Below are 47852 nucleotides of genomic sequence, written 5' to 3' on the forward strand. Positions count from 1 at the left end.
AAAAGAATCGCGCCCGGCGGGACTGAGTGATCAGTCCGCCGGGCGCTTTGTGCCTTGTACGGGGTCAGTCCTTGATCTCGCAGATCGGGGCGCCGGACGTGAGGGAGGCACCCACCTCTGCCGCCAGGCCCTTGATGGTGCCTGCCTTGTGGGCGTTGAGGGGCTGTTCCATCTTCATGGCTTCGAGGACGACGATCAGGTCGCCTTCCTTGACTTCCTGGCCTTCCTCGACGGCCACCTTGACGATGGTGCCCTGCATCGGGGAGGCGAGGGTGTCGCCGGAGGCCGCCGGGCCCGACTTCTTCGCGGCGCGGCGCTTGGGCTTGGCGCCGGCGGCGAGGCCGGTGCGGGCCAGGGACATGCCCAGCGAGATGGGGAGGGAGACCTCCAGGCGCTTGCCGCCGACCTCGACGACCACGGTCTCGCGGCCCGCTTCCTCGTCCGCCTCGACATCGGCGGGCGCGGCGAAGGCCGGGATCTCGTTGACGAACTCGGTCTCGATCCACCGGGTGTGGACCGTGAACGGGTCGGTGGAGCCGGTGAGTTCGGGTGCGAAGGCCGGGTCGGTGACCACCGCGCGGTGGAAGGGGATGGCGGTGGCCATGCCCTCGACCTGGAACTCGGCCAGCGCGCGGGAGGCCCGCTGGAGGGCCTGCTCGCGGGTAGCGCCGGTGACGATCAGCTTGGCGAGGAGCGAGTCCCACGCCGGGCCGATGACGCTGCCGGACTCGACGCCCGCGTCGAGGCGGACTCCGGGGCCCGAGGGCGGGGCGAAGGTGGTGACGGTGCCGGGGGCGGGCAGGAAGCCTCGGCCGGGGTCCTCGCCGTTGATGCGGAACTCGAAGGAGTGGCCGCGCAGTTCGGGGTCGCCGTAGCCGAGTTCCTCGCCGTCGGCGATACGGAACATCTCGCGTACGAGGTCGATGCCGGCGACCTCCTCGGTGACCGGGTGCTCCACCTGGAGGCGGGTGTTGACCTCCAGGAAGGAGATCGTGCCGTCCGTGCCGACGAGGAACTCGACAGTCCCGGCGCCGACGTAGCCGGCCTCCTTGAGGATCGCCTTGGAGGACGCGTACAGCTCGGCGACCTGTGCCTCGGAGAGGAACGGCGCCGGGGCCTCCTCGACGAGTTTCTGGTGGCGGCGCTGCAGCGAGCAGTCACGGGTGGAGACGACGACCACGTTGCCGTGGGTGTCGGCCAGGCACTGGGTCTCGACGTGGCGGGGCTTGTCGAGGTAACGCTCGACGAAGCATTCGCCGCGCCCGAACGCGGCCACGGCCTCGCGGACCGCGGAGTCGTACAGCTCGGGCACCTCTTCGAGGGTGCGGGCGACCTTCAGACCACGTCCGCCGCCACCGAAGGCGGCCTTGATCGCGATGGGCAGGCCGTGCTCCCGGGCGAAGGCGACGACCTCGTCCGAGCCGGAGACGGGGTCCGGGGTGCCGGCGACCAGCGGGGCGCCGGCGCGTTGGGCGATGTGGCGGGCGGCGACCTTGTCGCCGAGGTCGCGGATGGCCTGCGGGGGCGGGCCGATCCAGGTCAGGTCCGCGTCGATGACGGCCTGGGCGAAGTCGGCGTTCTCGGAGAGGAAGCCGTATCCGGGGTGGATGGCGTCCGCTCCGGAGTCCTTGGCGGCCTGCAGCACCTTGGCGATGTCGAGATAGCTGGTCGCCGGGGTGTCACCGCCCAAAGCGAACGCCTCGTCGGCGGCACGCACATGAAGCGCGTCCCGGTCCGGGTCGGCGTACACGGCCACGCTCGCGATCCCGGCATCCTGGCAGGCCCGGGCAACGCGGACAGCGATTTCGCCACGGTTGGCGATGAGCACCTTGCGCACGATTGAGGCTCCCTCCTTGAAACAAGCTGAGTTTAGGGACTGCCGACACGGCGCATCGACCCGTCCCCACTGGTGAGCTTGCCCACACGGAGCGTGATGCGAGGCTCGCCCTACCCGTGAAATCCCTTGTCGCACCTATGTACGCGGGACTCCTTCCGGAAACCCTAGCCCCCTGATGTGGTCAAGGTCTCTGTGAGAGCGTGCTGCGGCCCACTCGGTTTCTTTGTGGAGTCCCTACGAACGGCCCAATGATTTTCTGCCCCCCGATGAACCTTCGCCGAACCCTTGTCCGGGCGTTTACCCGTTAGTAGCGTTCAGGATGTACCGAACGTACTAGTGGTGCAGTCGAAAGTGGGTGGGGGCCGGTGGTCCGCAGACCGGTGGCATGGATCGTCGCGATCATCCTCTTCGTGGAGGCGTTCGGCATAGCCGCGCTGAACTGGTTCATGGGGATCGTCGTCGACAACCAGAAGATGTCCCTCGCCGGCCTCGACCCGGACGTGATGTCCATGTCCTCGAAGATCGGCGGCCTGGTCTTCGGCGCCTACTTCGCGCTGTGCGGCGTGGTGGCCCTGCTCGTCGCCCTGCGCGACCGCTCCCCGGCCGGCCTCGGGCGTGTCCTGCTGATCAGCGTCGCCGTGGTGCACGCGCTGCTCGGGGCGTTCGCCTGGGGGCTGGTGGGCGTGCCGGCGTTCCTGACGATGGTCGTGGTGCTGGCGCTGGTGGTGCTCCTGCTGATGACCTACGACCGGCAGAACGGCGTCGCGACCATCACCCCCCAGGACAGCGCGGGCAGCGGGGACGGCACGGACGGCTCCGGTGGCGGCTCCCCGGCCGTGGGCGACGGCGGCTCCCCGCTGATGCCCCCGCCGACCCCCAGCACCCCCTGACGGCGACTGCCGCGCTTCTGGTCACCTCTCGCGGGGCGTCCACAACTCCGTGATGCCGACGCCCAGTTCGGCGAGGAGCTTGCGGAGCAGGGGCAGGCTGATACCGATGACGTTGCCGTGGCCGCCGTCGATGCCGTCGATGAACGGTGCCGAGCGGCCGTCGAGCGTGAACGCCCCGGCGACATGGAGGGGCTCGCCCGAGGCGACGTACGCGGCGATCTCCTCGTCCGTCGGCTCGCCGAAGCGGACCACGGTGGACGCGGTCGCCGACACCTGACGTCCCGTCGCCGTGTCGTGGACGCAGTGCCCTGTCTGGAGGGTGCCCTCCCGGCCGCGCATCGCCTTCCAGCGGGCGGTCGCCTCCTCGGCGTCGGCGGGCTTGCCGTACGCCTCGCCGTCCAGGTCCAGGACGGAGTCGCAGCCGATCACCAGGGCGCCCTGCACCTCGGGCCGCGCGGCCACCACGGCGGCCTTGGCCTCGGCGAGCGCGAGGGCCAGTTCGGCCGGGGACGGCGCGGTCACCGCGTCCTCGTCGAACCCGCTGACGATCACCTCGGGGTCGAGCCCGGCCTGCCGGAGCAGATTGAGCCGGGCGGGGGACTGAGAGGCGAGCACGAGACGGCGGCGCGACTGATCATCGGTCATACGGTCAGGGTATCGGCGGGCCGCGGGCCCCGGGACAGGTCCTACCGCACGTCCTACCGCACGCCGAGGACGATCATCGCGACCACCATGGCGAGCGCCAGGAGAAGGCTGAGCCGCCGAAGCATCCGCTGCGCGTCGCGCAGTTCCTTCGGCGGCTCGTTCTCAGGATCGGACCACAACATTCCACTAGCGTCCCGCCCGGCGGAGCGGGGCGCCTGAGTAGGCGTACTCAAATCGGGCCCATTGTTTCCTCCAAGGCCTACCCGGGCCAGAAGGTGCGGGTCCACGATGTCGGGCTCGGCTGCGGGAGCCGCTGGGACGCGATCCTCGCCGGGTCCGCCCACGCGTCCTGCGTGCCGGGTGCGCCGGGCGGAGTGGAGGACGCCGCCACGGCGCGGGCTCGGACCACCGCCAGGGCGGCGGCGAGCTCCTCGGGGGTCGGGTTGCCCCGTACGACCTTGATCGTCATGACGCCGGCTCCTTACAGCGGGATGTTGCCGTGCTTCTTCGGGGGCAGGGACTCGCGCTTCGTACGGAGCTGGCGCAGCCCCCGTACGACATGGCGGCGGGTGTCGGACGGCAGGATCACCGCGTCGACGTAGCCGCGCTCGGCCGCGATGTAGGGGTTGAGGAGGGTGTCCTCGTACTCCCGGATCAGCCGCGCGCGGACCACCTCGGGGTCCTCCCCGTTCGCCTCCGCCTCGGTGATCGTGCGGCGGTGCAGGATGTTGACCGCGCCCTGGGCGCCCATCACGGCGATCTGGGCGGTCGGCCAGGCGAGGTTGAGGTCGGCACCCAGGTGCTTGGAGCCCATGACGTCGTAGGCGCCGCCGAAGGCCTTGCGGGTGATGACCGTGATGAGCGGGACGGTCGCCTCCGCGTAGGCGTAGATCAGCTTGGCGCCCCGGCGGATGATGCCGTCGTGCTCCTGGTCGACACCGGGGAGGAAGCCGGGGACGTCCACGAAGGTGAGGACGGGCACGTTGAAGGCGTCGCAGGTACGGACGAAGCGCGCCGCCTTCTCCGACGCGGCGATGTCGAGACAGCCCGCGAACTGCATCGGCTGGTTGGCGACGATGCCGACCGGACGGCCCTCCACCCGGCCGAACCCGGTGAGGATGTTGGGCGCGAAGAGGGACTGCGTCTCGAAGAACTCGGCGTCGTCCAGGACGTGTTCGATCACCGTGTGCATGTCGTACGGCTGGTTCGCGCTGTCCGGGATCAGGACGTCCAGCTCGCGGTCCTCGTCCGTGACGGCGAGGTCCGCCTCCTCCGGGAACAGCGGGGGCTCACTGAGGTTGTTGGACGGCAGGTACGACAGCAGCTGCTTGACGTACTCGATGGCGTCCTTCTCGTCGCCGGCCATGTGATGGGCCACGCCGGAGGCGGAGTTGTGGGTCCTGGCGCCGCCCAGCTCCTCGAAGCCGACGTCCTCGCCGGTGACCGTCTTGATGACGTCCGGGCCGGTGATGAACATGTGCGAGGTCTGGTCGACCATGACCGTGAAGTCGGTGATGGCCGGCGAGTACACGGCACCGCCGGCGCACGGCCCCACGACGAGGCTGATCTGCGGGATGACCCCGGACGCGTGGGTGTTGCGGCGGAAGATCTCGCCGTACGCGCCCAGCGACGCCACACCCTCCTGGATACGGGCGCCGCCCGAGTCGTTGATGCCGATCACCGGGCAGCCGGTCTTCAGCGCGAAGTCCATGACCTTGACGATCTTCTGGCCGTACACCTCGCCCAGCGCGCCGCCGAACACGGTGAAGTCCTGGGAGAACACGGCGACCGGACGGCCGTCGACGGTGCCGTAACCGGTCACCACACCGTCTCCGTACGGGCGGTTGTGCTCCAGCCCGAAGTTGGTCGAACGATGCGTGGCGAACTCGTCCAGCTCGACGAACGAGTCCTCGTCCAGGAGCAGTTCGATCCGCTCACGGGCCGTCAACTTCCCCTTGGCGTGCTGCTTCTCGACAGCCCGTTCCGACCCGGCGTGCGTCGCCGCCTCGACGCGGCGCTGCAGGTCCGCGAGCTTGCCAGCGGTGGTGTGGATGTCGGTCTGCTGCGGCTGTACCGGCTCGGCCATCGGGATGCGGCTCCCTGCAAAGTGTGACGTGCTCAGAAGGGGGATTGGCTACTCATCCGTAGCGTAGTGGCGTGCCTACCCATCGGCAGTGCGGCGTTTACCACATCTAGTGTGGCTTGCATGACGCCGCGAGATGACGCAGAGAACACCGCAGGTGCAGACGGTTCGGAGGGCGCGGAGCGTGCGAAGGGTTCGACGGGGAGCGACGGGCGCTGGTCCGATCTCGACCGGCCGCCCCTGAACGCGGGCGCGCTGCGCCGGGCGCTGGTCCGGGAGGGCGGGCTCTGGTCGGGGGTGGAGGTCGTCCGCAGTACGGGATCCACGAACGCCGACCTCGCCGCCCTCGCGAACGCGGGCAAGGCGGAGGAGGGGCTGGTCCTGCTCGCCGAGGAGCAGACCGCCGGACGCGGCCGGCTGGACCGGCAGTGGACGGCGCCGGCCCGTTCCGGGCTGTTCTTCTCCGTGCTGCTGAAGCCGACGGAGGTGCCGGTGACCCGCTGGGGCTGGCTGCCGCTGCTCACCGGGGTCGCGGTGGCGACGGGCCTGTCACGGGCCGCGGGCGTCGATACGTCCCTCAAGTGGCCCAACGACCTGCTGGTGAATGTGGGGGGCGCGGAGCGCAAGGCGGGCGGGATCCTCGCGGAGCGGGCCGGTACGGACGCGGTGGTGATCGGCATCGGCATCAACGTCACCCTGCGCGAGGACGAACTCCCGGTGCCGACGGCGGGGTCGCTGGTGCTGGCGGGGGCCGTGGCGACGGACCGGGACCCGCTGCTGCGGGCGGTGCTGCGGTCGCTGGAGCGGTGGTACGTGCGGTGGCGGTCGGTGGAGGGGGACCCGGTGCTGTCCGGGCTGCAGGAGACGTACGCGGCGGGGTGCGCGACGTTGGGGCGGACGGTGCGGGCGGAGTTGCCGGGGGAGAGGTCTGTGGTGGGGGAGGCGGTTGCCGTGGACGGGGACGGGCGGCTTGTGCTTGCCACCCGGGACGGGGTGCAGGAGCCGGTGGGGGCGGGGGATGTCGTGCACCTGCGGCCCGCTTAGAAGGATTTCCCACCCGCCCACCCGTTTCCAGTCCGTATACCGGGCGGCATTTCCAGCCCGTCCGGCGTTTGAGGGCGAGGCCCGTTCAGGGCCGTAGGGGGGCCTGGGGGCGCAGCCCCGAGTGACGGTCACACCAATACCGGGTGCGTCGTCCCTGCTGAACCCGGCGGAGCGAGGCCGTATCGTTGAGGGCGGTCGATATCTGACCGTGACAGATCGGAAGGGCAGCAGGCGTGACCGTCGACGACACGGGCTCCGACGCGGCGGGCAGCCGGGTGGATGGGCATATCGCCGACCCCGGTGAGGACCCGCTCGCCCTGCGTCTCGAACAGCTCATCCTCGGTGCCGAGCGGCGCTACACCCCCTTTCAGGCCGCCCGCAGCGCCGGTGTCTCCATGGAACTCGCCTCCCGTTTCTGGCGGGCGATGGGCTTCGCCGACATCGGGCAGGCCAAGGCGCTGACGGAGGCGGACGTACTCGCGCTGCGCCGGCTCGCCGGTCTCGTCGAGGCGGGGCTGCTGAGCGAGGCGATGGCCGTGCAGGTGGCTCGCTCCACGGGGCAGACCACCGCCCGTCTGGCCGAGTGGCAGATCGACTCCTTCCTGGAGGGGCTGACCGAGCCGCCCGAGCCCGGAATGACGCGCACCGAGGTGACGTACCCGCTGATCGAGCTGCTCCTGCCCGAGCTGGAGGAGTTCATCGTGTACGTCTGGCGGCGCCAGCTCGCCGCCGCGACCGGGCGGGTCGTGCAGGCCGCCGACGACGAGGAGATGGTCGACCGGCGGCTCGCCGTCTGCTTCGCCGACCTGGTCGGGTTCACGCGGCTGACCCGGCGTATGGAGGAGGAGGAGCTCGGCGAACTCGTCGAGGCCTTCGAGACCACGGCCGCCGACCTGGTGGCGGCGAACGGTGGGCGGCTCGTCAAGACGCTCGGCGACGAGGTGCTGTACGCGGCGGACGAGCCGGGCGTGGCCGCCGAGATCGCGCTGCGGCTGATCGAGACGATGGCGCACGACGAGACGATGCCCGAGCTGCGGGTCGGGATGGCGTTCGGCACGGTGACCACCCGTATGGGTGATGTGTTCGGGTCGACGGTGAATCTGGCCTCGCGGTTGACGTCGATAGCGCCACGGGACGCGGTGCTCGTCGACGCGGCGTTCGCGGAGGAGCTGATCCGTACCGGGGACGCGCCCGCCTCCGAGGCGGAGGCGGCCGAGGCCGCCGCCACCGCGGAGAAGGAGGGTGAGGAACCGCCTGTTTACCGCTTCGCGCTCCAGCCCATGTGGCAGCGGCCGGTACGCGGCCTCGGCGTGGTCGAACCCTGGTTGCTGACCCGACGGTCGGGGCCGCTCACGTAGAACGGGCGGCTCGGCAGCCCGTTCGCTCAGCTCTGCCGCCCGACGTCCGCACGGGTCGGTGCTCAGTGGTGGTGGTTCAGTGCGTCCACGCACAGGCCGATGAGCGGTACGCACACTCCGCCGGGGGACGAGGGCTGTGGGGCCGGTGCGGGGGGCTCGGGGGCCGGTGCGGCGGCCGGCGGTGTCTGCTGCGGGGGCTGGGGCGCCGCCGGGGGCGGTGTCGAGGTTCCCGGCCGGAGAGCACCGGGGGTGGCGGTGGGCGTCGGTGTGCTGGGCTGTTGCGGGATCGTGGTGGCGTCGGCCGCGGGGGCGAGGGGCGTGGGGAGCGCGCCCAGAGGGAAGGGCCGCAGGGGGCCCGTGGTGCTCGGGAGGGCGGTCGGGAGCGCTGTCGGGGGTGTGGTCGGGACAGGGGTCGCGCCGCCCATGGGGGCGCTCGCCGACGGGTTCGGCGTGGGGACGCTGCCGACCGTGGCCGCCGTGTTGCCGGTGCGGTCGGCCGAGGTGTCCGTGTCCACGCTCGTGTGCGCGTTCGTGTCCGTGTCCAGGTCCGACTGGGCCTGTGCCCTGCCGACGCCGTCCACTCCGCCGTCGGGCGTCAGCCGTACGAGGCTCAGTACCCCGGCGGCCAGCGCGAAGCCGCCCGCCGCGAGCAGGACCTTGCGGGGGCGGGGCTTGCGGTGCCTGCCTCGCGGGCGGTTGACGAGGGGGGCGGGCGCGGCCTCGGGGGCCGGGGGCGCGGTGGGGGACGGGGGAGGGGTCCAGGCCCGGGGAGGGGTCGTGAACTGCGGTGGGGCCCACGGCTGGGCCTTGGGCGGCACCCGGCGAGGGGCCTGTGCGTGCCTTGGTGTGCCCGTGTCGACAGGCCTTGTCGTGGTGTCCGTCATCCCGATCCCTACCCGTTGCGTTCACGCCCCGGGTGCGCCGCGGCGGAGCGCACGTTATGCGCTGCCCGGCGGGAAATTTCGTGAGATCGGTGAGATGTCACCCGAACGAGGAGAGACGGCCTCCCATGCCCTCCTGCCCCTTCGCCGCATCTTCTCCGTTCGCGCTTCCCCTGGGTGCGGGCCGGCTGCGATGATCGGGGCGGCCGTAGTTAACCTGCGTTAACCAGGAGGGTGTCATGGGCGAGGAACGGTCCGAGGAGCGGTTCGGGGAGTTCGTCGTGGTCCGGCGGCACGATCACGTCGCCGAGCTGGTCCTCGATCGGCCGAAGGCCATGAACGCGGTCTCCTCCGCCATGGCCGGGTCCGTCGCCGGTGCGTGTGCCGCGCTGGCCGCCGACCGTGACGTACGCGCGGTGGTGCTGACCTCCACCCATGACCGGGCGTTCTGCGTCGGGGCCGACCTCAAGGAGCGGAACTCGATGTCCGACGCCGAACTGGTCCGGCAGCGGCCGGTGGCGCGGGGGGCGTACACGGGTGTGCTGGAGCTGCCGATGCCCACGATCGCCGCGGTGCACGGGTTCGCGCTGGGGGGCGGCTTCGAGCTGGCGCTGTCCTGCGATCTGATCGTCGCGGACGGTACGGCGGTGGTGGGGCTGCCGGAGGTGTCCGTGGGGGTGATCCCGGGGGGCGGCGGTACGCAGTTGCTGCCCAGGCGGGTGGGCGCGGCACGGGCCGCCGAGCTGATCTTCACCGCGCGGCGGGTGGAGGCGGACGAGGCGCGCGCCCTGGGGCTCGTGGACGTACTGGTCGAGACGGGGCGCGACCGGGAGGAGGCGCTGGCGCTGGCGTCCCGGATCGCGGCGAACTCCCCGGTGGGCGTACGGGCGGCCAAGCGGGCGTTGCGGGTGGGCTTCGGGCTGGACCTGAAGGCGGGGCTGGAGGTGGAGGACGCGGCGTGGCGGGCCGTGGCCTTCTCGGGCGACCGGGCGGAGGGGGTCGCGGCGTTCGCCGAGAAGCGGGTGCCGGTCTGGCCGGGGGAGTAGGTGGCCCGGTGTTCTCGGCCGTGCGAGGCCCAGCTCATGGCACCTCCCGTGACCTCTCCCGCAGGGGGCACCTCTTTCGCCCGCTCGATGTCTCAAATCATCCAAAACCTTCCTAACCTGGATCAATGGGTGAGGAAAGCCGGCTCCACGCCGTCGTGACGCTCGCGCAGGGCATGGCCGCCGCGCAGTGTCCCCGCGAGACCTGGCGTGCCGCCGCGCTCGGTGCCTGTCATGCCCTGACCGGTAACTTCGCCGCGCTGTCGGTGTGGGAGCGGGAGCTCGGGCGGCTGCGGGTCCTCGTGAACGTGGGGGAGCGGGCGCCCGACGAGGAGGAGTTCCCGGAGGGGGAGGCCTACCCCGTGCACCAGTTCCCGGAGATCGCCGAGTTCCTGCACGAGCGATGGGCGGGCGGTGGTGAACCCAACGCCTGGGTCGAGACCGCGGAGGGGCCCGCGTGCGGACCGGCGGAGGGGCGTGCCGGGTACTGCCAACAGCGCGTCGCCGCCCTACGGCGCCGGAAGCGCGGCTGCTGTGTCGTCGCCCCCGTGGTGCTGCACGGCCGGGCCTGGGGCGAGCTGTACGTCGCCCGGCCCGTCGGCGCCCCCGTCTTCGACCGTGCCGACGCCGACTTCGCGACCGTACTGGCGTCCGTCGTCGCCGCCGGGATCGCGCAGACCGAGCGGCTGGAGGAGGCCCGGCGGCTCGCCTTCACCGACGCGCTCACCGGGCTCGCCAACCGGCGTGCCGTGGACGCCCACCTCGACGAGGCGATCGAACGGCACCGGCGGGACGGTGCCGTGGTCAGCCTGGTCGTCTGCGACCTGAACGGCCTCAAGCGCGTCAACGACACCCTGGGACACGCGGTCGGCGACCGGCTCCTCGAACGGTTCGGGTCGGTGCTGTCGCTGTGCGGGGCGATGCTGCCCGGCGCCCTCGCCGCCCGTCTCGGCGGGGACGAGTTCTGTCTGCTGGTGGTCGGCGTGCCCGTCGACGAGGTGGTGCGGGCGGCGGGTGAACTGTGCCGTCGCGCCGGTGAGTTGGAGCTCGGGGAGGGGGTCGCCTGTGGGATCGCCTCGACCGCCGACGCGATCGGTCCGGTGCGGACGGCCCGCCGGTTGTTCCGGCTCGCAGACGCCGCGCAGTACCGGGCGAAGGCGGTTCACGCGGACCGGCCGGTGGTCGCCGGGCGCGAGGGCCCCGACGACCCGGTGGTGCAGCTCGCCGAGGAGCCCTCCGGGGAGGGGGTTGTCGAGCGGCGGCGGTTCCGTGGGCGCCGTTCGTGAGGCGAAGGCGCGTGAGTCGCTGGTGTGTAAGGGGTGTACCGGCCACCCGGTAGTGACATCCTGGAATTCACTGCGTACGCTCCTGAATATGGATATGCACACTGTGGTGGTGGGGACGTCCGGGACGACCGCGGCCGACGTGCTCGCCGTGGCGCGCGGCGGGGCCCGGATCGAGTTGTCCGGGGAGGCGGTCGCCGCCCTCTCGAAGGCCCGCGGGATCATCGAGGCGCTCGCCGCCAAGCCCGAGCCCGTGTACGGCGTGAGCACCGGGTTCGGTGCCCTGGCGACCCGGCACATCAGCCCCGAACTCCGCGCCCAGCTGCAGCGCAACATCGTCCGCTCGCACGCCGCCGGCATGGGACCGCGGGTCGAGCGCGAGGTCGTACGGGCGCTGGTGTTCCTGCGGCTCAAGACCGTCTGCTCGGGACACACGGGCGTGCGGCCCGAGGTCGCGCAGACCATGGCCGACCTGCTCAACGCCGGCATCACCCCCGTCGTGCACGAGTACGGGTCCCTCGGCTGCTCCGGTGACCTCGCCCCCCTCTCCCACTGCGCGCTCACGCTCATGGGCGAGGGTGACGCGGAAGGGCCCGACGGGGTCGTACGGCCGGCCGGTGAACTCCTCGCCGAGCACGGCATCGCGCCCGTCGAGCTGCGCGAGAAGGAGGGCCTCGCCCTTCTCAACGGCACCGACGGCATGCTCGGCATGCTGATCATGGCCCTCGCCGACCTCGACACCCTCTACAAGTCGGCCGACGTCACCGCCGCGCTCTCCCTGGAGGCGCTCCTCGGCACCGAGAAGGTGCTCGCGCCCGAGCTGCACGCCATCCGGCCGCATCCGGGGCAGGGGGCCAGCGCGGCCAACATGCTCGCCGTGCTGAAGGGCTCCGAGCTCACCGGGCACCACCAGGACGGCGCGCCCCGCGTCCAGGACGCCTACTCCGTGCGCTGCGCCCCGCAGGTCGCCGGCGCCGGCCGGGACACCATGGCGCACGCCCGGCTCGTCGCCGAGCGGGAGCTTGCCTCGTCCGTCGACAACCCCGTCGTCCTGCCCGACGGGAGGGTCGAGTCCAACGGGAACTTCCACGGCGCTCCGGTGGCGTACGTCCTCGACTTCCTCGCCATCGCCGCCGCCGACCTGGGGTCCATCGCCGAGCGGCGCACGGACCGCCTCCTCGACAAGAACCGCTCGCACGGGCTGCCGCCGTTCCTCGCGGACGACGCCGGTGTGGACAGCGGGCTGATGATCGCCCAGTACACGCAGGCCGCCCTGGTCAGCGAGTTGAAGCGGCTCGCCGTACCCGCGTCGGCCGACTCGATCCCGTCCTCCGCGATGCAGGAGGACCACGTCTCGATGGGCTGGTCGGCGGCGCGCAAGCTCCGTACGGCCGTCGACAACCTCGCCCGGATCATCGCGGTCGAGCTGTACGCGGCCACGCGCGCCATCGAACTGCGGGAGGGACTGACGCCCGCACCCGCGTCCCGGGCCGTCATCGACGCCGTACGGGCGGCGGGGGTCGAGGGACCCGGGCCGGACCGCTTCCTGGCGCCCGACCTCGCCGCGGCGGACGTGTTCGTGCGGGGCGGCCACCTGGTCGCCGCGGTGGAGCCGGTGACCGGCCCGCTCCAGTAGCCACCGGCAGGGGCAGCCGTCGCTCCTGGTGCCCCGAGGCGTTCCTGTGTCGTCTCGGGGTCCCGCTCAGAAGCCCAGGCGCTCCCGGCGCAGCGAGTACGTCACGAACGCGGCGCCCAGCGCGAGGCTGAGCGTGCCGCCGACGACGTACGGGGTGGTGTCGAAGCTGCCGGTGTCGGCGAGGCGGGTGCCGTCGGCGGCCGAGTCCGAGGTCGTGGTGGCCGAGGTGGTGGTGGCGGTCGTACTCGTGTCGGCGCTCGCCCGCGTACTCGTGCTCGTACTCGCGCTTCCGGTGGTGCTCGTCATGGAGATCTGCCGGGTGTGCTCCGACATCGTGGACAGGGACGTGTCCGCTCTGTGTCGCTGCTCCACCGACTTCTCGGCCGTCGCGTTGGCGGACGGGACGAACCACAGGGCACCCAGAAGGGTCCCCGCGGCGGTGGCGGTCAACAACGATCGACGTGCGGCTGACACGGAATATCGATCCCCTTGTGGCGCTGGCGAATTGGCCGTGACCCCGATGCTAATGAAAGGCGTGGGTCGTGGGAAAGTTGCGGGAGCTGTGAGCCGTACGCTCTTCGACCATGAGCACATCAGAGACATCACGTTTTGTACGGCTTCGGGTGGAACTGGTCGTCGAGGTCGACGACGTGGACGCCCTGACGAAGGCCGCGCTGCAGCGGATCGCCGCTGACACCGAGATGCCGGCCGACGAGCGGGTGCACGCCGAGGACACTGTGACGGAAGACACCGCGGAGGCGCTCGCGTACCTCGTGGACCCGTTCGACCTGGTCGGTGAGGTGCCGGGAACCGAACTGGCACAGGCGTCCTGGAGCAGCGAGGAGATCGACTACGACCCGGATTCGCCGGATTGGGATCTCGACGAGGATGATGAGGCGGACGGCGACGAAGTGGTCGGGGAACGGGTCGACGGCTGACCCGGCTGGGGAAATTCGTGACCCCGGTCGGCAACCGCCGACCGGGGTTTCGTCGTCTCAGGAGAAGCAGTGACCGGCAGTGGCATCACGCGACCCGGTGGAGTGCGGGACGGGCGGACAGCCCCCTGTGACCCGGACGACGTGGTGTGCCCCACACGCTGAGCGAATGTGGAACGGGGCGAACCGGTCGTAGCGTTGAAGATTGTCAAGGGGACTTGCAGGTTCCAGGTTCCGTACGGGGACTCGTGGTTTTGGGATACGGCAACGATGGAGAAGCGTGTGATGAGGGACAGTAGGCGGCGCAAGGGTCTGACGGCCGCGTCCGCCCTGCTCGGTGGTGTGCTGGTGCTCTCTGCGTGCAGCGGGGGCGACAGCGACAGTGCCTCCAAGGGCGACAGCGGTACCGACACCTCGCAGGCCAAGGCCGACGAGGCGGCGGCCGAGAAGACCTCCGAGGCCCAGATCAAGATCACACCCGGGGACGGTTCAAACAACGCCTCCATCAACAACGCGGCCCAGGTGGCGGTGGCAAAGGGCACCCTCACGTCCGTGGAGATGACGACGGCGGACGGCAAGGCGGTCGCCGGCGAGATATCGGCCGACAAGACCAGCTGGAAGCCGAGCGCCCAGCTGGAGCGCGCCACCACCTACAAGGTGACGGCGGAGGCGACGGACGCCAAGGGCCGCGCCGCGCACGAGAACGCCTCGTTCACCACGGTCGCCGCCGCGAACAGCTTCGTCGGCTACTTCACCCCCGAGGACGGCTCGACCGTCGGTGTGGGTATGCCCGTGTCGATCAACTTCGACAAGGCGATCACCGAGAAGGCGGCCGTGCAGAAGGCCGTCACGGTCTCCTCGACCAGCGGGCAGGAGGTCGTCTGCCACTGGTTCAACGACACCCGCATGGACTGCCGGCCCGACGACTACTGGCAGGAGAACTCCACCGTCACGCTGAAGCTGGCGCTCGACGGAGTGGAGGGCGCGAAGGACGTCTACGGCGTCCAGCAGAAGACGGTCACCTTCAAGATCGGCCGTAACCAGGTCTCCATCGTCGACGCCAAGACGAAGACGATGAAGATCACCCACAACGGCACGGTCATCAAGACCATCCCGATCTCCGCCGGTTCGCCCGACAACAAGACGTACGAAGGCAAGATGGTCATGTCGGAGAAGTTCAAGGAGACGCGCATGAACGGCGCGACCGTGGGCTTCACCGACGACGACGGCAAGGGCGAGTACGACATCAAGGACGTACCGCACGCCATCCGGCTGACCACGTCCGGCACCTTCGTGCACGGCAACTACTGGAGTTCCTCGGACACCTTCGGCAGCGCCAACGTCAGCCACGGCTGCGTCGGCCTGGACGACACCAAGGGCGCCAACGACAAGAACTCCGCGGGCTACTGGTTCTACGAGCACTCGATCATCGGTGACGTCGTCGACGTCCGGAACACCGGCGACAAGACCGTCGACCCGGCCAACGGACTCAACGGCTGGAACCTGAGCTGGGCGGACTGGAAGGCCGGGTCGGAGGTCTGATCCGTCGGTACGTCCGGCTGGTCTCCACTGTCCCCGACCGACTGGCTCTGACTCCCTGACTCCTGAGGGCGGTTGCTCGTGACGAGCGACCGCCCTCGGCGTTTCCCGGGTTTTCCGGGCCTCTCAGGCTCCTGAGGCCGTTTTCCGAGGCCGATCACAGCCTTCTCATGCTTCTCTTATGCGGGACTTATCGCGTCATCACGCGGTGTACCTAGCTTGCGGCCATGTTCTTCACCTACCTGAGGCGCGAACTGCGCCGCCGCCGAAAAGCGGCACTCGTCGTCGCCTCCGGGCTCGCGCTCGGCATCGCCCTGGTCATCGTGGTCACCTCGGTGTCCGCGGGCATGTCGAAGGCGCAGGACAAGGTCCTTCAGTCGCTGTACGGACTCGGCACCGACATGACCGTCACCAAGGCCGCCGCGGCCCAGACGGGCACCGCCGACACCCAGCGCCGGCGCTTCCAGTTCGACGCGCGGCCCGACGGCGGCGACTCCACCGCCGAGCAGAGCAGCGACCGGGTGCTGGTCCAGGGCTTCCAGACCCTGGCCGCGTCCACGGTCACCAAGGTCGATACGCAGAAGGGCGTCTCGGACGCCGTCGGCGGACTCAGCCTCCAGGTCATCAAGGTCAGTGGTCAGTTCCGGCAGGGCGAGTTCCGACAGGACCAGCAGAGCAACGGCGGTACCGGCGACCAGCAGGGCGGCGGAAACCGCGGTGGCGGCTCAACAGGCGCTCCGCAAGGGCGTGTCGAGGGCGGCGGCGCCAACTTCGACGTCAACAACTACTCGGTGTACGGCACCGACGTCACCAAGCCGGCCCTCGGCCCGCTGACCTCCTCGAAGATCACCAGCGGCCGTACGTTCACGACCGCCGAGACGAACGCCAAGGTCGTGGTCGTCGACGCCGCCTACGCCAAGGAGAAGAAGCTCAAGGTCGGCAGCACGGTCACCATCAAGAGCGTCAAGTTCAAGGCCATCGGCATCGCGACCCCCGAGAGCGGCGACTCGGCCGCCAACCTCTATATCCCGCTGCAGCAGGCCCAGACCCTCAGCGACTCCAAGGACAAGGTCACCACGATCTACGTCCAGGCGACCGACTCCCAGCAGATCAGCGCGGTCAAGTCGACGATCCAGAAGAACATCTCGGGTACGACGGTCACGACGTCCGCCGATCTCGCCAGCACCGTCTCCGGGTCGCTGTCCACCGCCTCCGACCTGGCCTCCAACGTCGGCAAGTGGCTGTCCATCGCGGTGCTCGTCGCCGCCTTCCTGGTGGCGGGCCTGCTCACCTCCTCGGCCGTCTCCCGGCGGGTGCGCGAGTTCGGCACGCTGAAGGCGCTCGGCTGGAAGTCGGGCCGGGTCACCCGGCAGGTCGTCGGCGAGGCCGTCGTCAACGGGCTGGTGGGCGGCGCCCTCGGTATCGCGCTCGGCCTCGCCGGTGCCTATGTCGTCACCGCGATCAGCCCGGAACTCCAGGCGGAGGTGGGCAGTTCGGGCGGCAACGGCGGTCCCGGCGGCGGAGGCGGCTTCCCCGGCGGCGGCTTCGGCCGGCAGGCCGCGTCCAAGGCCCTGACGGTCGCGCTCACCGCGCCCGTCGCGCTCTCCACCATCGCCCTCGCGGTCGGCCTCGCGGTCACCGGCGGCCTGATCGCCGGAGCCTTCGGCGGCTGGCGCGCCTCCCGGCTGCGCCCGGCGGACGCACTGAGGCGAGTCGAGTAGCCCGGGGCTCGCCTGTGACGGGCGGGGCTGGATCTTTTAGCGGCGCGGGGCTGCATTCATATGCGACTCCGCCGCGTGAGCGCGACCAGCCCCCACCGGCCCGCAGCCGACGAATGACAGCTCGCACCCCCAACCCCACCCAGGAGCCACTTACATGTACGAACTCAAAGGTGTGGTCAAGCGCTACACCCGAGGCAAAGAGACCGTCGACGCCCTCGCCGGCATCGACCTGACCATCGCCGACGGCGACCGTCTCGTCATCCAGGGCCCCACCGGCGGCGGTAAGTCGACGCTGCTGCAAATGCTCGGCGGGCTCGACCGGCCCACCGAGGGAATTATCGATCTCGATGGAACAGATCTCGCCAAACTGTCCGAGAGTCGCCTCACCAAAGTCCGCAGCGAGAACATCGGCTTCGTCTTCCAGAGTTTCAATCTCATTCCGACGCTGTCCGCCCAGGAAAACGTCGAGACCGCTCTCGTGCCGCTGGGCGTGAAGGGCGGGGAACGGCGCGACCGGGCCGCCGAGGCGCTCAGGTCGGTGGGGCTCGGGGAGCGGCTCGGGCATCTGCCGGGGGAGATGTCCGGCGGTCAGCAGCAGCGTGTCGCCATCGCTCGTGCGCTGGTCAAGCAGCCGAAGGTGCTACTCGCCGACGAGCCCACCGGCAACCTCGACGAGTCGATGCGCGACGAGATCATGGACGTACTCGAAACCATGTGGAAGGAGCTCGGGCTCACTTTCATCATGGTCACGCACGATTCGGCGATCGCGAAGAAAGCCCCGAGGGTGGCGACCATCCGCAAGGGAAAGATCACCGTGAAGGAGAACGCCGGCAGGTAAAGCGCGCAAGGTTTCGTAACTGACTCGTAACAGCCAACGCGCAATCGTCCAGTCTATTGAGCGGCTGATCACCCCTCGGCATAATTCCGGTCGGGGGGGTGTGCGCTCATGCGTACGGGACTCCCCCCTTGCCGGGTGAACGGGGAACTGCCCGGTACTCAGCCAGCGCTCCTGGGGGAGACTTGCGCACACAAGTGAAAAGGGCATGCGTGGCAACCGTCGCCACGGCAGCCGCAGTTGCTCTCGCGGCGGGCATGACCAGCCCGGCTTCCGCGAAGGCCGACGCGAAGGGTGAGCAGCAGCGCGTGACCAGCGCTGCCCAGAAGCTCAGGCCGACGCACCGCATCACACTCATCACCGGCGACCGGGTCGCCGTCGACGCCAAGGGCCGTGTCGTCGGCCTGGAGCGGGCGGCGGGCCGCGACAAGATACCCGTACAGATCCGCAAGATCGACGGGCACACGCTCGTCGTACCGGCCGACGCCGCCCGGCTTGTGTCGAGCGGCAAGCTCGACCAACGCCTGTTCGACATCACAGAGTTGAACAAGGCGGCGACCCGGAAGTCCCAGCAGAAGGGACTGAAGGTCATCGTCGGCTACACGGGGGCGGCGACCGCCACCAAGGCCGACGTCCGCGAGGCGGGCACCCTCCGTCAGACACTGAAGTCCCTGAACGCGGACGCCGTGCAGACACCGCAGAAGGACACTCCCGAACTCTGGGACGCGGTGACCAACGGGGACAGGACCGCCGCCGGGATCGCGCACATCTGGCTCGACGGCACCCGTAGGGCCAGCCTCGACAAGTCCGTCCCGCAGATCGGCGCGCCGAAGGCGTGGGCGGCCGGCTACGACGGCAAGGGCGTCAAGATCGCCGTCCTGGACACCGGTGTCGACGCCACCCACCCGGACCTCAAGGACCAGGTGATCGCGGCCAAGAACTTCTCCACGGCCACGAGCGCCACCGACAAGTTCGGTCACGGCACGCATGTCGCGTCCATCGCGGCCGGCACCGGGGCCAAGTCGGGCGGCAAGTACAAGGGCGTCGCACCCGGCGCCAAGATCCTCAACGGCAAGGTTCTGGACGACACCGGTTCCGGTGACGACTCGGGCATCCTCGCCGGCATGGAGTGGGCGGCCGAGCAGGGCGCCCAGGTCGTCAACCTCAGCCTCGGCGGCCAGGACACCCCCGAGGTGGACCCGCTGGAGGCGATGGTCAACAAGCTGTCCGCCGAGAAGGGCATCCTCTTCGCGATCGCGGCGGGCAACTCCGGTCCGGAGACGGTCGGTTCGCCGGGCAGCGCCGACGCGGCGCTCACCGTCGGAGCGGTCGACGACAAGGACCTGCTGGCCGACTTCTCCAGCACCGGCCCGCGCGTCGGCGACGGCGCCATCAAACCGGACGTGACCGCGCCCGGCGTGGACATCACCGCCGCCTCCGCCAAGGGCAGCGTCATCGAGCAGGAGGTCGGCGAGAAGCCGGCCGGCTACCTCACCATCTCGGGTACGTCGATGGCGACGCCGCATGTGGCGGGCGCGGCGGCGATCCTCAAGCAGGAGCACCCGACCTGGACGTACGCCGAGATCAAGGGCGCGCTCACCGGGTCCGCGAAGGGCGGCAAGTACACGCCGTTCCAGCAGGGTTCGGGCCGGATCCAGGTCGACCAGGCCATCAAGCAGACCGTGATCGCCGACCCCGTGTCGGTGAGCTTCGGCACGCAGGCGTGGCCGCACACCGACGACACCCCGGTCACCAAGCAGCTGACGTACCGCAACCTCGGCACGGCCGACGTCACGCTGAAGCTGGCGGCGACGGCGACCAACCCGAAGGGCCAGGCCGCTCCGGCCGGCTTCTTCAAGCTGGCCGCGACGACCCTGAAGGTCCCGGCGGGCGGCAAGGCCGCGGTCGGCTACACCGTCAACACCAAGCTCGGCGGCACCCTCGACGGCGCGTACTCCTCGTACGTGACGGCGACGGCCGGCGCCCAGAGCGTCCGTACGGCGGCGGCGGTCAACCGTGAGGTCGAGTCGTACGACGTCACGATCAAGCACATCGACAAGGCCGGTCGGCCGACAGGCGAGTACAACACGGTCGTCCTCGGCTACGCGGGTCTGGCCCTGGACCGCTACTACCAGGTGCCGACGGCCACCACCGGCATCACGACCATGCGGCTGCCCAAGGGCACCTACCTGCTGGACGGGTGGATCGCGAAGGACTTCACCAAGCCCGACCTGGGCGGTGAGGGCCTCGACTGGGTGGTCCAGCCGAAGCTGGCGGTCACCAAGAACACCTCGGTGACGATCGACGCCCGTACCACCAAGGGGGCGGACATCACGGTGCCGGACGCCGGAGCCAAGCCGCTGAGCGTGATGGTCAACTACATGTACGACACGCCGGGCATCGGCATCGGAGTGTCCCTCGACTCCTTCGCGAACGTGCGGATGGCCCACCTCGGCGCGGAGGTCACCGGCCTCTCGCAGACCTGGTTCGGCCAGTTCAGCAAGGGCGCGGGCGCGGAGTACGACGCGATCACCACCGCCAAGGTCAAGAAGATCACCGGCGAGAAGGTCCGCCACTTCAAGGCGAGCGACTTCGCCACGGTGTCGAACCGGCTCGGCGGCGGAGCCCCCAACAGGACCGGCGCGCTCAGCGCACTCGCTCTCCTGCCCGAGGACTTCGCCTTCGGCACACTCGTCGAGCAGGCGCTGCCGGGCACCCGTACCCAGTACGTGTCCACGGGCGAGAAGGTCCAGTGGATGTTCGACTTCACCCAGTTCAACGGCAAGGACGCGGACGGCTTCTCGATCCCCGAGGCCTTCTACACGCTCGGCATCCCGCAGACGCTGAAGGGTGGCGGCACGTACGCGCGCACCTGGAACACCGCCGTCTTCGGGCCCCGGCTGCTCCCGGACTACGGCGTCTACCGTGACGGCAACTCCATCTACGGTCTGGTGCCGCTGTTCTCCGACGGCGCGGGCCACCCCGGCTCGTCCGACTTCACGTCGGTGGCGACCACGCTCTACCGCAACGGCCAGAAGGTCGGCACGAACGACGACCCGATGTTCGGCGGTAAGGCGTTCACGGTGCCGGCGGGCGACGCCGCGTACAAGCTGACGACGTCCGTCAAGCGCAGCGTCAAGATCGCCCAGGCGTCCACGCGGATCGACGCGAGCTGGACGTTCCGCTCGAAGAAGCCCGGGGTGGACGGGGCCAAGCTCCCGGTGTCCTCGGTGCGTTTCAACGCGCCGGTCGGCCTGGACAACAAGGTCGCGGCCGGTACGAAGGTCACGTTCCCGGTCGTCGTCGAGGGCGCGGCACGCGGCAGCAACCTGAAGACGCTGTCGGTGTACGCCTCGTACGACTACGGCAAGACCTGGAAGAAGCTGACGGTGAAGAACGGCAAGGTCACCGTCGTGAACCCGGCGAAGGGGGCGGCGATCTCCTTCCACGCCAAGATCAGTGACAAGAAGGACAACAAGTCGACGATCTCGATCTACAACGCGTACTACGGCAAGTGAGCCGCCGGTGACGTGTTGACGCCACGGCCCGTCGGGGGGATTCCTCCGGCGGGCCGTTCGCGTGCGCGGAGTCGGGGGGCGTCAGTCGGGGAGCATCGGTCGCGGGGAGGAGGGCAGTTCAGGAAGCCGTACCCGCCCGTGTCGCGTCCCGGCCCCAGCTGGCCAGCAGGCGCAAGCCCTCCGCCGAGGGCGACCCCGGTTCCGCGTGGTAGACGATCAGTGTCTGGTCGCTGTCGTCCGGAAGCCTCAACGACTCGTAGTTCAGGGTCAGTTCACCCACCAGGGGATGCCGGAACCGCTTCACCCCGTGGCTCTTCTCCTTGACGTCGTGGGTCGCCCACAGCCGCCGGAACTCCTCGCTCTTCACCGACAGCTCACCCACCAGCGCGGCCAGCCGGGGGTCCTCCGGATAGCAGCCGGCGTCCATCCGCAGATAGGAGACGATGTCGATCGCCTTCTGCTCCCAGTCCAGGAACAGCTCGTGGTACTCGGGCCGCAGGAACACCATCCGCGCCCAGTTCCGGTCCTGCGGCTGCAGCTCGGCCCAGTCCCCGAAGAGGGACGCCGCCATCGCGTTCCACGCCAGGATGTCCGAACGTCGCCCGGCGACGTACGCCGGTACGCCCTCCATCGTGTCGAGCAGCTGCAGCAGCGTCCCGCGTACGACCTGCGCCCGCACCGACGGCTTCTTCTTGTGCTGCTTCGGCTTGGCGAGGTGGGTGAGGTGGGCGTGTTCGGCGCCCGTCAGCCGCAGGGCGCGGGCGATGGCGTCGAGGACCTCCGCGGAGACGTTCAGCCCGTTGCCCTGTTCGAGACGGGTGTAGTAGGCCACCGACACCCCGGCCAGCTGGGCCAGCTCCTCGCGGCGCAGCCCCGGCACCCGGCGGTGCCGTCCGAAGTCAGGCAGCCCCACGTCCTCGGGCTTGAGCCGGGCCCGCCGGGTGCGCAGGAACTCACTGAGCTCGGCACGCCGGTCCAGAGCCCCACCTGTACCGGTGCTACCGGAGGCGTTCGCCGGATGCGCGGATTCGAGCTGTTCGTCCATACGGTCCAGTATCGCCGGTCGTACGAACACGAGCCTGACCCCGCCAGTGGTACGACCGCTGGACGTACGCAAAGGCGTGGGCTGGGTGAACGGGGGAACGTTCGGCAGACTGGTCGTCGTGCGCGGTCAGAAGGCGACCGGGCACGCAATCCCCCTAGGAGAACCCCCGGCATGACCACTGTCGCCGCATACGCCGCCCCGTCCTCCAAGGCTCCCCTGGAGCGCACCACCATCGAGCGTCGGGAGGTCGGCGAGTTCGATGTCCTGATCGACATCAAGTTCGCCGGAATCTGCCATTCCGACATCCACCAGGCCCGCGAGGGCTGGGGCGAGGCCATCTTCCCGATGGTGCCCGGCCACGAGATCGCCGGTGTCGTCGAGGCGGTCGGTTCCGGTGTCACCAAGTTCGCGGTCGGTGACCACGTGGGCGTCGGCTGTCTGGTCGACTCGTGCCGCGAGTGCGAGAACTGCAAGGCCGGCCTGGAGCAGTACTGCACCGGTGGCAGCGTCGGCACGTACAACGCCCTCGACAAGAAGGGCGAGCCGACGTACGGCGGCTACTCCGAGAAGATCGTCGTCGACGAGAGCTTCACCGTCCGCATCCCCGACGGCCTCTCCCTCGACGTGGCCGCGCCGCTGCTCTGCGCCGGCATCACCACGTACTCCCCGCTGAAGCACTGGAACGCCGGCCCCGGCAAGAAGGTCGCGATCCTCGGCATGGGCGGCCTCGGCCACATGGGCGTCAAGATCGCGCACGCGCTCGGCGCCGAGGTCACGGTCCTCTCGCAGTCCCTGCGCAAGAAGGAGGACGGCCTGAAGCTGGGCGCCGCGCACTACTACGCGACCAGCGACGAGGCCACCTTCAAGGAGCTGCGCGGCACCTTCGACATCATCCTGTCGACGGTCTCGGCCCCGCTGAACCTGGACGCCTACCTGGCCCTCCTCAAGACGGACGGCGCGTTCGTGAACGTGGGCGCCCCGGAGGAGCCCGTCGCGCTGAACCTCTTCTCGGTGATCGCCGGCCGCAAGACCCTCGCCGGCTCCGGCATCGGCGGCATCCAGGAGACCCAGGAGATGCTGGACTTCTGCGCCGAGCACAACCTGGGCTCGGAGATCGAGCTGATCAGCGCCTCGCAGATCAACGAGGCGTACGAGCGTGTTCTCGCGAGCGACGTCCGCTACCGCTTCGTGATCGACACGGCGACGATCTGACGTCCTGCGCGTCCTGAGCGCGTCCTGACGTTCATGTGATGTCGGTCGAGGGCCCCGGCGGTGGTTGACGCCGGGGCCCTCGGCGCTGTCGGTGTCAGGGAAGAGGGACAGTCCCCGTCCCCTCGGTCAGCCGGTTCCGCTGGTGTCGGCGAACGTCCACACGGCGTGGGCGCCCGGGCCGACGGTGAGGGTCGAGTGGCCGAGCTGTTCCCTGTGGCGGTAGGACACCGGGTGGTTGAGGGACATCTCGACGCGCCGCATCCCCGCGTGTTCCCGCGTGACGACGTCGTAGCGGATCGTTGTGCCGCCGCCCTTCGCGACGATGCCGCCGTTCGCCACCGACCTGACGGCGAAGCCGCCGGCCCGCAGCAGCGGCACGGTGGATGCCAGGTCGCGGGCGGTGACCGCGAGGCGGACCGAGGTGATGTTCCGCATCAGGTGGTCGCGGTAGAGGTCGGACAGATAGCGTTCCCGGCCGACGTCACCGGGGAAGGCGGCCGGCTCGGTGTTGCTGCGCGGGTCGGCGAAGTACTCGGGCGTGTACTCCATCGCCCAGGCACCGTAGGCGTCGTACTCGACGGTGGTGAGGACCGCGTCGAACCACGGCACCGGGACGCCGTCGCCGAAGTCCCGCGTCTGCTGGAACAGGACCGGGTCGGTGACCCCCTGCTCCCGCAACCGCTCGATCACGGTGGCCTGATCGCCGTCGCGCTCGGTCGACAGGCCGGTGCCGGCGGAGCCGAGGGTGCCGTCCTGGCCGGGTACGTCGCCGACGCCGAACAGTTCGAGGTAGGTCTCGCGGCCCATCAGATACCGGCCGGTCCAGGTCTCGCCGCCGGCGCCGGTCGTGGTGCGGACCTGGAAGTTGGCGAACTCCCGGAGGTAGGCGGAGTGTTCGACGGCGTCGGCGGTCTCCCGGTCGAACACCCCGTAGGCGTGGTTGTAGTAGAGCAACTGCCGTTCAGGTGACGGTGGTTGGTTCTCCTGGGCGGGTGCCGCGTTCGCGGCACCTCCCTGCACCGCCGCTGCGAGGGCCACAGCGATGACGATGATCATCCGTAACGTTCTTCGAAGCAGCATGTGAGCGATCGTAGGACGGAGGATTTGCGTCCGCCGGTGAAAGCCGCTCTCGCCGTACGCCGTGCGGTCTTTTCAGCGCGGGCTGTCGCCGACGAGCACGAACGGGGTGCGGCCCTCGCTGCCGTCCGGCAGACGCCAGCCCGCGGTGATCTGTCCCCGGGCTCCGGTCGGGTCGAGACCCTCGGCGGGCTCTTCCGGCGCCGGGAGGACCCGCGTCACCTGAAGGGTCAGAGCACTCGCCGGCCCACTGTCCGCCCCGGCTTCGACCACGACGGCGGTGCCGTCCTGACCGTCGGTGACGGTGAGGGACACGACCTCGCCGGAGAAGCCCGCCCCCGTGAAGTGACCGGCGACCGAGGGGTCGGGAGCGCCGCTCACGCTCTGGGCCTGTGCTTCGGCGCGGCCCTGGAGCAGCGCGAGCAACTGGGCCACGAGCACCGGGTCATGGACCCCGTCGTAGATCCACCGCTTGCCCAGCACCCCGTGCTCCGACGTCCCCACGAGTGCCTGGTCGGCTCCGCCCAGCGGCGCGCCCCGGTAGCTGAGCGGCACGTGGTAGGAGACCGGGGTGCCGCCGGAGGCATCCGTGGCCACCATGAACTCGATCCCCACCTCCCCCTCCGGGTCATCGAGCCGAAAACCCCCGGCCTTGCTCAACTCCGGCTCCCGACCCGAGGAGACATACCAGGGCCGGGTGGGCAGCCAGGCCGCTAGCAGCTCCAGCTTGCCGGGGGACATGGTCGTGTTGTGGATGACAGCCATGCCTCGTGAACCGGCTCCGGGGGCAGATGATTCCCCTTTCGGGGCCGACGTCCGTCGGTCAGACGCAGGCCCCGAGTGCGCGACGGCGTGCCCGTGCGGGTGCCCCGTAGGTCCTCGTCCAGCTGGGAGCCGTACGGCGATACTTCCCTCCTCGTGAGACGTGATGATCTCCGCCGGGCAGCCCCGGCCCACCGGGCGCCTCGTGGTCATCACGCTCAACTCGCCTGCGGTGCACACGACTTGTTCACGTTCTTGTCGCTGATCCTCACGGCTCAGGGCGAGGCCGAGGGCGCGGGAGCCATTACCGTGCCCGGGAGATCGACGGAGCTCACAGTTCCGGCACGGGGGACGCGTGACATCCGTGCCGCACCCGCGTCCTGATTCAGCGTTCAGAGTTCACCGTTCACCGTTCCTGATTCTCAGTTCATGGTTCAGCGTTCAGAAACGTTCTGGAGACAAGCCCGATGAAACTCGCCAAGCGACTCATCCTCACCACCACAGCTTTCGCCGCCGTAGCCGCAGGTACGCTCGCGAGCGCGACCGTCGGCCAGGCCGCCGTCTCGCAGCCCGCCCGTCACGGCGTCGACGCCCCCGCCGCACTGAAGGTCCCCGACGGCAACAGACTCACCGGTGTCTTCTCCGCCGAAGGCGTCCAGACCTACACGTGCACCGACGGCGCCTGGAAGCTGCTGGAGCCCGCCGCCACGCTGTGGGCGAGGAGCGACCGTTCCCACCGCCCCGTCGCCCTCCACTCCCGTGGCCCGGTCTGGGTGTCCACGGTGGACGGCAGCGCGGTCAACGCCGCCGCCGTCGCCAACTCCCCCAAGACGGGCACCATTCCGGAGCTCCTCCTCAAGTCCACCACCACGCGCGGCACCGGTACCTTCGCCGATGTCTCCTACATCCAGCGCCTCAACACCCACGGCGGCGTCGCCCCTGCCGCCGCCTGCACCGGTACCGACCAGGTGAGCGTCCCGTACTCCGCGACGTACACGTTCTACAAGCCGGTCAAGTAGTCGCGGATCGTCAACTGCCCTGATTTAGAGGGCAGAAGCGGCGTAAGGCCACGGTCCCGGTACCGGTACCGTCCGGCACCCGGGACTGTGGCCTCCGTCGAGCTGCGGGAATCCGCAGACACCCTCCCTGTCGGGCTGCGGCGCCTGCCCGGTGTCCCCGTCGGGATGCGGTGCCCGGCGGATGGGCCGACGATGGAAGGGCAGGCCGCGCGGCGATCACGACCCTGGGGGGCGTGGAGATGTGACATGCCCGTTCACAGGATTCGCCCGGACATCAGCGTCCTGAACGACAGCCTCGAAGTGCCGGGAATCGGGCACCTCCCGGTGAACGCATTTGTCGTGCACGCTTCGCAGCCCGTCGTCATCGACAGCGGGCTCGGGCTGCCCGACCGCAACTTCCTGGAGGCGGTCGCCTCCGTGCTCGACCCCGCTGACGTGCGCTGGATCTGGCTGACGCACCCGGACCGTGATCACACAGGTGGGATCTTCGATCTGCTGGAAGCGGCGCCCGAAGCACGTGTCGTGACGACCTTCCTGTCCGCCGGGCTCATGTCCTGTGAGCGACCGCTGCCGCTCGACCGTCTGTATCTGCTCAACCCGGGCCAGACCCTGGACGTCGGCGACCGTACCCTCACGGGGTTCAGGCCGCCGCTTTTCGACAACCCGGCCACGGTCGGACTTTTCGACGACCGGTCGGGGGTCTGTTTCAGCTCCGACTGCTTCGGCGGGCCGATGCCCAGTGCCGAACTGGCAAACGCGGAGGACGTGGGCGCGGTCGGCGTGGAGGACCTGCGGGCCGCGCAGTTGCTGTGGGCCACGGTCGACAGCCCATGGGTGCACAACGTGGATGTCCGGAAGTTCCTCGCCACCTTCCAGCTGCTGCGGGACTGGGAACCGGAGCTCGTCCTGTCCACGCATCTGCCGCCGGCCCGGGGAATGACCGGGCAGATGATCGACACGCTGGGCTCGGCACCCGGGGAGTCGGCGTTCGTGGGGCCGGATCAGGCGGCGCTGGAGGAGATGCTGGCCGGGTTCGAGCCCCCTGGCGGCGAGCAGCAGCCTGCGACCGCCGGCCGGGGATGACTCCAGCGCTGCCAAGCCGGCGGGTCGGCGCACTCCTCGCCGTGGTCGCCGGCCGACGACCGTCCGGCCGGTTGGCCGGGCACGGAATTGCCTGGAACCCTCGTACGTTGAGTCAAGCGGGCAAGGGATGCCGGTGATGTGCGAGCAGCCGAGCAGCCCAGCGACCGAGCTGACAGATATGGGAGGGCTGCAATGGCTGCGCAGACGCAGAGGGCCGTGCTGGCGGGCGGATGCTTCTGGGGGATGGAGGAGTTGATCCGCCGCCATCCGGGCGTGACGGCGACCCGGGTCGGCTACACCGGCGGTGACGTGCCGAACGCCACGTACCGCAACCACGGCACGCACGCGGAGGCCATCGAGATCCTCTTCGACCCCGAGGCGACCGATTTCCGCGCGATCCTGGAGCTTTTCTTCCAGATCCACGACCCGAGCACCAAAAACCGCCAGGGCAACGACATCGGCCTCAGCTACCGCTCGGCGATCTACTACGTGGACGACGAGCAGAAGCGGATCGCCGAGGACACGATCGCCGACGTGGACGCCTCCGGCCTCTGGCCCGGCAAGGTCGTCACCGAGGTGGAGCCGGTCGGCCCCTTCTGGCAGGCCGAGCCCGAGCACCAGGACTACCTGCAGCACTACCCGAACGGCTACACCTGCCACTTCCCCCGCCCGGGATGGCGGCTGCCCGCCCGCACGGAGGGCTGACGGCGAGAGGGCTGACCGAGAGAGGGCCGCTCTCGACCCCCTCTCCTCCTACTCCCCCTACTCCTGCTCCTGCTCCTGCTCCGTCTCCGCCGACACGACCGCTCGCGCCGACAGGTTCCGGATACGGCAGTAGCGGGCCGCCATTCCCGTGCCGTGGTAGCGCCACGGCAGGGCTTCCACATACCCGTCGACCAGCCTGAACTGCTCGATCGCGGCCTCGTCGCGGTCCTGGAGGGAGAGGTAGTACGCCAGGAGGTGGCGCAGTTCCGGCAGGCGCGGGTGGGTCGGGTCGGCCGCCGCCGCGTCGGCGAGGCCGGCGTTCACCCGGGCGATCATCTCGGGCGTACGGTCGGCGGCGCTGTCGTCCGAGTCGTCGTGCTCGAAGTGGGCGATCAGCGGGAGCACCGTCAACAGGCTGCCCAGTGGTGCGGCTGCCGCCGCGCGCTCCGCGAACTCGGTCGCGAGCTGCTTCGAGCCGCGCCACTTCTTGCACCAGTACTGCAGCGCCGAGAAGTGCGCCTCGTAGTGGTGCGGGTCGCGGGCGGTGAGCTGCGACCAGAGCCTGTCCATCTCGGAGTGCGGGTAGCCGAGGCCGAGCGCGGTCCAGATCTCCGTGACGTACGGGGTCGGGTCGTCCGGGCCGAGTGCCGCGGCCCTCGCTATCTCCTCGCGGGAGCGCTGCAGCATCCGGTGGAAGCCCGCGAACTGCTCGCCCGTCGTCCTGCTGGCCAGCTTGGCGCCCCGGATGTTCCAGGCGAGGATCACCGTGCTGCGGGCACGGACCAGGGCTGCGTCAGGGTCGTCGGATCCGGCCGGCCCGTCGGCCTCCCAGGCGAGCAGCCAAGTGTCGTCCTCGGCGGCGATGTCCGCCAACAGATAGGTGGCCAGGGAACGGCGGTCCCAGTCCCGGCCGATACCGCGCAGCAGTTCGGCTGCGGCCCTCCAGCCGGCGTCACCACCGCCCCGTACCGCGTCGAGTGCCGCCTCCCAGCCGGCCGGCAGCGGTCCCGCCGTCTTCGTGTTCTGCCGCTCGGCGGGCAGGAGGCCGAGCCGCGCGGCGGCCTCCGCGCCACCGTCACCGTCCTCACCGCCGCCCTTTCGCGACGCCTGGGCGACGAACTCCTTGACGAACACCCCGCCCAGCCAGAGCACGACGATCACGGTGGGCACGGCCAGGATGCCCAGGATCCACAGCAGTACGGTCATCGGGGAGCGTCCGTTTCTCGGGTCGCGGGGTCGCGGGGAGCGGGGGGAAGCAGGGCGCGCAGCGGGGCGGTGTCCGGGGGATCGGCGAGGGCCGTGTCCACGGCGCCGGCGATCGCGGCCTCCAGCCCCGGGGCGCCGGCGTCCGGTGTGGCGCCCGGCGTCGGCAGCAGACGTGCCTTCGCCGGCTGCTCCCAGGAGAACTCCCAGCGCATCCGCGACCGCGCGCTGAACTCCGCCATCACCATGCTGTGCAACGAGTTGTGCAGGGTCGGGCGGACGAACTCGCGGAACGCCCGTCCCTTCGCCGCGACCGCCTCGTCCGACAGCGGCAACCTGCGTGCCAGCTGCCACAGTTGGCCGTCGTCGATGAGGGTGAGGAGGGCCGGGAGGGAGGGGCGGTCCTTCGTGTACAGGGCGAGGGCCCGGTGCAGCGGGGTGTTCAGCGTGGCGAGGCTGCCGGACATCGCGCCGTCGAGGAGTTCCTGCCAGTCGGCGGTGCGCGGCAACTGCCGTACCTCGTCGGTCAGTACGGCCTCCTCCAGCGCGGCGAACGTACGCACCTCGTCGGTCAGTACGGCGATGGCGGCACCGTGGGCCTCGTCCGCGCGGCCGTCGGCGGGCAGCAGCTCGATCCGGCGTACGCGGTCGGCGACGGCCGGGTGAGAGTCGTACGGCGAGGTCGGCTCCGTGGGCAACTCGCTGCGCAGGCTGGCCAGTTCGAGCTGGCGGGCGGTCAGCATCCGGCCGAAGCCGCCGAACACCTCACCGTGCGGCGGCAGCAGCCCGGCTTCGGTGCCGAGGGTGGCGTAGGAGCGCACGTAGAAGCCGAACGCGCCGTCCAGCACCGGGATTTCGCGCAGTGCGGACGCGATGGCGTCGCGGCCGGCTATCCGGGCGGCGGAGGCGTCGGCCGCGTACTCCTGGCGGCGGGAGTCGGCGAGTGTGGCGCGGAGGTACACCTTGGCGTAAGCGGTGTAGATCCGGGCCAGCGCGCGGTACGTGATACCCGCGCCCGCCGTGTCGATCGTCCGCGCCGCCTTGCCCCTGGCCTCGGCCCTGGCGTTCTTCCGCTCCTGCCGGGCCCGTTCCCGGGCTTCCGTGCTGCCGGCGCGCTCCTCGAAGTTCCTTATGGTGCGCACGAGTTGGACGCGTCCGCGCAGGGTGAGGGCGGCCAGACGGGTGTCGGAACCCGCGTAGTGGCCGAGCTCATGGGCGAGGACCGCGCGCAGCTGGGCCTCGGTCAGCCCCTGCATGAGGGGTACGCCGAGGTAGAGCCGGCGCGGTCCGGTGAGGAGGCCGAGCAGACGGGCGTCCTCGCTGACGGCGGCGTTGACATCGCCGGTGAGGACGATACGGGACGGGGCGCGGGTGCCGACCTGCTCGGCCAACTCCCGCACGATGCGCCAGAGTTCGGGCTCCTCGGCCTCGGTCACGGGCAGGCCCGGGGGCTCCTCGCCCTTCGGTGTCCGCAGCATGAGCAGGCCGCGGGCCAACGGAATCGCCAGCAGTACGGAGACGGCCGTCAGTTTCGCCGCGACCGCCGTCGGGGCGTGTGCGAAGAGCAGGAAGTCGGTGCCGGCGAGCGCCGCCAGCAGAAGCACGCCGAGCAGATAGAAGCCGGCGAGCAGTACGAGAGCGCGCAGCGCGCGCAGGGTCGAGCCCATCGGGCCGGGATCCCTCCACGGGGAACGGGGACGGTAGGAAGGGCGCGCGGCCGAGCGGTGGGGTCATGACCGGCGGGTGGGGGGAAGCGGAGTATCGCCTACGGGCACGCGGGCAGGCAAGGCATGATCATGCCAGCGGGGACGGGGTGGGACAGAGGGCGTCAGGACGGACGCGCGCCGTCCTTTCCCTGTCCCCGGACGCCTCCGCCCGTCGCGGTCACGGCCACCTGGGAGGGCGCCGTTCCCCCGCTCACCGCAGCAGCGTCGCCGGGCTTCCGCCGTTCGCCTCGTACCCGGCCACCGCCAGCGCCCGGTACACCGCGAACTCCGACGCCGGGTCGGCGGTGAGGGTCCAGGGGAGCGCGCCCACGTGGCCGTCCACGTGCACCAGCTGGCTCATGGCCTCCGCCCAGCGCTCGGAGCGCACCAGGAAGAAGATCAGCAGATGGCGTACGTGAGCGAGCATCGGGTCGTCGGGACGGGCCGCGTGGACCGCGTACAGCGCGCCGTGGATCGACTTCGTCACCACTTCGCTCTGGTAGAAGCCGCTGACCAGGTTGATCTCGGGGAGATGCTCGAACACCGCGAACAGGGGCATCGCCGCGAGCAGCGAGCCCTCGGGGGCCCGGGCCGCCGCCGCTTCCGTGAACGACATCGCCAGCGCGCGCGAGCCGTGCCACTTCTCGCACCAGTAGTGCAGCGCCGCGAGATGCGCCCCCATGTGCTCCGGAGCCCGGTCGAGGATCTTCAGCCAGAGCTGCTCGAACTCCGGCCGGGAGTACGCCAGCCCGCGCGCCACCGACAGCTCCACGATGTACGGGACGGGGTCACCGGGGGAGAGGAGCGCCGCGTCGCCGCACGCCGCCTTCGCCTCCTCCATGATGATCCGGAACTCGTCCGTCCCGGGCGTCGACGTCCGCCACGCCTGCTGCACCAGGAACTCCGCGTGCACCGCCGCGCCGCCCGCGTCCTTGGGCATCTCCGTCCGCCACACCCGCAGCCACTGGCCGCCCGGCGTCTCGCTCACCCCGCCGGGGCGCTGCCGCAGCTCCAGCGACGCGGCGCCCGCGAAGGCCTGCACGCGCTGCCAGCGCCGCTCACCGTCCTTCTCCGTGCCGGCGAGGAGCTGCGCCGCCGCTCTGTAGTCCTGTGTGCGCTGCACGACGTCCAGGACGTCCAGCAGATCCTGGTCGGGGCCGGGCATCCGGATGTCCAGCGCCTCCTGCCGGACGAAGCCGTAGTTCGCCGGGTCCGCGGCGTCCGGGTCCCCGGGGGCGACCTGCTGAATACCGGCACTCCTGCGCCGCACGAACGGCAACACCACGAAGCCCAGCATGACCAGCGCCATCAGGACCCAGAGAATCTCCATGCCCCAAGCGAACCAGACGGCTCTGACAATTGGCGAACCAGGCCCGTCCCCACCCCGTCCCGGCCCGCCCCGAACCCGGTCCCACAGGCGGTGGGCGTCATCGAACCCGCGAGCGCACTACCCTCGGTGCACATGAGCGACAGGCACATCAGTCAGCACTTCGAGACCCTCGCGATCCACGCGGGCAACACCGCGGATCCCCTCACCGGCGCGGTCGTCCCGCCGATCTACCAGGTCTCGACCTACAAGCAGGACGGCGTCGGCGGCCTGCGCGGCGGATACGAGTACAGCCGCAGCGCCAATCCGACCCGCACCGCCCTCGAAGAGAACCTCGCGGCCCTGGAGGGCGGTCGCCGCGGTCTCGCGTTCGCGTCCGGACTGGCGGCCGAGGACTGCCTGTTGCGTACGCTGCTCAGCCCCGGCGACCACGTGGTCATCCCCAACGACGCCTACGGCGGCACGTTCCGGCTCTTCGCGAAGGTCGTCGCCCGGTGGGGCGTCGAGTGGTCGGTCGCCGACACCAGCGACCCCGCCGCCGTACGGGCCGCCCTCACCCCGAAGACCAAGGTCGTGTGGGTGGAGACCCCCTCCAACCCGCTCCTCGGTATCACCGACATCGCCGCCGTCGCCCAGATCGCCCGCGGCGCCGGTGCCCGGCTCGTCGTCGACAACACCTTCGCCACGCCCTACCTCCAGCAGCCGCTGGCCCTCGGCGCGGACGTCGTCGTGCACTCCCTGACCAAGTACATGGGCGGCCACTCCGACGTCGTCGGCGGCGCCCTGGTCACCGGCGACCAGGAACTCGGCGAGGAACTGGCGTACCACCAGAACGCGATGGGCGCGGTCGCCGGGCCCTTCGACTCCTGGCTGGTGCTGCGCGGCGCCAAGACCCTCGCCGTGCGGATGGACCGCCACAGCGAGAACGCCACCAGGATCGCCGACATGCTCACCCGGCACGCGCGCGTGACGCGCGTTCTGTACCCGGGGCTCCCGGAGCACCCCGGTCACGAGGTCGCCGCCAAGCAGATGCGGGCGTTCGGCGGCATGATCTCGTTCCAGGTCCAGGGCGGCGAGGAGGCGGCCGTCGAGGTCTGCAACCGCGCCAAGGTGTTCACGCTCGGCGAGTCCCTCGGCGGTGTGGAGTCCCTGATCGAGCACCCGGGACGCATGACGCACGCGTCCGTCGCCGGGTCGGCCCTGGAGGTGCCGGGCGACCTCGTACGCCTCTCCGTGGGCATCGAGAACGTCGACGACCTGCTGGAGGACCTCCAGCAGGCCATCGGCTAGACCGGCCGGAGACCCGGTCACCGAGACCGGGTCTCACCAGCCGTTCACGGGTGGAGTCGTGTGCGACGGAGGCACCACCCACGGCTGGACCGTCGCCGCCCACACGCTGAACACGAGCACCGCGACGACCAGCAGCAGCCACATCAGCCGCCGCGCCGCCTGCCTGCGCCGCAGCATCCGGCCGCCACGCCGTACGACCTCCACGTACAGGTCGGGGGGCACCGGGGGCGGCCTGCCCTCCATGATCTGCCGCGCGGCGACCTCCCGGTCCCGCCGGCTCACGACGGCACCACCTTCGGCCCGGCCACGACCGGCGGCGCCGGGCCCCGCGGCGGGTGCAGCAGCGTCGCCGTCGCACGGTCACAGATCGCGTGGACACGCTCCGTGGGCAGACCCAGCAGCGCCGCCGTCTGCTCCTCGCCGACCCCCTCGTACAGCCGCAGGACCAGGATCAGCCGCTGCTGGGGGGTGAGTACGGCCAGGGCGCTGCCGGGGTGCGCACGGGCCCGGCCGAGGCCGCCGTACTGGTGCCAGGCCCCGCGCGCGAAGCGGACGGCGAGGTACTGGCGGGCCCGGTCGTACGGGTCCTCGCCGCGCATCCGGTGCCAGCTCGCGTACGTGTGCGCGAAGGCGTGCGTGAGCAGGCGCCGCGCGCGCGGGTTGTCCTGCGGCGCCTCCGCCGTGAGCAGCGTGGCCGTGTGCAGCAGCCGTCCGGCCGCGCCCGCGACGAACGCCTCGAAGTCCCGGCCCGGTCCGGCACCGGGGGACGCCTGCCGTTCTCGCACCGTGCCTCCCGCCGTACGACAAGGACCCGGTCTCATCTGAGGCCAGATGCCGCCCGCCGGTCAAGAGCCAGGAAGCACCAGTCCGCCGGGCGGCGGGCACGCGCGCGTGGGAGACGGTTCGGGCACCGGTGTCAGGAGGCGGGGCCCGGTTCGCCCACCGGGATGCCCTGGGCGGCCTGGCGGGCGGAGAGGGCGGTGTTGAAGCGCGTGAGGAGCGTGCAGAACACCTCGCGCTCCTCCGGCGCCCACTCCTCCGTCAGCTCGGCCATCAACTGGCGCCTGGAAGAACGCACTTCCTCCAGCCGCGCGAGCCCGCGCGGGGACAGCTGGAGGACCACCGCGCGGCCGTCCTCGGGGTGCGAGGTGCGCTTGACGAGGCCCGTGTCGACGAGCGGAGCCACCTGCCGGGTGACCGTCGACGAGTCGATGCCCATGCTCGCCGCGAGCGCCTTGACGCCCATCGGGCCTTCCTTGTCGAGGCGGTTGAGCAGCAGATACGCGGCGCGGTCCATCGAGTTGCGCACCTGCCCGACTCCCCCGAGCCGGGTCTGTTCGGCACGGCGCGCGAACACCGCGACCTCGTGCTGCAACGTGTCGAGGAGACCGGGGTCACCGACGGTCGTCATGTCCATCGACATTTCAGGTGTTGTGGGCATGGCCGGGGGCTCGCTTCATGAAAGGGGGTGCTGGGTTGGGGGACAGGGTACGCGGCCGGAAGGCGGGCCGTACCGACGCTGCGTAAACAGGTCTCGGAGCTTGGTCACACCGCGAGTCCGCGCCTGTGAACTGCGAGACTTGAGTCATGAGCTACAGCACGGCTGACTCCTTGCACTCCTTGCGGCCCGTCACTCTCGACGACGTACGCGGTGCCCAGAAGATGCTCCTGGGCGTGGCGCGGATGACGGCCATGGAGGGCAGCCGGCACCTGTCCCAGCTGGTGGGCGCGCCGGTGCACCTCAAGTGCGAGAACCTCCAGCGGACCGGCTCCTTCAAGCTGCGGGGCGCGTACGTCCGTATCGCCGGGCTGCTGCCCGAGGAACGGGCCGCCGGTGTCGTCGCGGCCAGTGCCGGCAACCATGCGCAGGGGGTCGCGCTGGCGTCGGCGCTGCTGGGGGTGAACGCCACGGTGTTCATGCCGCAGGGCGCGCCGCTGCCCAAGATCAGCGCCACCCGCGAGTACGGCGCCGAGGTGAGGCTGCATGGTCAGGTCGTCGACGAGACGCTGGCCGCCGCCCAGGAGTACGCGGACCGGACGGGCGCGGTGTTCATCCACCCCTTCGACCACGCCGACATCATCGCCGGGCAGGGCACGGTGGGTCTGGAGATCCTGGAGCAGTGCCCCGAGGTCCGCACGATCCTCGTCGGGATCGGCGGGGGCGGCCTGGCCGCCGGGATCGCGGTCGCCGTGAAGTCGGTGCGGCCCGACGTACGGATCGTGGGCGTACAGGCGGCGGGCGCGGCGGCGTATCCGCCCTCGCTGGCGGCGGGGCGGCCGGTGTCGGTCGCGAACCCGGCCACGATGGCTGACGGGATCAAGGTCGGGCGGCCCGGTGACGTGCCGTTCGGGATCATCGGCGAGCTGGTCGACGAGGTCCGCACGGTCAGCGAGGACGAACTGTCGGCAGCACTGCTGCTCTGCCTGGAGCGCGCCAAGCTCGTCGTGGAACCGGCGGGGGCGAGCCCGGTCGCCGCACTGCTGAGCCGGCCCGGATCCTTCGAGGGGCCGGTCGTCGCGGTGCTGTCCGGCGGCAACGTCGACCCGGTGCTGCTGGAGCGCATCCTGCGCCACGGCATGGCCGCACAGGGCCGCTACCTGGCGGTTCGGCTGCGTCTGACGGACCGGCCGGGGGCCCTCGCGACTCTTCTCGGGGTGTTGTCAGTGGTCGACGTCAATGTCCTCGACGTGAGCCATGTCCGGACCGACCCGCGACTCGGTCTCACTGAGGCGGAGGTCGAACTGCACCTGGAGACGAAGGGGCCGGCGCACTGCGCCGAGGTCGGTCTGGCGCTGCGCGAGGCCGGTTACACCGTCATCGGCTGAGGCCGGAGCCACCGGCCCGACGGCCGCCGTCACTCGGACGGGTGGCTCTGGAAAAATACATTGAGAGACGCGATACATCGCGTTATGGTGTGTGCCGGGGCATCGCACGCGCCGCACCCGCTCTCTTCGTGCGCTCGCTCATCCTCCTCTTCCCCGCCGGGCGGGGCAAAGGAGAAAAATTTAGGCCTTCGCGGTGATTCCCAACGACGCGGCAATCCCCAACGACGTGGAGAACTGATATGCCAGGCGCCATCTATGCCGAAGGTCTGGTGAAGACCTTCGGTGACGTAAAAGCTCTGGACGGCGTCGATCTGGACGTCCCGGAGGGCACGGTCCTCGGCCTCCTCGGGCCGAACGGAGCGGGTAAGACCACCGCCGTCCGCTGTCTGACGACCCTGCTGCGGCCCGACCGCGGCACGGCGGTCGTCGCGGGCATCGACGTCCTGAAGAACCCCGACGCCGTCCGCCGTTCGATCGGCCTCTCCGGCCAGTTCGCGGCGGTCGACGAGTATCTGACCGGCCGCGAGAACCTGCAGATGGTCGGTCAGCTCTACCAGATGAAGGCGAAGCCGGCGAAGGCCCGCGCGGCCGAACTGCTGGAGCAGTTCCACCTCACGGACGCCGCCGACCGCCCCGCGAAGACCTACTCCGGAGGCATGCGCCGCCGGCTCGACCTCGCGGCGGCCCTGGTCGTCTCACCGCCGGTGATGTTCATGGACGAACCGACGACCGGCCTCGACCCCCGCAACCGCCAGCAGCTGTGGGAAGTCATCAAGGAGTTGGTCTCCGGGGGGACGACCCTGCTGCTGACCACGCAGTATCTGGAGGAGGCCGACCATCTCGCGCACGACATCGCGGTGGTCGACCAAGGCCGCGTCATCGCGCGCGGCACCTCCGACCAGCTCAAGGCCCGCACCGGCGGCGAGCGCGTCGAGGTAGTCGTGCACGAGCGCGAGCACATAGCGACCGCGTCCGAGGTGCTCAACGCCTTCGGCAAGGGCCAGGGCGAGGTCACCGTCCAGGAGCACATGCGCAAGCTCACCGTGCCCGTCACCGGCGGTGCGAAGCTCCTCGCCGAGGTCATCCGTGAACTGGACTCCCGCGGCATCGAGATCGACGACATCGGCCTGCGCCGCCCGACCCTCGACGACGTCTTCCTCTCCCTGACGGGCCATGTGGCCGAGGTGAAGGACGGCGAGAACGGCGGGAACGGAGAAAAGAGCGAGAAGAGCGAGAAGAGCGAGAAGGGGACCGCCAAGTGAGCGCCGTAAGCGATTCGATGATCATCGCCCGCCGGAACCTGATCCGGATGGGCCGCATTCCCGAGATGATCATTTTCGGGCTGTTCCAGCCCATCATGTTCGTCGTGCTGTTCACCTATGTGTTCGGCGGCTCGATCCAGGTCGGTTCGTCCACCTCCACTCAGGCATACCGCGAGTTCCTGATGGCGGGCATCTTCGCGCAGACCGTCACGTTCGCCACCGCGGGCGCGGGTGCGGGCATCGCCGACGACATGCACAAGGGGCTCATCGACAGATTCCGCTCGCTGCCCATGGCGCGAGGTGCCGTGCTCACGGGCCGCACGGTCGCCGACCTGGTGCAGACGGCGCTCACTCTCGTCGTCCTCGCGGTCGTCGCCCTGATCATCGGCTGGCGTACGCACGAGAACCTCGGCAAGGTGCTCGCCGGATTCGGCCTGCTTCTGCTGCTCGGATACGCGTTCTCCTGGATCGGCGCGCTCATCGGCCTGTCCGTGCGCACCCCCGAAGCGGCGACCTCGGGCGGGCTGATCTGGCTCTTTCCGCTGACGTTCATCTCGAACGCGTTCGTGGACGCCAACCAGATGCCGGGCTTCCTGCAGCACGTAGCGGAGTGGAACCCCTTCAGCGCCACCGTGCAGGCCGCACGGGAGCTGTTCGGCAACCTTCCCCCGGGCTTCGAGGCGTCCGACGCCTGGCCCATGCAGCATCCGGTGTGGGCGTCGCTGATCTGGTCGGTCGTGATCATCTTCGCCTTCCGGACGCTCGCGGTCCGCAAGTACCGCCGGGTGGAGAGCTGACATGACGATGCCCCCGGCGCCAGGAGGGCGCCGGGGGCTCGCAAGGGCCGAAGCAAGGTATCCCGAAGGACTGCAAGGGTCCGATCCGAGAGGTCAGGCCTGGTAGGGCACGGCCTTGAGGATCTTCACGGTGGCGAGCTTGCCGTTGGGCAGCTCGTACTGGGCGTCCGCGCCGACCTTCTTGTCGCTCACTCCCCGGCCCAGCGGGGACTGAGGCGAGTAGGTCTCGATGTCGGAGCTGGCGTACTCGCGGGAGGCGAGCAGGAAGGTCAGCGTGTCGTCCTCGTCACCGTCGAAGGCGATGGTCACGACCATGCCGGGCGCGACCGCGCCGTTCGCCGCCGGAGCCTCGCCGACCTTCGCGTTCTCCAGGAGCTGGGTCAGCTGGCGCACACGGAGCTCCTGCTTGCCCTGCTCCTCCTTGGCCGCGTGGTACCCGCCGTTCTCGCGCAGGTCGCCCTCCTCACGCGCGGCGGCGATCTTGGCGGAGATCTCCGTGCGCGCAGGACCAGTAAGGTGCTCAAGCTCGTCCCTGAGCTTGTTGTACGCCTCCTGGGTCAGCCAGGTGACGTTCTCGCTGGTCTGGGTCACAGGTGCTCCTCGTAGGTACTGGGATACAAAGCAACGCCCTACCAAGAAGAATGTTCCTTCACGGATGGGCGAAACCACGAGCCTAACAATTCAGCGGCGGCAGGGGGAGGACATAAGCCGTCAGAAGTATGTCGGCGCAGGTCAGTGGTTGTGTGATGAGAGTGACCCCGCGGATTTCCCCGGCGGCGGCCTCAGTCGGCGTGGCAGCCGAGCAGCTCGGCGGTCGTGCCCTGGGACGTCGTACGGAGCGTGACGGCCCGGTCGATGCGGGTGGCGTCGCCGTCGAAGCGGAAGTCGGCGCGGCCGACCTCGGCGCCGTTCTCAGCCTGGGAGCGGACCGTGCAGTAGCCGTCAGTACCGGAGTCCTTGCGGACCTCGAGGTGAACCCTGACCGAGTCGTCGTACGTCTTGAAGGTGATGATCTCGGCACTGATCTTGGTGCCGACGACGTAGTGGTAGCCGAACCAGCCGACCACGACGAGCAGTACCGCTCCGAGTGCGGCGGCGGCGATCTTGAGTTTGCGGTCGGCGCGCTCGTCCGTGGAGCGGCCGTACCGTCCCTCGGGCAGTGGCGTGGTCGCCGTACTCATGATCGTCCCTTCCGCGAGAGCCCTGAAAGGCCGGGCCCCGGAATTATTGGCCGCTCGGTTCGGTCACTATAGAAGCCTCCCACCCGCCACCCGACCTCCGCCCCTCATCGACGTCCCTTCGGGACGACCCCTGTTGAATGCCCGCTCACACCGGATGCCGACTTACGAGGATTGAGTCTTGACTGATCAGCTGCGACTGATGGCCGTGCACGCCCACCCCGACGACGAGTCGAGCAAGGGTGCGGCCACCATGGCGAAGTACGTGTCCGAGGGGGTGGACGTGCACGTCGTGACCTGCACGGGCGGGGAGCGCGGCTCCATCCTCAACCCGAAGCTTCAGGGCGACAAGTACATCGAGGAGCACATCCACGAGGTACGCAAGAAGGAGATGGACGAGGCCCGCGAGATCCTCGGCATCAAGCAGGAGTGGCTCGGCTTCGTCGACTCCGGCCTCCCGGAGGGCGACCCGCTGCCCCCGCTCCCCGAGGGCTGCTTCGCCCTGGAGGACGTGGACAAGGCGGCCGGGGAGCTGGTGAAGCAGATCCGCACGTTCCGTCCGCAGGTGATCACCACCTACGACGAGAACGGCGGCTACCCGCACCCCGACCACATCATGACCCACAAGATCTCGATGGTGGCCTTCGAGGGCGCGGCGGACACCGAGAAGTACCCGGAGTCGGAGTTCGGCCCGGCGTACCAGCCGCAGAAGCTGTACTACAACCAGGGCTTCAACCGGCCGCGCACCGAGGCGCTGCACAACGCGCTGATCGAGCGCGGGATGGAGTCGCCGTACGGGGACTGGCTGAAGCGCTGGTCGGAGTTCGAGCGCGCCGAGCGCACGCTGACCACGCATGTTCCGTGCGCGGAGTTCTTCGAGATCCGGGACAAGGCGCTGATCGCCCACGCCACGCAGATCGACCCCGACGGGGGCTGGTTCCGGGTGCCGATGGAGCTTCAGAAGGAGGTCTGGCCGACGGAGGAGTACGAGCTGGCGAAGTCGCTCGTGGACACATCCCTCCCCGAGGACGACCTCTTTGCGGGCATCCGAGACAATGCCTGACATGAGCGCAAGCGCAAGCCTGGCAATGTCGCACGCCGTCTCCTTCGCGGCGGAGGTCGACGAGGACAAGGTGACCCCCGGTGTCCTCGGCTTCATCGTGTTCGCGGTGATGGCTCTCGCCGTGTGGGCCCTGATGAAGTCCATGAACAAGCAGATGGGCAGGATCGAGTTCAAGGAGGGACCGGACTCCGAGAGGACCCCCGGCGCCGCCGACGAACCGGGCAAGGAGACGGCCAGGGAAACGGTCGACGGAGCCGTCAAGGGCTCCGCCAAGGGATCCGGGCGGGAGTGAGGCCGCACCGGGTGCCCGGCACCCGGTGACCGCACCTCCCTCCTGCCTCCCGTCCGCCTACCGCCGGCCGGCCGCCGCCACCGGCACTCCCATGACCTCCCGGGCGTGCCGGTTCGGGATCATGCCCAGACGCCACGCCTGCCAGCCCGACTCCAGGGCCACCCCGCGCTCCAGGAGAAGCTGGTAGGCGTCGACGTAGTCGTCGAGCTTCTCGTCGCGGGACGGATGGCGGCCACGCGAGAGCTGGCTCAGCTCCTCCTGGGCCACCGCCGTGCCGATGTCGACGCCGCCGGGGGCCGCGTACGGCAGGAGGGTGCAGCGCAGGAAACGCGCCCAGTCCTCGCCGCGCCGGTCGCCGTACGAGGTGAACAGGCCGATCGCCTCGTCGCACAGGGCCAGCGCCTGCTGGGTCCGGGTGTTCCCGGCGTCGACCACCGCCAGCTCCAGACAGGTCCAGGCCTCGCCGTGGGCGACCCCGATGCGCTGGAAGTCGGCGCGGGCGTCCACCAGGAGCTGCCGGGCGAACCCCGAGTTGCGCAGCGAGCCCGTCTGGACCGCCCGCTGGTCGCGGGTGACGCGCGCCGAGTGATGGCGGGCGCAGGCCAGGCCGTAGACGTCCCGGATACGGGAGAACATCGTGCGGGAACGTTCCAGCTCGCGTACGGCCAGATCCAGGTTGCCCGTCTCCTCCAGGGACTGGCCCAGGTAGTAGACCGACCAGGCCTCGCCGCGCGCGTCCTCATTGTCCCGGTGGACCGCCGCCGCCCGCCGCAGCCCGTCCACCGCCGCCGACGCGTCCCCGGCGACCAGCCGAGCCCGGGCCAGCTGGGTCAGCGCCCAGGCCTCGCCACGGGCGTCGCGCGTACGGCCGTACAGATCGAGGGCAGTGCGCAGTTCGGACTCGGCGCGCGGTACGTCGCCCATCCGCAGCCCCAGCTGGCCGAGCTGGAAGTGGGCCCAGGCCTCGCCGTGGATCGACTCGCCCTCGCGGTGCAGGACCAGGGAACGGGTCAGCAGGTCCCAGGCCTCGGCGAGGCGGGAGCGGTCGCGTTCGACGGCGGCGAGGGCGTGCATCGTCCAGGCGCGGTCGGTCGCCAGTTCGGGAGCCTGCTGGAGATCCAGAGCCTCCTGGAGCTTCGCCGCCGCCTCGACCAGGTTGCCCTGGTGGTGCAGCGTGATCCCGAGCGAGCACAGAGCCCGGGCTGCGCCCGCGTCGTGGTGGGCCTCCATGTACAGCTCGACGACCGACGTGAGCGTCGTGCGCGCCTTGTCCAGCTCGCCGAGCTGACGGGCCGCGATGCCCGTACGCCACTGCACGGAACGGACCAGCAGCCCCTGGTCCACCGACTCCGCGAGCTCGCTGATCTCGCCGAGCCGGTAGAGGTCGCCGCGCAGCAGGCAGTAGTCGCACAGGGCGCCCAGCAGGTTGAGTACGGCGGCCTGGTTGACGCCCTCCGCGTGGCGCAGGGTCGCCGTGATGAAGCTCGACTCGTCGTCCAGCCAGCGCAGCGCCTCGTCGAGGGAGGTGAAGCCGTGCGGGCTGAAGCGGTCCGAGCGGGTCGACATGTTGCCGTCGACCAGGCGCAGCACCGAGTCGGCCAGCTCGCCGTAGCTGACGATCAGGCGTTCCTGCGCGGCCGTGCGCTCCGCCGGTTCCTCCTCGTCCAGGAGGCGGGCCTGCGCGAAGGCGCGGACCAGGTCGTGCAGACGGTAACGGCTGCCCCGGACATGGTCGATCAGGCCCGCGCGGGCGAGCGCGTCCAGCTGACGGGTCGCCTCCGTCCGGTCCGTGGCCAGCAGGGACGCCGCCGCGGCGGCGCCGAGCGAGGCCCGCCCGGCCAGCGCCAGCCTGCGCAGCAGCCGCCGGCCCTGTTCCGACTGGTCGGTGTAGCGCAGCCACAGCACCCGCTCGACCGGCTCCACCGGGCCGTACGCGCCCAGGTCCGTGGCCAGCTGCCGCCGGCTGCGCGAGCCGAGCGAGGAGCCCGCGATACGCAGGGCGAGAGGCAGCCCGCCGCACAACTCCCGTATCCGCTCCTCGGATTCGGCGTCGTACGGATCCGGCCCCGGCCCCGAGCCTCCCACCGCACCCGCTGCTGCCGTTGACCCCGATGTCGGCCCCGACCCCGGTTCCGGCTGCGTGGACGCGTTCAGCAGTTCCTCCGCGCCCGCCGCGTCCAGGGCCTCGACGGGCAGCTGATGCACCCAGAAGGGCAGGTCGTCCGGGAGGGCGAGGGGCTCGCGGGCGGTGACGATGACGAGGCTGTCGGAGCGCTCCGGGACGAGGGTGCGGACCTGCTCGGGGTCCTGGGCGTCGTCCAGGACGATCGTCACCGGGACACTGGTGAGATGCTGGTTGTACAGCTCGCTCAGCCTTCTGACCTGCTGTTCCGGTGACGAACGCTCACGGAAGAGCAGTTGCTCGCGGGACGCGCCGAGCCGGTTCAGCAGATGCAGCAGGGCGTCCCGGGTGGGCAGCGGCGCCTCCTCCGGGCTGTCGCCGCGCAGATCCACCACGCACGCGCCCCGGAACTGGTCCCGCAGATCGTGCGCCGCGTGGATCGCGAGGGCGCTGCGCCCACTGCCGGACGCGCCGTGCAGGACGACCAGGGTCGGCCGGGTCTCCGTACTCGCGCGGGCCGCGTGCACCCACTGCCGGATACGGGCAAGCTCCTGACGCCGGCCCGCGAACGGTTCGTCCGGATCGGGGAGTTGGGCGAACGACTGCTCCAGGACGCTGCGACTGCGGGCCGCCGCGCTCTTGTCGCTGCCGCGCAGCTTCGGCCCCGCCTTCTTCGGCCCGGTGGACGCGCTGAGCACCCGCTGCTGGTCGAGGAACGGGCGGATACCGCGTACCTCCAGCGCCGTCAGCCAGCTCAGCCGCAGTTGGTCGGGACCGCCGGGCTGGCTCACCGCGCCCGCGCGATGGTGAGCGGCCGGCACATGGGAGGCGGTCACCTTCAGGACCGTCGCGACGGCGCCCACCACGCCCACGGTCAGCGCCGCGCCCACGGCGGTGCCCGCCCCGGTGCCGAGCGCCAGGTCGGCGACGCCCGCGGCGAGCGCGGCAACGGCCGCCACCAGCAACGGAGTTCCGGCCCCCTCACGGGCGTAGCGCTGCCCGAAGGTGAGCTGCCCGGCCTTCGCCTCGTCGAGCGCCCGCGTGTACGCCTCGTACTCCTCCGCTGACGACTGCGCCATGGCGTCCAGCGCCCCGCGCGCCCGCGTGAGCAGCACAGTCCCGTCGGTACGCCCCCCGGATCGCCGTACCTCTTCCTCCACGGCCCGGCCCAACAGCCGCTCGGCTTCCGCCCGGTGGCTGTCCCGCATGGTGTGTCCCCCTCTGGCAGCGATCTGACTGGCAGCGATCTGACGGCTGTTCGGCAGCAACGGCTAACGGCTTGTCCTCGGTGGTCCTTGGTCAAGTGTGCTGCGGACGGCGCATCGGGGCGAGGGGGCGTGGGGCCCTGATCGCCGTGCCGGTCACGCCGGTTGACGCGACAGATGGGGTTGTTGCGGCAGATGCGGTTGATGCGGGAGGTTCGCCGCACAGCTATCGTGATCGCAGACGTCGAACGGGGAGAACAGGACATGAGCAGCGTGAACCCGCCACCGGGCGGTCCGCCGCACCCGCAGTGGTACCCGGCACCGCCCACACCGCCGCAGGCACCGCAGCCGCCGCGCTGGGCCTGGTGGGTCGTCGGCATCGTCATCCCTGTCGTGGGACTGCTTGTCACGTTGCTGGTGAGCCGGCCGAACTCGTCCGACGACAGGGCCGACGAGAACGTGGCGCCGACGCCGACCCGGTCGTCCGCGTCGGCGGACGCCGCCGACCAGGAGCAACCGGCTCCGGCGCCCCCGAAGAGCCCTGAGGCGCAGACGGCGCAGAAGGCGCTGTACGGGCCGGAGACCGTCGATGCCGACACGACCAATTCGGGGTCGTACATCGACCTGGACGGGTCCGGGCCGATCGTGATGGGCGACGCCAACAAGAGCGCGGACATCATCTTCGGCGCGTCCCTCGGTCTGTTCGTGCCGGGCTCCGCGTCCAATCTGGCTCCCCTGCCGGACTCCGGCGCCGCCCCGACGGCTGTTGAGTGTGCCGACGCCGTGCAGGAGGCGGGCACTTACACGGCGGACGCGAAGCCGGGCGGCCGCTTCTGCCTGATGACCGGCAAGGGCCGCGTCGCGTACCTGAAGGTCGTCACCGCGCCGAGCGTCGGCACCGGGAAACTGAACATCACCGTCTGGGACACGCCTGGGGCCTGACGCGTCGGGTCCTGCGGCAGGATGGACCCCATGCCGAACCGACTGGCCCATGAGACCTCGCCCTATCTCCTCCAGCACGCCGACAATCCGGTCGACTGGTGGCCCTGGTCGGAAGAGGCGTTCGCGGAGGCGCGGAGCAGCGGCAAACCGGTCCTGCTGAGCGTCGGGTACAGCAGCTGCCACTGGTGCCACGTCATGGCGCACGAGTCGTTCGAGGACCAGGCCACCGCCGACTACCTCAACGAGAACTTCGTCAGCGTCAAGGTCGACCGCGAGGAGCGCCCCGACGTCGACGCCGTCTACATGGAGGCCGTCCAGGCGGCCACCGGGCAGGGCGGCTGGCCCATGACGGTGTTCCTCACGCCCGACGCCGAACCCTTCTACTTCGGCACCTACTTCCCGCCCGAGCCCCGCAGCGGAATGCCCTCCTTCCGGGAGGTGCTGGAAGGGGTCAGGTCCGCCTGGACCGACCGGCGTGACGAGGTCGCCGAGGTCGCGCAGAAGATCGTGCGGGATCTGGCCGGACGGGAGATCGGGTACGGAGCCACCGAGGCCCCGACCGAGGAGGACCAGGCGCGGGCGCTGCTCGGGCTGACCCGGGAGTACGACGCGCAGCGCGGCGGATTCGGCGGCGCCCCCAAGTTCCCGCCGTCCATGGTCCTGGAGTTCCTGCTGCGCCACGGCGCCCGCACCGGGTCCGAGGGGGCGCTGCAGATGGCCCAGGACACCTGCGAGCGCATGGCCCGGGGCGGGATCTACGACCAGCTCGGCGGCGGCTTCGCCCGCTACTCCGTCGACCGGGAGTGGGTCGTGCCCCACTTCGAGAAGATGCTGTACGACAACGCGCTGCTGTGCCGCGTCTACGCCCACCTCTGGCGCGCCACCGGTTCCGAACTCGCTCGGCGCGTCGCCCTGGAGACCGCCGACTTCCTGGTGCGTGAACTCCGCACCGCCGAAGGGGGGTTCGCGTCCGCGCTCGACGCCGACAGTGACGACGGGACCGGCAAGCACGTCGAAGGCGCCTACTACGTCTGGACACCGGCCCAGCTCACCGAGGTGCTCGGGGCCGAGGACGCGGAGCTTGCCGCGCAGTACTTCGGGGTCACGGCGGACGGCACCTTCGAGGAGGGCGCCTCGGTTCTCCAGCTCCCGCAGCACGAGGGCGTGTTCGACGCCGAGAAGGTCGACTACGTTAAGGCGCGGTTGCTCGCCGCCCGTGGTGAGCGGCCCGCGCCCGGGCGGGACGACAAGGTGGTCGCCGCCTGGAACGGGCTCGCGATCGCCGCGCTCGCCGAGACCGGCGCCTACTTCGAGCGGCCCGACCTCGTCGACGCCGCGCTGGCCGCCGCCGACCTTCTCGTACGGGTTCACCTGGACGACCGGGCCCACCTCGCCCGTACCAGCAAGGACGGGCAGGTCGGCGCGAACGCGGGGGTCTTGGAGGACTACGCCGATGTCGCCGAGGGGTTCCTCGCCCTCGCCTCCGTGACGGGGGAGGGGGTCTGGCTGGAGTTCGCCGGGTTCCTGCTCGACCATGTGCTCGTGCGGTTCGTCGACGAGGAGTCGGGGGCGTTGTTCGACACCGCGAGTGATGCCGAGCAGCTCATCCGGCGGCCTCAGGACCCGACCGACAACGCGGTGCCCTCCGGGTGGACCGCGGCTGCGGGGGCGCTGCTCGGTTACGCCGCCCAGACCGGCGCGGTGCCTCATCGGGCCGCCGCCGAGCGGGCGTTGGGGGTCGTGAAGGCGCTCGGGCCGCGTGTGCCACGGTTCATCGGGTGGGGGCTCGCTGTCGCGGAGGCGTTGCTCGACGGGCCTCGGGAGGTTGCGGTGGTGGGGCCGTCGCTCGGTGATCCGGCCACGGTCGCGCTGCACCGGACGGCGCTGCTCGCTACCGCGCCGGGGGCCGTGGTGGCGGTGGGGAGTGTGGACAGCGAGGAGTTGCCGTTGCTGGCCGGGAGGCCGCTTGTCGGGGGTGCGGCGGCTGCGTATGTCTGCCGGAACTTCACGTGTGACGCTCCGACGACGGATCCGGAGCGGTTGCGTATCGCGTTGGGTGGGTGAGTCGGGGGCATTTTCTTCGCCCCCGCCGCCCCTACCCGTCCCATCCCGTTCCTGAGGCGATCGGACCGCTGGCCCACCTGTTCCTGCCCGTGTTCGCCGTTCCGGCGGCATCGGCCGGCAGTCCGGTCGTTGCCGCCGGGCACCCGGAAGAGGCGATACTGCGACCGTGACCACGCGGATACGCCATCCCTACCTCGGGGGGGCCCGGCCCGATCCCCTTCGCCCACCGGGGCGGGGCGGGGGACGGGCTGGACAACACGATGTTCCAGTTCCGGCGGGCGGTGGAGGCGGGCTACCGCTATCTGGAGACCGACGTGCACCGCACGGCGGACGGAAAGCTCGTCGCCTTCCACGACTCGACACTGGACCGGGTGACGGACGGCGGCGGCCGGATCGCGGACCTCTCCTGGTCCGACATACGGCA

At 70.4% G+C, this 47852-nt stretch carries 42 protein-coding genes and 1 pseudogene; 24 read left to right on the forward strand and 19 right to left on the reverse strand.

Annotated features, from left to right (window positions below; translation table 11 throughout):
• Nucleotides 1–64 precede the first annotated feature (64 nt).
• Nucleotides 65–1837: an acetyl/propionyl/methylcrotonyl-CoA carboxylase subunit alpha gene (locus tag STRTUCAR8_RS30005; RefSeq protein ID WP_006379903.1), complete on the reverse strand. Its 1773-nt coding sequence runs from the start codon at nt 1835–1837 to the stop codon at nt 65–67.
• A gap of 365 nt (nt 1838–2202) precedes the next feature.
• On the opposite strand from STRTUCAR8_RS30005, the gene STRTUCAR8_RS30010 reads away from it, so the two are divergent.
• Entirely contained in the window at nt 2203–2727 is a 525-nt protein-coding gene (locus STRTUCAR8_RS30010; protein WP_059072940.1) for a hypothetical protein, read from the forward strand.
• Between the two features lie 21 nt (nt 2728–2748).
• On the opposite strand, the gene STRTUCAR8_RS30015 is transcribed toward STRTUCAR8_RS30010, so the two are convergent.
• The 4 genes from STRTUCAR8_RS30015 to STRTUCAR8_RS30025 all read right to left on the reverse strand — a co-directional run bounded on the left by STRTUCAR8_RS30015 (nt 2749) and on the right by STRTUCAR8_RS30025 (nt 5458).
• Complete coding sequence (locus STRTUCAR8_RS30015) at nt 2749–3372, reverse strand: nucleoside triphosphate pyrophosphatase (RefSeq protein WP_006379900.1); 624 nt, start codon at nt 3370–3372, stop codon at nt 2749–2751.
• Between the two features lie 53 nt (nt 3373–3425).
• Nucleotides 3426–3554 carry a morphogenic membrane protein MmpB gene (gene mmpB / locus STRTUCAR8_RS55210; protein WP_006379912.1) on the reverse strand — a complete coding sequence of 43 codons (129 nt, stop codon included), beginning with the start codon at nt 3552–3554 and terminating at the stop codon, nt 3426–3428.
• Between the two features lie 77 nt (nt 3555–3631).
• The gene (locus STRTUCAR8_RS30020; protein ID WP_006379910.1) at nt 3632–3841 is read right to left on the reverse strand and encodes an acyl-CoA carboxylase epsilon subunit; all 210 of its coding nucleotides are present in this window, start codon (nt 3839–3841) and stop codon (nt 3632–3634) included.
• A gap of 12 nt (nt 3842–3853) precedes the next feature.
• The gene (locus tag STRTUCAR8_RS30025) at nt 3854–5458 is read right to left on the reverse strand and encodes an acyl-CoA carboxylase subunit beta (protein WP_006379919.1); all 1605 of its coding nucleotides are present in this window, start codon (nt 5456–5458) and stop codon (nt 3854–3856) included.
• Between the two features lie 120 nt (nt 5459–5578).
• Here STRTUCAR8_RS30025 and STRTUCAR8_RS30030 point away from each other — a divergent pair, with 120 nt between their 5' ends.
• Both STRTUCAR8_RS30030 and STRTUCAR8_RS30035 read left to right on the forward strand, forming a co-directional pair.
• Nucleotides 5579–6499: a biotin--[acetyl-CoA-carboxylase] ligase gene (locus STRTUCAR8_RS30030; protein ID WP_006379894.1), complete on the forward strand. Its 921-nt coding sequence runs from the start codon at nt 5579–5581 to the stop codon at nt 6497–6499.
• A 233-nt stretch (nt 6500–6732) separates the two neighbouring features.
• Entirely contained in the window at nt 6733–7857 is a 1125-nt protein-coding gene (locus tag STRTUCAR8_RS30035) for an adenylate/guanylate cyclase domain-containing protein (protein WP_006379915.1), read from the forward strand.
• 62 nt (nt 7858–7919) lie between these two features.
• Here STRTUCAR8_RS30035 and STRTUCAR8_RS30040 read toward each other — a convergent pair whose 3' ends face one another.
• On the reverse strand, nt 7920–8741 hold the full coding sequence (locus STRTUCAR8_RS30040) for a hypothetical protein (RefSeq protein ID WP_234372508.1): 822 nt from the start codon (nt 8739–8741) through the stop codon (nt 7920–7922).
• A gap of 236 nt (nt 8742–8977) precedes the next feature.
• On the opposite strand from STRTUCAR8_RS30040, the gene STRTUCAR8_RS30045 reads away from it, so the two are divergent.
• The 3 genes from STRTUCAR8_RS30045 (at nt 8978) to hutH (ending at nt 12700) form a co-directional block, all read left to right on the forward strand.
• On the forward strand, nt 8978–9784 hold the full coding sequence (locus STRTUCAR8_RS30045) for an enoyl-CoA hydratase/isomerase family protein (protein WP_006379899.1): 807 nt from the start codon (nt 8978–8980) through the stop codon (nt 9782–9784).
• A gap of 125 nt (nt 9785–9909) precedes the next feature.
• Nucleotides 9910–11067, forward strand: coding sequence for a GGDEF domain-containing protein (locus STRTUCAR8_RS30050; RefSeq protein ID WP_006379916.1), 1158 nt, complete (start codon nt 9910–9912; stop codon nt 11065–11067).
• 94 nt (nt 11068–11161) lie between these two features.
• The gene (hutH, locus tag STRTUCAR8_RS30055; protein ID WP_006379890.1) at nt 11162–12700 is read left to right on the forward strand and encodes a histidine ammonia-lyase; all 1539 of its coding nucleotides are present in this window, start codon (nt 11162–11164) and stop codon (nt 12698–12700) included.
• 66 nt (nt 12701–12766) lie between these two features.
• Here the strand turns inward: hutH and STRTUCAR8_RS30060 are convergent, their stop codons facing one another.
• Nucleotides 12767–13174, reverse strand: coding sequence for a hypothetical protein (locus tag STRTUCAR8_RS30060; protein ID WP_006379920.1), 408 nt, complete (start codon nt 13172–13174; stop codon nt 12767–12769).
• 110 nt (nt 13175–13284) lie between these two features.
• On the opposite strand from STRTUCAR8_RS30060, the gene STRTUCAR8_RS30065 reads away from it, so the two are divergent.
• The 5 genes from STRTUCAR8_RS30065 (at nt 13285) to STRTUCAR8_RS30085 (ending at nt 21248) form a co-directional block, all read left to right on the forward strand.
• Complete coding sequence (locus STRTUCAR8_RS30065; protein ID WP_006379917.1) at nt 13285–13638, forward strand: hypothetical protein; 354 nt, start codon at nt 13285–13287, stop codon at nt 13636–13638.
• Between the two features lie 267 nt (nt 13639–13905).
• A complete protein-coding gene (locus tag STRTUCAR8_RS30070) occupies nt 13906–15177 on the forward strand; it encodes a L,D-transpeptidase (RefSeq protein ID WP_044473150.1) in 1272 nt (423 codons plus the stop codon).
• A 224-nt stretch (nt 15178–15401) separates the two neighbouring features.
• A complete protein-coding gene (locus STRTUCAR8_RS30075) occupies nt 15402–16895 on the forward strand; it encodes an ABC transporter permease (protein WP_006379918.1) in 1494 nt (497 codons plus the stop codon).
• 154 nt (nt 16896–17049) lie between these two features.
• A complete protein-coding gene (locus STRTUCAR8_RS30080) occupies nt 17050–17733 on the forward strand; it encodes an ABC transporter ATP-binding protein (RefSeq protein ID WP_006379891.1) in 684 nt (227 codons plus the stop codon).
• A 194-nt stretch (nt 17734–17927) separates the two neighbouring features.
• A complete protein-coding gene (locus STRTUCAR8_RS30085) occupies nt 17928–21248 on the forward strand; it encodes a S8 family peptidase (protein ID WP_044473151.1) in 3321 nt (1106 codons plus the stop codon).
• A 118-nt stretch (nt 21249–21366) separates the two neighbouring features.
• Here the strand turns inward: STRTUCAR8_RS30085 and STRTUCAR8_RS30090 are convergent, their stop codons facing one another.
• Nucleotides 21367–22293, reverse strand: a complete 927-nt coding sequence (locus STRTUCAR8_RS30090) for a helix-turn-helix transcriptional regulator (RefSeq protein WP_044473152.1) — start codon at nt 22291–22293, stop codon at nt 21367–21369.
• A 171-nt stretch (nt 22294–22464) separates the two neighbouring features.
• On the opposite strand from STRTUCAR8_RS30090, the gene STRTUCAR8_RS30095 reads away from it, so the two are divergent.
• A complete protein-coding gene (locus STRTUCAR8_RS30095) occupies nt 22465–23505 on the forward strand; it encodes an NAD(P)-dependent alcohol dehydrogenase (RefSeq protein WP_006379909.1) in 1041 nt (346 codons plus the stop codon).
• Nucleotides 23506–23631: 126 nt separating this feature from the next.
• On the opposite strand, the gene STRTUCAR8_RS30100 is transcribed toward STRTUCAR8_RS30095, so the two are convergent.
• Both STRTUCAR8_RS30100 and STRTUCAR8_RS30105 read right to left on the reverse strand, forming a co-directional pair.
• On the reverse strand, nt 23632–24561 hold the full coding sequence (locus STRTUCAR8_RS30100; RefSeq protein ID WP_006379902.1) for a DUF5829 family protein: 930 nt from the start codon (nt 24559–24561) through the stop codon (nt 23632–23634).
• A 96-nt stretch (nt 24562–24657) separates the two neighbouring features.
• The gene (locus STRTUCAR8_RS30105; protein ID WP_006379926.1) at nt 24658–25347 is read right to left on the reverse strand and encodes a maltokinase N-terminal cap-like domain-containing protein; all 690 of its coding nucleotides are present in this window, start codon (nt 25345–25347) and stop codon (nt 24658–24660) included.
• A 464-nt stretch (nt 25348–25811) separates the two neighbouring features.
• Here STRTUCAR8_RS30105 and STRTUCAR8_RS30110 point away from each other — a divergent pair, with 464 nt between their 5' ends.
• The 3 genes from STRTUCAR8_RS30110 (at nt 25812) to msrA (ending at nt 28151) form a co-directional block, all read left to right on the forward strand.
• Nucleotides 25812–26363: a DUF3455 domain-containing protein gene (locus STRTUCAR8_RS30110; RefSeq protein WP_006379901.1), complete on the forward strand. Its 552-nt coding sequence runs from the start codon at nt 25812–25814 to the stop codon at nt 26361–26363.
• 246 nt (nt 26364–26609) lie between these two features.
• Entirely contained in the window at nt 26610–27446 is an 837-nt protein-coding gene (locus tag STRTUCAR8_RS30115) for an MBL fold metallo-hydrolase (protein WP_006379889.1), read from the forward strand.
• A 192-nt stretch (nt 27447–27638) separates the two neighbouring features.
• Nucleotides 27639–28151 (forward strand): peptide-methionine (S)-S-oxide reductase MsrA, encoded by a 513-nt coding sequence (msrA, locus tag STRTUCAR8_RS30120; protein WP_006379908.1) that lies wholly within the window; start codon nt 27639–27641, stop codon nt 28149–28151.
• A gap of 57 nt (nt 28152–28208) precedes the next feature.
• Here the strand turns inward: msrA and STRTUCAR8_RS30125 are convergent, their stop codons facing one another.
• The 3 genes from STRTUCAR8_RS30125 to STRTUCAR8_RS30135 form a co-directional block, all read right to left on the reverse strand.
• Nucleotides 28209–29357 carry a hypothetical protein gene (locus STRTUCAR8_RS30125; protein ID WP_006379928.1) on the reverse strand — a complete coding sequence of 383 codons (1149 nt, stop codon included), beginning with the start codon at nt 29355–29357 and terminating at the stop codon, nt 28209–28211.
• Entirely contained in the window at nt 29354–31021 is a 1668-nt protein-coding gene (locus STRTUCAR8_RS30130; RefSeq protein ID WP_006379904.1) for a M48 family metalloprotease, read from the reverse strand. The genes STRTUCAR8_RS30125 and STRTUCAR8_RS30130 overlap by 4 nt, the downstream gene beginning before the upstream one ends.
• A 250-nt stretch (nt 31022–31271) precedes the next feature.
• Complete coding sequence (locus STRTUCAR8_RS30135) at nt 31272–32390, reverse strand: hypothetical protein (RefSeq protein ID WP_006379906.1); 1119 nt, start codon at nt 32388–32390, stop codon at nt 31272–31274.
• A 132-nt stretch (nt 32391–32522) separates the two neighbouring features.
• Between STRTUCAR8_RS30135 and STRTUCAR8_RS30140 the strand changes: the two genes are divergently transcribed.
• Nucleotides 32523–33677, forward strand: a complete 1155-nt coding sequence (locus STRTUCAR8_RS30140) for a cystathionine gamma-synthase (RefSeq protein WP_044473153.1) — start codon at nt 32523–32525, stop codon at nt 33675–33677.
• A 33-nt stretch (nt 33678–33710) separates the two neighbouring features.
• Here the strand turns inward: STRTUCAR8_RS30140 and STRTUCAR8_RS30145 are convergent, their stop codons facing one another.
• The 3 genes from STRTUCAR8_RS30145 to STRTUCAR8_RS30155 all read right to left on the reverse strand — a co-directional run bounded on the left by STRTUCAR8_RS30145 (nt 33711) and on the right by STRTUCAR8_RS30155 (nt 35100).
• On the reverse strand, nt 33711–33959 hold the full coding sequence (locus STRTUCAR8_RS30145; protein WP_006379927.1) for a hypothetical protein: 249 nt from the start codon (nt 33957–33959) through the stop codon (nt 33711–33713).
• The gene (locus tag STRTUCAR8_RS30150) at nt 33956–34462 is read right to left on the reverse strand and encodes a sigma factor-like helix-turn-helix DNA-binding protein (RefSeq protein ID WP_006379913.1); all 507 of its coding nucleotides are present in this window, start codon (nt 34460–34462) and stop codon (nt 33956–33958) included. The genes STRTUCAR8_RS30145 and STRTUCAR8_RS30150 overlap by 4 nt, the downstream gene beginning before the upstream one ends.
• Nucleotides 34463–34593: 131 nt before the next feature.
• Nucleotides 34594–35100, reverse strand: coding sequence for a MarR family winged helix-turn-helix transcriptional regulator (locus STRTUCAR8_RS30155; protein ID WP_179200656.1), 507 nt, complete (start codon nt 35098–35100; stop codon nt 34594–34596).
• A gap of 164 nt (nt 35101–35264) precedes the next feature.
• Here STRTUCAR8_RS30155 and ilvA point away from each other — a divergent pair, with 164 nt between their 5' ends.
• The 3 genes from ilvA to STRTUCAR8_RS30170 all read left to right on the forward strand — a co-directional run bounded on the left by ilvA (nt 35265) and on the right by STRTUCAR8_RS30170 (nt 38562).
• The gene (gene ilvA / locus STRTUCAR8_RS30160) at nt 35265–36503 is read left to right on the forward strand and encodes a threonine ammonia-lyase (protein WP_006379892.1); all 1239 of its coding nucleotides are present in this window, start codon (nt 35265–35267) and stop codon (nt 36501–36503) included.
• A gap of 239 nt (nt 36504–36742) precedes the next feature.
• Nucleotides 36743–37765: a daunorubicin resistance protein DrrA family ABC transporter ATP-binding protein gene (locus STRTUCAR8_RS30165; RefSeq protein WP_006379893.1), complete on the forward strand. Its 1023-nt coding sequence runs from the start codon at nt 36743–36745 to the stop codon at nt 37763–37765.
• A gap of 17 nt (nt 37766–37782) precedes the next feature.
• Complete coding sequence (locus STRTUCAR8_RS30170; protein WP_086025823.1) at nt 37783–38562, forward strand: ABC transporter permease; 780 nt, start codon at nt 37783–37785, stop codon at nt 38560–38562.
• A gap of 93 nt (nt 38563–38655) precedes the next feature.
• Here STRTUCAR8_RS30170 and greA read toward each other — a convergent pair whose 3' ends face one another.
• A complete protein-coding gene (gene greA, locus STRTUCAR8_RS30175) occupies nt 38656–39153 on the reverse strand; it encodes a transcription elongation factor GreA (RefSeq protein ID WP_006379924.1) in 498 nt (165 codons plus the stop codon).
• Nucleotides 39154–39344: 191 nt separating this feature from the next.
• Nucleotides 39345–39743: a DUF4307 domain-containing protein gene (locus STRTUCAR8_RS30180; RefSeq protein WP_006379914.1), complete on the reverse strand. Its 399-nt coding sequence runs from the start codon at nt 39741–39743 to the stop codon at nt 39345–39347.
• A 199-nt stretch (nt 39744–39942) separates the two neighbouring features.
• Here STRTUCAR8_RS30180 and mca point away from each other — a divergent pair, with 199 nt between their 5' ends.
• Both mca and STRTUCAR8_RS54585 read left to right on the forward strand, forming a co-directional pair.
• Nucleotides 39943–40803: a mycothiol conjugate amidase Mca gene (mca, locus tag STRTUCAR8_RS30185; RefSeq protein WP_044473154.1), complete on the forward strand. Its 861-nt coding sequence runs from the start codon at nt 39943–39945 to the stop codon at nt 40801–40803.
• Nucleotides 40796–41095: a hypothetical protein gene (locus STRTUCAR8_RS54585; protein WP_078507369.1), complete on the forward strand. Its 300-nt coding sequence runs from the start codon at nt 40796–40798 to the stop codon at nt 41093–41095. The genes mca and STRTUCAR8_RS54585 overlap by 8 nt, the downstream gene beginning before the upstream one ends.
• Before the next feature lie 57 nt (nt 41096–41152).
• Here STRTUCAR8_RS54585 and STRTUCAR8_RS30195 read toward each other — a convergent pair whose 3' ends face one another.
• Entirely contained in the window at nt 41153–44425 is a 3273-nt protein-coding gene (locus tag STRTUCAR8_RS30195; protein WP_006379930.1) for a tetratricopeptide repeat protein, read from the reverse strand.
• A gap of 261 nt (nt 44426–44686) precedes the next feature.
• Here STRTUCAR8_RS30195 and STRTUCAR8_RS48505 point away from each other — a divergent pair, with 261 nt between their 5' ends.
• The 3 genes and pseudogenes from STRTUCAR8_RS48505 to STRTUCAR8_RS50455 form a co-directional block, all read left to right on the forward strand.
• Nucleotides 44687–45364: a hypothetical protein gene (locus STRTUCAR8_RS48505; RefSeq protein WP_143666597.1), complete on the forward strand. Its 678-nt coding sequence runs from the start codon at nt 44687–44689 to the stop codon at nt 45362–45364.
• Between the two features lie 30 nt (nt 45365–45394).
• On the forward strand, nt 45395–47428 hold the full coding sequence (locus tag STRTUCAR8_RS30205) for a thioredoxin domain-containing protein (RefSeq protein WP_006379888.1): 2034 nt from the start codon (nt 45395–45397) through the stop codon (nt 47426–47428).
• Between the two features lie 166 nt (nt 47429–47594).
• Nucleotides 47595–47852: pseudogene (locus STRTUCAR8_RS50455) on the forward strand (glycerophosphodiester phosphodiesterase); the annotation flags it as partial.

It is taken from the genome of Streptomyces turgidiscabies Car8 (assembly GCF_000331005.1).
Lineage (GTDB): Bacteria > Actinomycetota > Actinomycetes > Streptomycetales > Streptomycetaceae > Streptomyces > Streptomyces turgidiscabies.

Coding starts and splice junctions, on each gene's coding strand:
- STRTUCAR8_RS30015 (WP_006379900.1), bottom strand. CDS start 3,372: ATGACCGATGATCAGTCGCGCCGCCGTCTCGTGCTCGCCTCTCAGTCC.
- mmpB (WP_006379912.1), bottom strand. CDS start 3,554: ATGTTGTGGTCCGATCCTGAGAACGAGCCGCCGAAGGAACTGCGCGAC.
- STRTUCAR8_RS30020 (WP_006379910.1), bottom strand. CDS start 3,841: ATGACGATCAAGGTCGTACGGGGCAACCCGACCCCCGAGGAGCTCGCC.
- STRTUCAR8_RS30025 (WP_006379919.1), bottom strand. CDS start 5,458: ATGGCCGAGCCGGTACAGCCGCAGCAGACCGACATCCACACCACCGCT.
- STRTUCAR8_RS30030 (WP_006379894.1), top strand. CDS start 5,579: ATGACGCCGCGAGATGACGCAGAGAACACCGCAGGTGCAGACGGTTCG.
- STRTUCAR8_RS30040 (WP_234372508.1), bottom strand. CDS start 8,741: ATGACGGACACCACGACAAGGCCTGTCGACACGGGCACACCAAGGCAC.
- STRTUCAR8_RS30045 (WP_006379899.1), top strand. CDS start 8,978: ATGGGCGAGGAACGGTCCGAGGAGCGGTTCGGGGAGTTCGTCGTGGTC.
- STRTUCAR8_RS30050 (WP_006379916.1), top strand. CDS start 9,910: ATGGGTGAGGAAAGCCGGCTCCACGCCGTCGTGACGCTCGCGCAGGGC.
- hutH (WP_006379890.1), top strand. CDS start 11,162: ATGCACACTGTGGTGGTGGGGACGTCCGGGACGACCGCGGCCGACGTG.
- STRTUCAR8_RS30065 (WP_006379917.1), top strand. CDS start 13,285: ATGAGCACATCAGAGACATCACGTTTTGTACGGCTTCGGGTGGAACTG.
- STRTUCAR8_RS30070 (WP_044473150.1), top strand. CDS start 13,906: ATGGAGAAGCGTGTGATGAGGGACAGTAGGCGGCGCAAGGGTCTGACG.
- STRTUCAR8_RS30075 (WP_006379918.1), top strand. CDS start 15,402: ATGTTCTTCACCTACCTGAGGCGCGAACTGCGCCGCCGCCGAAAAGCG.
- STRTUCAR8_RS30080 (WP_006379891.1), top strand. CDS start 17,050: ATGTACGAACTCAAAGGTGTGGTCAAGCGCTACACCCGAGGCAAAGAG.
- STRTUCAR8_RS30090 (WP_044473152.1), bottom strand. CDS start 22,293: ATGGACGAACAGCTCGAATCCGCGCATCCGGCGAACGCCTCCGGTAGC.
- STRTUCAR8_RS30095 (WP_006379909.1), top strand. CDS start 22,465: ATGACCACTGTCGCCGCATACGCCGCCCCGTCCTCCAAGGCTCCCCTG.
- STRTUCAR8_RS30100 (WP_006379902.1), bottom strand. CDS start 24,561: ATGATCATCGTCATCGCTGTGGCCCTCGCAGCGGCGGTGCAGGGAGGT.
- STRTUCAR8_RS30105 (WP_006379926.1), bottom strand. CDS start 25,347: ATGGCTGTCATCCACAACACGACCATGTCCCCCGGCAAGCTGGAGCTG.
- STRTUCAR8_RS30110 (WP_006379901.1), top strand. CDS start 25,812: ATGAAACTCGCCAAGCGACTCATCCTCACCACCACAGCTTTCGCCGCC.
- STRTUCAR8_RS30115 (WP_006379889.1), top strand. CDS start 26,610: ATGCCCGTTCACAGGATTCGCCCGGACATCAGCGTCCTGAACGACAGC.
- msrA (WP_006379908.1), top strand. CDS start 27,639: ATGGCTGCGCAGACGCAGAGGGCCGTGCTGGCGGGCGGATGCTTCTGG.
- STRTUCAR8_RS30125 (WP_006379928.1), bottom strand. CDS start 29,357: ATGACCGTACTGCTGTGGATCCTGGGCATCCTGGCCGTGCCCACCGTG.
- STRTUCAR8_RS30130 (WP_006379904.1), bottom strand. CDS start 31,021: ATGGGCTCGACCCTGCGCGCGCTGCGCGCTCTCGTACTGCTCGCCGGC.
- STRTUCAR8_RS30135 (WP_006379906.1), bottom strand. CDS start 32,390: ATGGAGATTCTCTGGGTCCTGATGGCGCTGGTCATGCTGGGCTTCGTG.
- STRTUCAR8_RS30140 (WP_044473153.1), top strand. CDS start 32,523: ATGAGCGACAGGCACATCAGTCAGCACTTCGAGACCCTCGCGATCCAC.
- STRTUCAR8_RS30155 (WP_179200656.1), bottom strand. CDS start 35,100: ATGTCGATGGACATGACGACCGTCGGTGACCCCGGTCTCCTCGACACG.
- ilvA (WP_006379892.1), top strand. CDS start 35,265: ATGAGCTACAGCACGGCTGACTCCTTGCACTCCTTGCGGCCCGTCACT.
- STRTUCAR8_RS30165 (WP_006379893.1), top strand. CDS start 36,743: ATGCCAGGCGCCATCTATGCCGAAGGTCTGGTGAAGACCTTCGGTGAC.
- STRTUCAR8_RS30170 (WP_086025823.1), top strand. CDS start 37,783: ATGATCATCGCCCGCCGGAACCTGATCCGGATGGGCCGCATTCCCGAG.
- STRTUCAR8_RS30180 (WP_006379914.1), bottom strand. CDS start 39,743: ATGAGTACGGCGACCACGCCACTGCCCGAGGGACGGTACGGCCGCTCC.
- mca (WP_044473154.1), top strand. CDS start 39,943: ATGGCCGTGCACGCCCACCCCGACGACGAGTCGAGCAAGGGTGCGGCC.
- STRTUCAR8_RS54585 (WP_078507369.1), top strand. CDS start 40,796: ATGCCTGACATGAGCGCAAGCGCAAGCCTGGCAATGTCGCACGCCGTC.
- STRTUCAR8_RS30195 (WP_006379930.1), bottom strand. CDS start 44,425: ATGCGGGACAGCCACCGGGCGGAAGCCGAGCGGCTGTTGGGCCGGGCC.
- STRTUCAR8_RS48505 (WP_143666597.1), top strand. CDS start 44,687: ATGAGCAGCGTGAACCCGCCACCGGGCGGTCCGCCGCACCCGCAGTGG.
- STRTUCAR8_RS30205 (WP_006379888.1), top strand. CDS start 45,395: ATGCCGAACCGACTGGCCCATGAGACCTCGCCCTATCTCCTCCAGCAC.